We start from the raw sequence: 57,671 nt of genomic DNA, 5'->3' as shown, positions 1-57,671 counted from the left end.
CGGCGCCGACGCCGGTCCCTACGACCCCGTGCCGTACTTCTGGTCCGAGCAGTTCGGGCGCTTCGTCCAGTACGCGGGACACCACGCGGGCGCGGACGAGCTGCTGTGGCGCGGCGACCCGGCGGACGAGACCTGGTCGGCGCTCTGGCTGCGCGCCGGGGTGCCGGTGGCCCTCCTCACCGTCGGCCGCCCCCGCGACCTGGCCCAGGGCCGCAAGCTGATCGAGGCCGCGACCCCGATCGACCGGGCCCGCGCGGCGGACCCTTCCGTACCCCTGAAGGCGGCAGTCGGGTAGGCCCGACTACCGGCTGTCGGTCGGGGATGGCAGGCTTGTCACGTGACCGAGATTGACGCAAAGATCGATGCTCTCGTCCCCGCCTGGCTCTACCTGCCCGACATCGCGGAGATGCTCGATGTCGAGGTGACGCGCGTGCGGCAGCTGGTCAAGGAGGGCCAGCTCATCGCCGTGCGCCGCGGAGAGAACAACGCACTTCAGGTGCCCGCCGCCTTCATCCAGGGCGACAAGGTCGTCAAGGGCCTCACCGGGACCCTGACCCTGCTGCGGGACGACGGCTTCACCGACGAGGAGATGCTGGAGTGGCTCTTCACTCCGGACGAGAGCCTGCCGGGCACGCCCGCGCAGGCGCTCGGCGAGAACCGCGGCACGGAGGTGAAGCGCCGCGCCCAGGCGCTCGCCGTCTGACGCGCACGGTCCGGCGCGCGCGGCGCCCCGCGCACACGGCCTGACGCACACCGCCCGGCGCACGCGGTCCGGCGCGCGCCGCCCTACGTACGTGCCCTGACGCGCACCGCCCGGCGCACGATGGCGGACGGCGGCGCCGAACGGCACGTGCCGCCCGGCGCGCGCGGTCCGGCATGTGCCACCGGGCGCACGCCGCCCGACACGTACCGCCTGGCGCGCGCCGCCCGGTGCGCACCGAAGACACCATCAGCGGGTGTCGCGACGGCCGGTCCCCGGGACCGGCCGTCGCGGCGCCCGCGACACCGACGGGGGGAACCCACCCATGCCCACGCCTCGCGAGCGCCTCGCCGACGCCCGGCTCTACCTGTGCACCGACGCCCGGAAGCGCCAGGGCGACCTGCCCGCCTTCCTCGACGCCGTGCTCTCCTCCGGCGTGGACGTCGTGCAGCTCCGCGACAAGGGCATGGAGGCCGCCGAGGAGCTGGAGCACCTCGCCGTCCTCGCCGACGCCGCCCGCCGGCACGGCAGGCTCCTCGCCGTGAACGACCGGGCCGACGTCGCCCACGCCATCGGCTCCGACGTCCTCCACCTCGGCCAGGGCGACCTCCCCGTCCCCGCCGCCCGCGCGATCCTCGGCGACGAGGTCCTGATCGGCCGCTCCTGCCACGCCGAGGCCGAGGTGGCCGCGGCCGCCGCCGAGCCGGGCGTGGACTACTTCTGCACCGGCCCCTGCTGGCCCACCCCCACCAAGCCCGGACGGTACGCGCCGGGGCTCGGCCTCGTGCGGTACGCGGCGGGCCTGGCCCAGGACCGTCCCTGGTTCGCCATCGGCGGCATCGACGAGACCAACCTCGACGAGGTCCTGGACGCGGGCGCGCGCCGGATCGTCGTCGTCCGGGCGATCACCGAGGCCGACGACCCGGCCGCCGCGACCGCCGCCCTCGCCAAGCGCGTCCGGGAGCGCGCCGGAGGCTGAGGCCGGCCGGTCCGTGTCCACGACCCGGACGGCCGACGGCCCGCCGCCCGGAACGTGTCCGAAAAAGTGTCCACCGATCGGACACGGCACACGCGGCCCGCCGCACCCCGTCTAACCTGCCGGTATGGCCCTTGGTACCGCTTCCGTCCGCTCGGACCGCGCCCGCACGGTCCGCGACATCCTCGCCTCCGGCGGCACGTCGTACTCCTTCGAGTTCTACGCGCCCCGGACCGAGAAGGGTGAGCAGTCCCTCTGGAAGGCCATGCGCCGCGTCGAGGCGGTCGGCCCCAGCTTCGTCTCCGTGACCTACGGCGCCGGCGGCACCACCCGGGGCGGCACGGTGAAGGCCACCCAGAAGATCGCCTCCGACAGCACGCTCACCCCCGTCGCGCACCTCACGGCCGTCGACCAGTCCGTCGCCGAGCTGCGCAACATCCTCGGCCAGTACGCCGACGCCGGCATCCGCAACATGCTCGCCGTCCGGGGCGACCCGCCGGGCGACCCGCTGGGCGAGTGGATCGAGCACCCGGAGGGGGTCCGGTACGCCGCCGACCTGGTCCGGCTGATCAAGGAGTCGGGCGACTTCTGCGTCGGCGTCGCCGCCTTCCCCGAGATGCACCCCCGCTCCACCGACTGGGACACGGACGTCCGGCACTTCGTGGACAAGTGCCGCGCGGGCGCCGACTACGCCATCACCCAGATGTTCTTCGACCCGGAGAACTACCTGCGGCTCCGCGACAGCGTGGTCAAGGCGGGCTGCGAGACCCCGATCATCCCCGAGGTCATGCCCGTCGTGAACGTGAAGACCCTCGACCGGCTGCCCCAGCTGAGCAACGCCGCCTTCCCGGCGCGCGTGAAAGACCGCATCCTCGCCGTCAAGGACGATCCCGCCGCTGTACGCTCCATCGGTATCGAGTTCGCGACGGAGTTCTGCGCGCGTCTGCTGTCCGAGGGCGTCCCCGGACTGCACTTCATCACGCTCAACAGCTCCACCGCGACACTCGAGATCTACGAGAATCTCGGACTGCACCAGCAGTCGTGACCGGTCGTACCCGCCCCGACCCGCGGCGGTGACCGTGGAGAGGGGCGGCGGGGCATGGGGTGGACGGTCCTCTACATCGCGTTCGGCGTGGTCGCGCTGTGGCTGCTGGGGGAGGTGCTCCTCCAGTACAAGGCGCGGCTGCGCTGGCGCGTGCTCGCCTTCTGTGGCTTCCTCTTCGTGGTCCTGGGCGTCCTGCTGCCCTCGGTCCCGGTGATCGTCGCCGGCGCGCTCGCCTTCGCCGTCGGCCAGACCTACGTGACGCTCTCGTTCCGCCGCGGCTTCTCCACCGGCTGGGCGATCGGCGGCAACCCGGGCGCGAGCCGCCGCCGCAGGTCCGGCGCGCCGGACCGGGCCGGACCCACCCTGGAGGTCACCGGACTCTCCTACGACGAGTCGGACGCCGGCCACCACGGCCCCGGGGAGCACCCGGAGGCGGACGCCGGGAGCACGGCGGTCTACGAGCCCCTGCCGATGCCCGACGACACCGGCCAGTACGGGGTCTACGACACCGGCCGCGACACCGCCCCCGCCGCCGACCACGGCTACGACCCGGCGGCCCACGCCCCCCACGCGGCGGGATACGACCAGGGATACGGCCAGGGGTACGAGCAGCCCGCCCCCCAGCAGGGGTACGACTACGGGGCCGCCGGGCAGCAGCAGTACGCCGCCTACTCCGACCCCTACATCGGTCCGGGCACGGACGGCCAGCAGTACGGCTCGTACTACGGCGACCCCTACGCCCCCTCGTACACCTACGACACCCCGCCCGGCGGGGTCTGGGTCCCGCAGCAGCGGGACACCGAGCCGGAGCCGCAGCAGCAGGCCCCGGGACCGTACGGCCACGAGCCGCACCAGGACGACCAGCAGCAGTACCGGTACTGAGGTACGCGGTCGGCGTCCGCGGCCCCGCCGCGGACGCGCCGCGTCACCGCGAGCCGCGGAAGTCCGCGCCCTCCACGATCAGTCCCGCCACCAGCGCGCCCGACATGCCCGCGTGGGCGAGCCCGCCGCCCGGGTGCGACCAGCCGCCCGCGAAGTACAGGCCCGGCAGCGGCGAGCGGTTCCCGGCCGGGAGCAGCCGCCCGTCCGCCCCGGCCAGCGCGGGCCCGGGCACCTCGGCCGCTCCGGTGTCCCGCCGCACGTCCTCCGGGGTGCGCACGTGCCGCCACAGCAGCCGCTCCCGGAGGCCCGGCACCGCCCGCCCGGCCGCCTCCGCCATCCGGTCGGCGAACGCCTCCCACTCCCGCTCCGGAGCGGTGCGGACCGTCGCCGTGACCGTCACCGCCTCGTGGTCCGCGTCCGGGCGCAGCGCCGGGTCGTCCGGGCGCAGCACGGTCACCGCCGGCCGCCCGCCGTCCGCGTGCACGACCGTGCGGTGGACCGCGCCCGCCTCCCGGGGCCCGCGCAGGGCCAGACAGACCGTCACCCGGCTCGTGCCGAGGGCCTGGTGGCGCGGCAGGTCGTCGCCCCGCTCCCACGCGACGACGTGCTCGCGGTGGAGCGCGGGCACCGGCGCCCCGGACACCACGTGGTCGGCGGCGACCTCCTCGCCCCCGGCCAGCCGCACGCCGGCCGCCCGGCCGTCCTCCTCCAGGACGTCCTCCACCGGCGCGCCGAAGACGAACTCCACCCGCCGCTCGCGGCACCGCTCGTACACCGCGTCGGCGAGCGCCCGCAGGCCCCCCGCCACGTACCAGCTGCCGAAGGTCTGCTCCATGTACGGCAGGACGGCGGCCGAGGCCGGGGCGTCGGCCGGGTCGAAGCCGTACGACCACGCGTACGCGTCCAGGAGGGCGGCGAGCCGCGGGTCGCGCAGCTCCCGCGCCCCGACCTGCGCCAGCGTCGTCGTCGGACGGCGCAGCAGGCCCGCCTTCGGGGCCGGGTACGGCTCGCGGGCGAGCGGCGCCGGGTCGGCCGGCTGCGGCTCCTCCAGGAGCGGCCGGCGGGTGCGGTCCCAGGCCTCGCGGGCCCGGGTCAGGAAGTCGCCCCAGCGCTCGCCCGCGCCCGCGCCGAGCGCCGCGTCCAGGGCGGCGACCGTGCCGGCCCGGGAGGCGTTCGGCAGGTCCACGCGCGTGCCGTCGGCGAAGACGTGACGGGCCGCCGGATCGACCTGCGTCAGGGTGACGCACCGCTCCAGGGGCTCCTTGCCCGTCTTGACGAACAGGTCCCGGTAGACGGCGGGCAGGTGCAGCAGCCCCGGGCCCGTGTCGAAGGCGAAGCCGTCGCGCGCGAACCGGCCCACCGCTCCGCCGTGCTCCGGCCCCCGCTCGTACACCGTCACCCGGTGGCCCGCCACGGCCAGCCGGGCCGCCGTCGCCATGGCGCCGAGTCCCGCGCCGATCACCACAATCCGTGCCATGCCGGCGAGCCTATCCGGCCCCTCCGGCGGCCCCGGGAGAGAGGTCAGGGGCGCCGCGGCCCGTCGTCGGGCGGGGGAGGGGTGCGCGCCCCGGCGGTGAGCCGCCTCTCCTCCCGTCGCCGGGACCTGCGGCGCAGGAAGCGGCGGATCCGTCGCGCGAGGAAGGCCACCACGGCCAGGCCGAGCAGCAGCAGGACGCCCGCGACGACCGCCGCCGCCACCGGATGGAAGATCGCGAAGGTGACGACCGCCGCCACCCCGAGGTCCTCCGCCAGGCTCACCCCGATGTTCGAGAACGGCTCCGGCGAGGTGTTGACCGCCATCCTCGTCCCCGCCTTGACGAAGTGGCTCAGGAGGGCCGTCGAACCGCCGACCGCGGCCGCCGCCAGCTCCGGCAGCGACCCGTCCTGCCCGGCGAGCAGGGCGCCGACGACGGCTCCCGCGACCGGCCGGATCACGGTGTGGACGGAGTCCCACATCGAGTCGACGTACGGGACCTTGTCCGCCACCGCCTCGCACAGGAACAGCACGCCCGCGACGACGAGGACGTCGGTGCGCTGCAGGGACTCGGGCACCTCGTCGGTCAGCCCGGTCGCGCCGAACAGACCGAACAGCAGGACCACCGCGTAGGCGTTGATCCCGCTCGCCCAGCCGCTGGTGAACACGAGGGGGAGTACGGACACGCCCGCGATCGTAACCAGGACTGAGTACGCGTACCTAGGGCGCGAGATGAGTAGGCGCGCGGATGGGCCCGGCGGGCCCCGGAGGAGAGAGTGGAGCCCACGGAAGGGGCGCGGCTCCGGAACCGCCGGCACGGGGCGGCGGAACGGGGCCGCGCGCCTGCCGGTGACGGAAGGCACGGGGGCACGGGGCGCGCCTTCCGGTACGGGGGTACGGGGGCGCACGGGGAAGCCGGTGCGGCGAGGCTCGGGGGGATCGAGCCTCGCCGCACCGGCTTTTCCGTGCCCGGGTGCTTTTCCGTGTCCACGCGTGCGCGTGGCTCCCGGAGGATTCAAGCACCGCTCTTGTAAAGCGGGGGTTCGTGTCCACGCGTGCGCGTGAAGGGCGGACGGGGCCTCAGCGGCCGCCCACCCGGCCGTGCAGCAGCCGGGAGAGGGCCGCGTGCACGTCGTCGAGGGAGCGCTCGCTCTGGAAGGCCTGCCAGTCGAGCGCCGCCACGAGCACCATGCCGACGAGCGCCGCCGCCGTCAGCTGGACGTCGATCTCCTCGTTCAGCTCCCCGGCCTCGACCCCCTCGCGCAGCACCCCCTCGACCACCGCGACCGCCTGCTGGCGGACCACCAGGAGCGTGGAGTTCCAGGCCCGGTTGGTGCGCCAGAGCTCGGCCACGTACAGCTGGGTGAAGGCCGGGTAGCGGTCGATGAAGACGAGGCCCGCCCGGATCATCGCGTCCAGCGCGTCGACCCGGCTCCCGCCGCGTTCGGCGGTCTCCTCGGCCGCCGAGCGCAGGGAGGCGGTGAGCAGCGACACCCCGTGGCGCAGCAGCTCCTCGAAGAGCTCGGTCTTGCTCTTGAAGTTGTAGTAGACCGTGCCCTTGGCCACGCCGGCCCGCTCGGCGATCTCGTCCACCGTCGTCGCGGAGAAGCCCTGCTCCGCGATGAGCGTGACGGCCGCCTCGTAGAGCTTCGCGCGCGTGGCCTGGCGTCGGGTGCTGCTGCTGTCCATGGGGTCGATTCTCACAGGTGTCACGGGTGGCACCGGCCCTGTCTCACAGGGTCAGTTCGGGGTGGAGCCGGTCCAGCGTCCAGACCTGCCGCCTGCGGGCCGACACGGCCGTCAGGGCCAGGGCGCCCACGGTGAACGCCGTCAGGACCGCGCAGGACTGCCAGACGGGTTCGAGCCCGCCGCCCGTGATCAGCCGGCGCAGCGACTCCACCACGTACGTCATCGGCAGGAAGGGGTGGATCGCGTTGAAGAAGGCCGGGCTGGTCTGGACGGGGTACGTGCCGCCCGCCGAGGTCAGCTGGAGCATCAGGGCCGCGAGCACCAGGATCCGGCCCGCCGCGCCGAAGCGGGCGTTGAACCACTGGACGATCGCGGTGAAGCAGCAGGTGACCAGGGCCAGGAAGCCGACCGTGCCGGCGGCCCGCGCCATCTGGAGGCCGAGGCCCCAGTGCAGCACCGACATCAGGGCCGCGACCTGGAGGAGGCCGATCGCCGCCACGGGGAGCCAGCCCGCGAGCGCGATCCGCCAGGCGGAACCGCCCGTGGCGAGCGCGCGCCGGTTCAGCGGCTGGATGATCATGTACGCGACCATCGCGCCGACCCAGAGGGAGAGCGGGATGAAGTACGGGGCGAAACCGGTGCCGTAGTTCGGCGCCTTGTGCATCGACTGGGAGGCGAGCCGCACCGGGTCGGCCATGACCTCCGTGCGCTTGTCGCGGGCCTGCTGGTCGTAGTCCGGGATCTGCGCGACGCCGTCGCGCAGCCCGCCGGCCAGCTCGCCGGAGCCGTCGGCCAGCTTGAACAGGCCGCCGTCCAGGTCGCCCGCGCCCTTCTTGAGCTTGCCGACCCCGGCGTCGAGGTTCACCGAGCCGGTCTTCGCCTCGGTGACGCCGGTGTGCAGTTTCGCCGCGCCCGCCGCGACCTTCTGGGCGCCCGCGTTCAGCTCGTTGATCTTCCGGATGGCGCCCTCGACGTCCTCGTCGAGGTGCGGCGCGCGGGCGGCCAGCTCGTCGGCCTGCTTCTTGAGCGTGACCAGGCGCGCGTTCAGGGTCTTCAGGTCGCCGTTGCTGTCCTTGGTCAGCTCGTGCACGTCGTCCGCGATGACGGCCACGTCGCCGGCGGTGACCGCGGCCCGCTTCAGGACCTTGCACACCCGCGCGTCGGGCTCGGGGACCTCCACGCAGGCCTCGCGGTGCAGCGCGGCCATGTCCTCGTCGGCCTTGTGCGCGGCGGTGCGCAGCTGGGGGCCCCGCTTCACCAGGACGTCGAGGTTGTGCTGGACGGCGGTGGCCGAGTCGGAGGCCAGCCGGGCGGTGTCGCGGATCGACCTGCCGTTGTTCGCCAGGTAGGGGCGGACCTTGTCGGCGGTGCCGTTCACCTTGTCGGCGAGCGTCTGCGTGCCGTCCGCGACCCGGCGGGAGCCGCTCTCCAGGTCCTTGGCGCCCTTGTCGAGCTTCCTCATGCCCGCCGCCAGGTCGCCGCTGCCGGTCTTGGCGTCCCCGAGGCCGTCCGCCAGGCTCTTGGAGCCCTTCTTGGCCTTGTCCACGCCCTGCTTGAGGTCGGCCGCGCCCTTGGCGGCCTTCTCGGTGGCGTCGTGGATGTCGGAGAAGGAGATGAAGATCTTGTCGAGGAAGGTGCGCGAGGACTTGGTGGAGGCCGCGGTGCGCACCTCGGAGAAGACCGTCCGGGAGATCTGCCCGACGATGTAGTTGTTCGCGTCGTTGGTCCGCACCCGCAGGGCGCCGGTCTCGGGCGAGTCGCCGGAGCTGGAGGCGATGCGGGTGCTGAAGTCGCCGGGCATGGTCAGGGACAGGTAGTACGTCCCGTCCTCGACGCCCCTGCGCGCCTCCTCGTCGCTCACCCGGTGCCACGCGAAGGTCTCGCTCTCCAGGAGCCCCTTCGTGATGTCGTCGCCGGCGTTGATCTCCTTGCCGTCGGCGGTGGCGCCCCGGTCCTCGTTGACGAGGGCGACGGGGATCTTGTCGAGCCTGCCGTACGGGTCCCAGAACGAGTACAGGTACAGGGCGCCGTACAGCAGCGGCAGCAGCAGGACCGCGACGAGCGCGGCGCGCGGCAGCTTGCCCCTGCCGAAGCGCCTCAGCTCAAGAGCGGCCAGTTTCGGCGAGCGCATCGGCCGCCCCCTCCTCGGTCGTGGACGCGGTGGTGCCCGCGCCGGTGTCGGTGCCGTCGGTCCCGGTGCCGTCCGCTCCGGTGCCGTCCGCCTTCGCGCCGTCCGCGCCGGTGGCCTTCGTACGGGCCTTCTTCGTGTCGGCCTTCGTGTCGGCCTTCGTTTCGGCGGCCTTCGCGCGGGGCTCCTCCGTGTCGGCGGCCTCCGCGTCGGTGCTGCCGGTGCCGGTGGTCCTCTCGCCGGTGGCCTCCGCGGGGGCTCCGGGCGTCCCGGCGGCCGCCGGGTCCGCCGTCGGCTCCTCCACCGGGTCCTCCGGGGCGAGCGTGGTGATCCGCAGGGCGTCCTCCGGAGCCTCGCTGCAGACGGCGAGGACGGTCGTCCCGGCCGCGGTCAGGGAGCGCAGGAGCGCCCAGACCTCGGTCCGGGCCGCGTCCGAGAGCTTCATGTCCGTGTCGTCCACGGCGAGCAGCCGGGGGCGCCCGATCAGGGCGAGGGCGATCGACAGGCGCAGCGCTTCGAGCCGCTCCAGATCCCGTACGGAGGTCCGTCCGCCCTTCGGCAGGGCGTCGAGGTCGAGCCCCGCGGCCGCCACGGCCTCCTCGATCCGGGCCCGCGCCTCCGCCGCCCGCGTGCCGGGGCGCCGCAGCAGCGCCCGTACGGAACCGTCGAAGCGGTGCTGGAGCAGCGCCCGCTCGCGCAGGTGCTCCGCGACCGTGAGGGCGGGATCGAGCTCGTTGACGCCCGGGACCTGGCCCAGCGCGCTGATCCGGCGCACCGCGGCCATCTTCCGGGGCAGCGGGAGGCCGCCGATCTCGGCGTGCCCCTCCTTGGCCCTCATCCGGCCGGTGAGCGCGAGCAGCAGACAGGTGCGGCCCGAGCCCGACGGCCCCTCGATCGCCACCAGCGTGCCCGGCTCCGCCCGGAAGGACACCTTCCGGAAGGCCCAGCCCCGCGGCCCCCTCAGTCCGAAGCCGTCCACCACGACGGCGGCGCCGTGCGGCTGTTCCTCGGCTTCCGCGCCCACGGACTCACCCCCCACTCCCCATTTTTGAACTGACCAGTCAGTCCAAAAGTTACCCCCGCATCGAGTCCTTCGCAAAACCGCAGGTCAGTACTGATTGTCAGTGGGAGTGGGCACGATGGACACATACGGCCACAGCGCCGTCACGCGACGACAGGAGGCTTCGTCATGGCACGTCCATCCGCAGCAGCCGCACCCCGGCGCCACCCGGTCCCCGCGCACTCCGGACCCGCGTCCGACATCCACCCCGTCTCCCGCCGCACCGCCGCCCCGCCCGCCGCCCTCGACCTCCTCGCCAAGTCCCGGGCCGGACTCGCCGAGGCCGCCGCCCTCGACCGCCCCCACGAGCGGTACGCCACCGCCCACCTCGCCGCCCTGCGCGCCGCCGCCGCGGTGCTCGCCGCCCGGGGCACGCCCGACCCCGCCCCCCGCCGCCGGGAGCCGATACGGACCGCCTGGGAGCTCCTCGCCGAGCTGGCGCCCGAGCTGACCGAGTGGAGCGCCCACTTCGCCGCCGGCGCGCCGCGCCGGGCCCGCGCCGAGGCGGGCATCACGAGCGCGGCCACCCCGAGGGAGGCCGACGACCTCCTCAGGGACGCCGAGTACTTCTCGCGCCTGGTCGAGCGGCTGCTCGCCCTCCAGCCGGTGCTGCCCCGCAGCCCCGGGGGCGACGACGAGGGAGGATGATCCGAGAGGCGGGGCCGAGGCCATAGGGTGGGGAGGTCCGTACCCGTCACCGAGGAGTCAACAGCCGTGCCGGACCCTTCCCCCGCCTTCGGTCGAGAGGCGACCTCACGCCCGTCGCGCGCCTCCCTGCGCACCGCCGTCGTCTGGGACGTCCTCAAGGACGCCCTGGACCGCCGGGTCGAGGCCACCGGGAGGGACGGTCTCGACGTCCTCGACACCGGCGGCGGCTCCGGGAACTTCGCGGTGCCGGTGGCCCGCCTCGGCCACCGGGTCACCGTCGTCGACCCCAGCCCCAACGCGCTCTTCGCGCTGGAGCGCCGGGCCGCCGAGGCCGGCGTCGCCGACCTCGTCACCGGCGTCCAGGGCGACGTCCGGGGCCTCTTCGACGTGGTCGGGCGCGAGGGGTACGACGCCGTGCTCTGCCACGGCGTCCTGGAGTACGTCGACGACCCCGCCGAGGGCGTGCGCAACGCGGTCGCCGCGCTCCGGTCCGGCGGCAGCCTCAGCCTGCTCGCCGCCGGGGTCGGCGGCGCCGTCCTGGCCCGCGCCCTCGCCGGGCACTTCACCGAGGCCCGGCACGCGCTCACCGACCCGGCGGGCCGCTGGGGCGCGGGCGACCCCGTGCCCCGCCGCTTCACCGCCGAGCAGCTCGCCGAGCTGGCCGACGGGGCCGGCCTGGAGGTCGGCGCCGTGCACGGCGTCCGGGTCTTCGCCGACCTCGTCCCCGGCGTCCTCGTCGACACCGAGCCGGGCGCGGCCGAGGCCCTCCTCAAGCTGGAGGCGGCCGCCGCGGAGCTGCCCTCCTTCCACGCCGTCGCCACCCAGCTGCACGTGCTCGGCGAGAAGCGGGCCTGACCCCGGAGGTCACCCGTTCGGCGGTTCGGACCGCGGCGCCCCATGGAGTACGCCACAGCACGCCCGGTCCGGGCCCCGGCCCCGTATGATCGGGGGACACCATCCGGCATGACGGACGGGAGCCCGGGGAATCAACGCCTCAGCAACCGATCCGCATGGCGGCCCGGATTGGCTATTCGGCATTGTGGGCGGGTTTCACGGGGGCGATTCCCTGCCTATCCTGAAAGGGCCGCAAACCGGTCGCCCCCGCGACCGACGACTAGGAGGACTCCGTGCCGCTCTCGGAGCACGAGCAGCGAATGCTCGAGCAGATGGAGCGAGCGCTGTACGCCGAAGATCCCAAGTTCGCGACAGCGCTCGAGGGAAGCGGACTGCGTACGTACACCCGGCGACGGGTTTACCAGGCAGTCGCCGGCTTCCTGGTGGGTATCGCGCTCCTCATGGCCGGAATGGTCGCACAGCAGATCTGGATCAGCGTGGTGGGATTCCTCGTCATGCTGGGCTGCGCGGTCCTGGCGGTCACCGGCTGGCGCAAGGCGCCCAAGCCGGGTGAGCAGCAGGCTGCGGGTGGAACGACGGCCGGCGGCCGTAAGACCCGGCAGCGACGCCCCATGATGAACCGGATCGAAGAGCGGTGGCAGCGCCGCCGCGACGAACAGGGCGGCGCCCACTGACGGCCCCCTGAGCGGAAGCCCCGCCCCCTCCGACGAACCGAGCCCCGCAGAGCCGCGCTCCCGAGCGCAGCGGCCCCGCGGGGCTCGTCCGTTGCGCGAGCAGGTACGGGGAGGTGCGGGACTCCCCCTGGGGAGGGGGCGGAGTCCGAGAAGACTCCGCCCCCGCCCGTGCGCCCGGCCCGCTCAGCCCGCCCCGTGCGGCGCCCGGCGGAAGCGGGCCGTCAGGGCGTGGCGGCGGTCCGACCAGCGGGCCGCCGTCGACGCCCAGCGGGCCGAGGCCGCCCAGCGGACCCGGACCGCCGAGCGGGGGGCCAGGAGGGCACGGAGGCGGGTGAGCCGGTCCGCGCCCGCGTGGAAGCCCGCCCGGACCCGCCCGGCCTCCTCGGCCAGGCCCGCGACCGGCTGCGGCCGGGGCGAATAAAGCACCTCCTCCACCGCCCGCGCCACCCGGTGCACCGCTTCGGCGGACTCGCCCCGCAGCTCGCCCAGGCGTACGATGCGCGCCGCCGTCCCGCGCGGCGTCTGCGACTCGTCCGGCTCGACGCCGTAGTCCCAGGCCGTGTCGTTGATCTCCCGCCAGACCGCGAGGGTCCGGGCCGCCGTCCCCCCGGCGCCCCGCGTCGCGGCCCGTCCGGACCGCCCGTCCACGGGCCCGGACGGCGGGGCCGTCCCCTCCGCGTCCCCCGACCCGGCGGCACCGAGCCGCCGGGCGCGGGCCCGGGTCCGCCAGAACAGCGGAAGCAGCGGCAGGACCAGGAGCGCGACCACGCCCAGGGAGACCAGGGTCGTCGCCAGCGGATCCGGACCCGAACCGTCCGAGGACGCCCCGGCCGCCGCCGGCTCCGGGCCGCAGTCGCCGAGCCGGCGCATCTGCGGCGTGCAGCTCTCCGAGGCGCTCGGCGCGGCGGACGGCTGCGCCGAGGCGCTCCGCTGGGGCTGCGCGGGCCCGGTGGCCGAGCCCGAGGGCGTGGTCTCCCGGGCGTACGCGGGGGTGGAGCCCCGCGCCGGGGTCGGCTCGAACCGCGTCCAGCCCGCCCCCTCGAAGTACAGCTCGGGCCACGCGTGCGCGTCCCGGATGCCGACCGACACCGATCCGTCGCTCTGGGGCGTGCCCGGCATGAAGCCCACGGCCACCCGGGCCGGGATCCCCAGCGAGCGGGCCATCGCCGCCATCGAGAAGGAGAAGTGGACGCAGAAGCCCTGCTTGTCCTTCAGGAAGCGGGAGACCGCCTGCACCCCGGTGCCGGACTTCACGTCCACGTCGTAGCGGAAACCGCCGTCCCGGGCGAACCAGTCCTGGAGCCTGACGGCCCGCTCGTAGTCGTTGCGCGCGCCCTCGGTGACCTGCCGGGCCGTCTCCCGCACGTCGGCCGGCAGCGACACGGGCACCTTGGTGTACTCCCGGCGCAGCTGCTCCGGGGCGGGCCGGGCGGCGGCCAGCTGCTCCGCCGTCGGCTGCACGTCCAGACTGGCGACCTGGTAGCGGGCGCCCCGGGTGGTCTGCTTGTCGTCGCCGACCAGCACCCGGCCGGCCGGCTCGTACCGCCAGCGCCCCTCGACGTCGACCCGGGCCGCCGGGTACGGCATGGGCAGCCACTTCTGCTCGTAGTTCCCGGAGGCGACGAAGTTGCCGGTCACCTCGGTGACCCGGACGCCCTGCGCGAGCCCCTCCGGCCACGGGAGCCGCTCCGGCACGTCCACGATCGGACGGGCCGAGGACTTCCACGACAGGCCGTCGAACTGGTCGAGCGCGACGAGCCGCAGGTACATGTTGCTGGTGTCGAGCGCGTTGGTCCGGTAGCGCAGGACCTCCCGGTCCTCCTGCTGGCGCAGGTCGTCCTGGAGGGAGACCAGCGGGTTCACGGTGGAGATCGTGCCGCCCTTGCCCGTGCCCCCGGAGCCCTCGCCGCCGCCGCCGCCGAGGAGGAGGCCGCCGCCCAGACCGGGCAGCGCGAACGGCACCACCAGCGCCACCCCCAGGGCCACGGCCCCGATACGGCGCCCGGTGCGGACCGGCGCGAAGGCCTGGCCGCCCCCGCCCGCGGTCGTCCCCGGCCGGCCGGAGCGCTGGACGGCGCCGAAGACCCGCCCCCACTGCGAGAGCCGGTCCCGGCCCTCGGCGAGGAGCAGCAGCAGATAGCCGGTGCCCGCCAGGAGGAACCACAGCCAGCCCGCGCCGCCGCCGGAGAGGCCGGCCGCCACCGAGTACAGGGCGAGCAGCGGCAGACCGGCCGGGGCCGCCTTGCGGAAGGTGACCGCGAGGACGTCCACCAGGAACCCGATCACCACCACGCCGCCGACCAGCATGAGCCGGATGCCCTCGGTGTCCGGCGCGGGAACCGCGTACCGGCCGACGTCCTCGGCGCCCGCCCGGAACAGCTCGGCGGCGTGCGTCACGGCCCGCGGCCCGGGAAGGAACCAGAGGACCGCCTGCTCACGGGCGAAGATCGCGGTCAGCGCGAGCAGCGCGACCACGGCCTGGGCGAGGAGGGCCGGGGTCCGGGCCGGCCGCACCCGCCGGGCCAGCGCGCCCGCCCCGCTCACCAGGGCGAGCACGAAGGCCGCCGTGAAGATCCAGGTGGCCGGCTTGACCAGCGGGAGCAGGGCCCCGGCCGCCATCAGGGTGGCGGCCCAGGAGGCCAGCGTCAGCCGTGCGCGCCCGCTCATGACCATCCTCCGTAGGGGGTGTCGGCGGCGGCCTCCGCGCGGGCGCCGGCCGCCTGCTGCCACAGCTCGGCGAGCCGCGCCCCGGGCGGCACGGCGAGCGCCGTCCAGCCCGCCTCGCGCAGCTGCCGCACCCGGTCCTCGACCGCCCCGGAGACCGAACCGCCGGTCAGCCAGGCGCCGGAGTCCAGGACGAAGGCGACGGCCGCGCCGGTGCGCCCCCGCATCCGGGCGACGAGCGCGGCCTGCTCCTCGTCGAGGTCGCCGAGGAAGGCGACGAGCAGCCCGTCGCCGCCCGCCCGCAGCACGTCGGAGGCGCGCGAGAGGCCGGCCCCCTCGGAGTGGTCGACGACCGCGAGGGTGTCCATCATCAGACCGGCCGAGTCGGCCGGGTCCTGCACCGAACCGCCGAAGCCCTCGGAGCCCTCGCCGGGCACCGCGCTGCCGGTGTCGGTGAGCAGCCGCACCGTGTAGCCGCGCTCCAGCATGTGGACGAGCGCGGAGGCGGTCCCGGAGACCGCCCACTCGAAGGCGGAGTCGGGGCCCGCGCCCCGGTAGGCGACCTCGCGGGTGTCGAGGAGGACGGTGCAGCGGGCCCGCTGCGGCTGCTCCTCGCGCCGGACCATCAGCTCGCCGTAGCGGGCGGTGGAGCGCCAGTGCACCCGGCGCAGGTCGTCGCCGTGGCGGTAGGCGCGGGGGATGACGTCGTCGTCGCCGGAGAGGGCGAGCGCCCGCCGCTGCCCCTCGCCGTGCCCGGCGGCCTCGCCGAAGAGCCCGACCGGCGGCAGGACCTCGGTCCTGGGCACCACGGTGAGGGTGTCGTACGCGCTGAAGGAACGGGTCAGCTCGCACATCCCGAAGGGGTCGCTCAGCCGCAGCTGGAGCGGCCCGAGCGGGAAGCGGCCGCGCAGGTCCGAGCGGACCCGGTAGGACACCTCGCGCCGCCCGCCCGCCTCGACCCGGTCGAGGACGAACCGGGGACGGGACCCCAGCATGTACGGCACGTGGTCCTGGAGCATGAGCAGCCCGGTGGGCAGCTTGGAGACGTTCTCCATCCGCAGCTGGACCCGGGCCTCGGTGCCCGTCTCCACCCGCTGCGGGGTCAGCAGCCGCGAGGCCGCGACCCGGTAGCGGGTCCGGTGCAGCACGAGGACGCAGACCAGCGGCAGGACGGCGAGCAGCAGCCCGACGCGCAGCAGGTCGGCCTGGCCGAGGACGTACGCGCAGACGGCGGCGGCCACCCCGGCGGCGAGGAAGGACCGGCCGCGGGTGGTGAGGCCGCTCAGGGCGGCCCGCAGCCCGCCCCGGTCGTCGTCGCCCCGCTGCCCGTCCGGCACGGCGGCGCTCGTCATCACAGCCGCCGGGCGCCGGGCTGCTGCTGGCCGTAGAGCGGCCCGGCGGGCGGGGCCGAGGCCGGTACGGGGGTGCGCTGCAGGATGTCGTGGACGACCTGCTCGGCGGTGCGCCGGTTCAGCTGGGCCTGCGCCGTCGGCAGCAGCCGGTGGGCGAGGACGGGCGCGGCGAGGGCCTGGAGGTCGTCGGGCAGCACGTACTCGCGGCCGCTGAGCGCGGCGGAGGCCCGGGCGGCCCGCAGCAGGTGGAGCGTGGCCCGCGGGGAGGCGCCGAGCCGCAGGTCGGGGTGGGTGCGGGTGGCGGCGATGAGGTCGACCGCGTACCGGCGCACGGCGTCGGCGACGTGCACCGCGCGCACCGCCTCGATCAGCTTGAGGACGTCGTGGGCGTGGGCCACCGGCTGGAGGTCGTCCAGCGGGGACACCGAGCCGTGCACGTCGAGCATCTGGAACTCGGCCTCGGCGCTCGGGTAGCCGATGGAGACCCGGGCCATGAAGCGGTCGCGCTGGGCCTCGGGCAGCGGATAGGTGCCCTCCATCTCGACCGGGTTCTGCGTGGCCACGACCATGAACGGGCTGGGCAGCTCGTACGTCTGCCCGTCGATGGTGACCTGCCGCTCCTCCATGGACTCCAGGAGCGCGGACTGCGTCTTCGGCGAGGCGCGGTTGATCTCGTCGCCGATCACGATCTGGGCGAAGATCGCGCCCGGCTTGAACTCGAACTCCCGGCGCTGCTGGTCGAAGATCGACACGCCCGTGACGTCCGAGGGCAGCAGGTCGGGGGTGAACTGGATGCGGCGCACCGAGCAGTCGATGGACCGGGCCAGCGTCTTGGCCAGCATGGTCTTGCCGACGCCGGGCACGTCCTCGATGAGGAGGTGTCCCTCGGCGAGCAGCACGGTCAGCGAAAGCCGTACGACCTCGGGCTTGCCCTCGATCACACTCTCCACCGACCTGCGGACGCGCTCCACAGTGGCGGTCAGATCAGTGAGGCTCGCTCGATCGTCATAGGTCGTCACCCGGCCCTCCTCGGCCTTCCGAAACACACGGACACCTGCCCCCGGTGGGATCTGTCGGGGGGTGTCCACCCGGGCATTCTTGTTGGCCCGGCCGGGTCGTGTCACTCGGCTGCCGGCAAGTACGGAGGAAATGCCGGAGTTTGGACCGTTAAGCCTGGCCGACGGCGGGGGTGTCCGACGGGCCGATCCCGCGCGGCGGCCCCTCGTCCCGGAGGCCGGCGCGGTGCGGACGGCGAGGGACGCGGCTCCGCGCGGCCCGCCGCGCGAGGGGGCGGAGGACGTCAACGAGCCCCGGTGTGAGCTGACCCACAGGAGGGAGAGCCGCACCCCGAACGAGTGAGCCGTCCGGAATGTCCGACGGGACCGCCGGGGCCGTGCGACGCGCCAGCGGGTTGATTGACCGGCGGGTCCGGTGGACTAAAGTGACGCGAAGTTCACGGAGACAACGAGCGATTTCCGCGGTTTCTCCCCCGTGTGCGCGGCGGTACCCACGGCTCGGCCTCCTCCCGCTCGCCGGTCGGCCGACGCGCCCTTCCGGCGCCGGACGACCGCTTCTCCCCAGCGAGCGGGCGGGGACCCGGCGGTGCGTCCCCCGCGCCCGACTTGAGAGGGCGCATTGAGCAACGACCGACACGTCCCGGTGATGCTCCAGCGGTGCCTGGACATGTTGGCCCCCGCCCTGGAGCGCCCCGGCGCGGTCGTCGTCGACTGCACCCTGGGGCTCGGCGGCCACAGCGAGGCCCTGCTGAAGAGGTTCCCTGAGGTGCGGCTCGTCGCCCTCGACCGGGACAAGGAGGCCCTGCGGCTCTCCGGCGAACGGCTCGCCCCCTACGGGGACCGCGCCACCCTCGTCCACGCGGTGTACGACGAGCTGCCCGAGGTCCTCGACCGGCTCGGCATCCCGGCGGTGGACGGCGTCCTCTTCGACCTGGGCGTCTCCTCCATGCAGCTGGACGAGGCCGACCGCGGCTTCGCCTACGCCCAGGACGCCCCGCTCGACATGCGCATGGACCAGTCGACCGGCATCGGCGCGGCCGAGGTCCTCAACACCTACCCGCCCGGCGAACTGGTCCGGATCCTGCGCGCGTACGGCGAGGAGAAGCAGGCCAAGCGGATCGTCTCCGCGATCGTGCGCGAGCGCGAGAAGGAGCCGTTCACCCACAGCGCCCGGCTCGTCGAACTCATCCGCGACGCCCTGCCCCAGGCCGCCAAGCGCACCGGCGGCAACCCGGCCAAGCGCACCTTCCAGGCCCTGCGCATCGAGGTCAACCACGAGCTCGACAGCGTCGAGCGGGCGATCCCGGCGGCCGTGAAGGCCCTCGCCGTCGGCGGCCGGGTCGCCGTCCTCTCGTACCAGTCGCTGGAGGACCGGATCGTCAAGCAGGTCTTCGCGGCCGGTGCGGCCACCACCGCCCCGCCCGGCCTGCCGGTCGTCCCCGAGAAGTACCAGCCCCGCCTGAAGCTGCTCACCCGCGGCGCCGAGCTGCCCACCGAGGAGGAGGTCGCCGAGAACCGGCGCGCCGCCCCGGCCCGGCTGCGGGGCGTCGAGCGCATCCGGGAAGACGTCCTGTGAGCACGGCGAAGGGGCCCCTCAAAGGGCGGGCCGCGCGGCTCGGACGGCTCATGCCGTCGGGGCCCAGCACGGCCGCCCGCACCCCCTTCGTCCTGCTCGTCGTCGTGCTGCTCGGCGGCGGCCTGATCAGCCTGCTCCTGCTGAACTCGGCGCTCAACCAGGGCTCCTTCAGGCTGAACGAGCTGAAGAACGAGACCACCGAACTCACCGACGAGGAGCAGGCGCTCCAGCGGGACGTGGACGACTACGCGGCCCCCGACGCCCTGGAGCGGCGGGCCCGCGAGCTCGGCATGGTCCCGGGCGGCAGCCCCGCCTTCCTCGGCCCGGACGGCAAGGTGCTCGGCGAGCCCTCGGTCGCGGCCGCGCCGCCGAAGCCGAGCCCGACGCCGACGGCCTCCGCCCCGGCGGACCCGCCGCCCGCCGCCACGGCCTCCCCGGGGCCGCCGGCGGGCGCGGCGGCCGGCCCCGGCGCGGGCCCCACCGGTACCGCCGCCGGCCCGGACCCGACCGCAACCGCTCCGACGACCTCCGGCAGGTGACCGAGCAGTGCCCCCCAAGGAGCCCCCGCGCCGCCGCGTCCCCGGCCCCGCCCGGCCCGCGCGCCCCCGGCCCGCCCCGGCGGCCCCCGGCGGACCCCGCCCGGCCCGGCCCGCCCCGCGCCCGGCGGCCGGACGGACCGCGCACAGGCCCCCGGCCCGCCGGCCCCGCACCATCCGGCTCGGCAACCCCCGCCCCCGGCTGCGCCTGGTCTCCCTCGGCCTGACCCTCGTGATGCTGGTCTTCGTCGTCCGGCTGCTCCAGGTCCAGGCCGTGGACGCCGGTGCGTACGCCGCCAAGGCCGACAAGTACCGCTTCCAGGAGTACACGCTCTCCGCCGAGCGCGGCGAGATCACCGACCGCAACGGCATCGCGCTCGCCGCCAGCGTCGACGCGTACGACATCACCGCCGACCCCAAGCTCTTCACCCCGCAGGAGAGCAAGGTCGCGGACGCCCCCGAGCAGGCCGCCGCCCTCCTCGCCCCGATCCTCGGCAAGCAGCCCGCCGAGCTCGCGAAGAAGCTCCGCACCCCCAAGTCCCGCTACACCCTGCTCGCCCGCAAGCAGACCCCGCAGGTGTGGAACCAGATCAAGGACCTCAAGAAGGTCTACGGGCAGAAGTCCCAGCCCTCCGCCGGGGGCAACGGGATCAACCTCCTCGGCGGCATCCTCAGCGAGCCCAGCACCAAGCGCGTCTACCCGAACGGGGAACTCGCCGCCGGGATACTGGGCTACGTGAACGCCGAGGGCCGGGGCGCCGGCGGCCTGGAGTCGATGCTCGACCCGGAGCTCGCCGGCAAGGACGGCAAGATCCGCTTCACCCAGTCCGGCGGCCGCCAGGTGCCCACCGCCGGCTCCCGGGGCACCCCCGCCGTCCCCGGCTCGAACATCGAACTGACCATCGACCGGGACATCCAGTGGGCCGCCCAGCAGGCCATCACCGAGCAGGTGAAGAAGTCCAAGGCCGACCGCGGCTACGTCATCGTGCAGGACTCCCGCACCGGCGAGGTCCTCGCCCTGGCCAACGCCCCCGGCTTCGACCCCAACGACCTCTCCGCCGCCAACGCCGCCGCCATGGGCAACGCCGCCCTCCAGGACGCCTACGAGCCCGGCTCCACCAGCAAGGTCATGTCCATGGCCGCCGTCCTGGAGGAGGGCAAGGCCGCCCCCGGCACCCACGTCACCGTCCCCAACCGGCTCCACCGCGGCGACCGGCTCTTCAAGGACGACATCGACCACCCGACCTGGTACCTGACCCTCAACGGCGTCCTCGCCAAGTCCAGCAACATCGGCACCATCCTCGCCACCGGCCGGCTCGGCGCCACCCAGGCCGAGTCGAACGAGGTGCTCCACTCCTACCTGCGCAAGTTCGGCATCGGCAGCCCCACCGGCCTCGGCTATCCCGGGGAGACCCCCGGCATCCTCGCCAAGCCCGGCGACTGGTCCACCTCGCAGCAGTACACGATCCCCTTCGGCCAGGGCCTCTCCGTCAACGCGATGCAGGCCGCCTCCGTGTACTCGACCATCGCCAACCGAGGCGTACGGGTCGCCCCCACCCTCGTGCGCGGCACCAAGGGACCCGACGGGCGCTTCGCCCCCGCCCCCCGGCCCGAGGAGTCCCGGGTCGTCAGCGAGAAGACCGCCAAGACCCTCGCCACGATGCTGGAGTCCGTCGTCGACGACCAGGAGGGCACCGGCACCCGCGCCGCGATCCCCGGCTACCGCGTCGCAGGCAAGACCGGCACCGCCAACCGCGTCGACCCCGAACTCGGCCGCTACAAGGGCTACACCGCCTCCTTCGCCGGCTTCGCCCCCGCCGACGAACCCCGCGTCACCGTCTACTGCGCCATCCAGAACCCCACCAGGGGCAGCTACTTCGGCGGCCAGATCTGCGGACCCATCTACAAGAAGGTCATGGAGTTCGCCCTCAAGACCCTCCACATCGCCCCCACGGGCAGCGACCCCGCCCGACTGCCGGTCGTCTTCGACCCCACCCCGTGACACTCCGGGAGCACCAGTGACAACGATCACCCCCCATTCCGGGAACCGGAAATCGAACTCCGGCGAGGCCCCGGGCTCTTTTGGCCCCCCACAGGGTGAGCCCGGTACGCTCACCGCCGTGCCACACGCTGATCAGTACCGAACCACCCCGCCACGGCCGGAGCGGAACCGCCCGACACCCCTGGGCGACCTGGCCGCGCACCTGGGGACCGACACCCCCGGCGACGCCGAGATCTCGGGCATCACCCACGACTCCCGGGCCGTGCGCCCCGGCGACGTGTACGCCGCGCTGCCCGGCGCCCGCGCCCACGGCGCCGACTTCGTCGCCCAGGCCGCCGGACTCGGCGCCGCCGCGATCCTCACCGACCCGGCGGGCGCCGAACGCGCGGCCGCCACCGGCCTGCCGGTCCTGGTCGTCGAGGACCCGCGCGGCCGGATGGGCGAACTCGCCGCCGAGATCTACGGAAGGCCCGGCGCCGACCTCCTGCGGATCGGCATCACGGGCACCTCCGGCAAGACCACCACCGCCTACCTCGTCGAGGGCGGACTGCGCGGCGCCGGACGGCGCACCGGGCTCGTCGGCACCGTCGAGATGCGGATCGGCGACGAGCGCATCAAGTCCGAGCGCACCACCCCCGAGGCCACCGACCTCCAGGCCCTCTTCGCCGTCATGCGCGAACGGGGCGTCGAGGCCGTCGCCATGGAGGTCTCCAGCCACGCCCTCGTGCTCGGCCGGGTCGACGGCTGCGTCTTCGACGTCGCCGTCTTCAACAACCTCAGCCCGGAGCACATGGAGTTCCACTCCGACATGGAGGACTACTTCCGGGCCAAGGCCGGGCTCTTCACGCCCGAGCGCAGCCGCCTGGGCGTGGTCAACCTCGACGACGCGTACGGCCGCAGGCTCGCGAAGGAGGCCGGGGTCCCGGTCGTCACCTTCTCCGCCGAGGGCCGCGCCGACGCCGACTGGCGCGCCGAGGACCTCGTCCTGGGCTCCCACGACTCGACGTTCACCGCCGTCGGCCCGGGGGGCGAGCGGATCGCCGCCACCGCCCCGCTGCCCGGCCCGTTCAACGTCGCCAACACCCTGGCCGCGATCGTCACCCTCGCCGCCGCCGGCCTCGACCCGGAGGCAGCCGCCGAGGGCGTCGCCGCCGTCCCCGGCGTCCCCGGCCGCCTGGAGCGTGTCGACGCCGGCCAGCCGTACCTCGCGGTCGTCGACTACGCGCACAAGACGGACGCCGTCGAATCGGTCCTGCGCTCCCTGCGCGAGGTCACCGAGGGCCGGCTGCACGTGGTCATCGGCTGCGGCGGCGACCGGGACGTCACCAAGCGCGGCCCGATGGGCGCCGCCGCCGCCCGGCTCGCCGACACCGCCGTCCTGACCTCGGACAACCCCCGCTCCGAGGACCCCCTCGCCATCCTCACCGCCATGCTCGCGGGCGCCGCCGACGTCCCGGCGGGGGAGCGCGGCGAGGTGCTCGTCCTCGCCGACCGCGCCGCCGCCATCGCCACCGCCGTCGCCCGCGCCCGGCCGGGCGACACCGTCCTGGTCGCGGGCAAGGGACACGAACAGGGTCAGGAGACCGCCGGAACCGTCCGCCCCTTCGACGACCGCGAGGTCCTGCGCGCCGCGCTCCTCGAACAGCAGGCCGGGACCGCCCCGTCGGGCGGCAGTGCCGAAGCCAGCCACCAGAACAGTCAGGGATGAAGCAGTGATCGCCCTCTCCCTCGCCGAGATCGCCGAAATCGTCGGCGGGCAGGCGCACGACATACCGGATCCGGCCGCCCGGATCACCGGGCCCGTCGTCATCGACTCCCGCGAGGTGCGGGCCGGCAGCCTCTTCGCCGCCTTCGCCGGTGAGCGCGTCGACGGCCACGACTACGCGCGGCGCGCCGTGGAGGCGGGTGCGACGGCCGTGCTCGCCGCCCGCCCCGTCGGCGTGCCCGCGATCGTCGTGGACGACGTCCAGACCGCCCTCGGGGCCCTCGCCCGCGCCGTCGTCGAACGCCTCGGCACCGACGTCGTCGCCCTCACCGGATCGGCGGGCAAGACCTCCACCAAGGACCTGATCGCCCAGGTCCTCGAACGGCACGCGCCCACCGTGTGGACGCCCGGATCGCTCAACAACGAGATCGGCCTGCCCCTCACGGCGCTCCGTGCGACCGACGAGACCCGGCACCTGGTCCTGGAGATGGGCGCCCGCGGCATCGGCCACATCCGCTACCTCACCACCCTCACCCCGCCCCGCATCGGCCTCGTCCTCAACGTGGGCTCCGCCCACATCGGCGAGTTCGGCGGCCGGGAGCAGATCGCCCTGGCGAAGGGCGAGATGGTCGAGTCGCTTCCCACCGAGGCCGAGGGGGGAGTGGCGGTCCTCAACGCCGACGACCCCCTCGTGCGCGCGATGGCCGACCGCACCAAGGCCCGCGTGACCCTGTTCGGAGAAGCGGACGAAGCGGCCGTACGGGCCGAGAACGTCCACCTCACCGAGGCCGGGAGGCCCTCTTTCCGCCTTCACACACCCACCGGGTGCAGCGACGTGACCTTGCGCCTGTACGGTGAGCACCACGTGTCGAACGCGCTCGCCGCGGCCGCCGTCGCGCACGAGCTGGGCATGCCTGTCGAAGAGATCGCCACCGCGCTCTCCGAGGCCGGCTCCCTGTCGCGCTGGCGCATGGAGGTCACCGAGCGTCCGGACGGCGTGACGATCGTCAACGACGCCTACAACGCGAATCCCGAGTCCATGCGAGCCGCCCTGCGCGCGCTCGCGGCCATGGGCAGGGCCGCACAGGCCCGAGGGGCTCGTACGTGGGCGGTGCTCGGCAAGATGGCCGAGCTCGGGGACGCATCGCTCGTCGAGCACGACGCGGTCGGACGGCTCGCCGTCCGACTCAACGTCAGCAAGCTCGTGGCGGTCGGGGACAGGGAAGCGTCCTGGCTGCAACTGGGCGCATATAACGAGGGTTCGTGGGGTGAGGAGTCGGTGCACGTGTCCGACGCGCAGGCGGCGGTCGACCTGTTGCGCAGTGAGCTGCGCCCGGGGGACGTCGTCCTTGTGAAGGCTTCCAGGTCGGTCGGTCTCGAACAGGTCGCCCTGGCTCTCCTCGACACCGAGGGCGAGGTCACCGGCCGATGAGGCAGATCCTCTTCGCGGGGGCCATCGGGCTCTTCCTGACCCTGATCGGCACCCCGCTGCTCATCAAGCTGCTCGCGCGCAAGGGGTACGGGCAGTTCATCCGGGACGACGGCCCGCGCGGCCACGCCGGGAAGAAGGGCACGCCCACCATGGGCGGCATCTCCTTCATCCTGGCCACGCTCATCGCGTACGCGCTGGCCAAGGTCATCACCGGCGAACCCGTCTCGTACTCCGGCCTGCTCGTCCTCTTCCTGATGGCGGGCATGGGCCTGGTCGGCTTCCTCGACGACTACATCAAGATCGTCAAGCAGCGGTCGCTCGGTCTGCGGGCCAAGGCGAAGATGGCCGGACAGCTGATCGTGGGCATCGCCTTCGCGGTGCTCGCGCTCCAGTTCTCCGACTCCCGGGGGCTCACCCCGGCCTCCGAGAAGCTCTCCTTCATCACGGACTTCGGCTGGACCATCGGCCCGGTGCTCTTCGTGGTCTGGGCGCTCTTCATGATCCTGGCCATGTCCAACGGCGTGAACCTGACGGACGGTCTGGACGGCCTGGCCGCCGGCGCCTCGGTGATGGTCTTCGGCGCGTACACCTTCATCGGGCTCTGGCAGTTCCAGGAGTCCTGTGCCAACGCGCTGACCCTCACCAACCCGAACGCCTGCTTCGAGGTCCGCGACCCGCTCGACCTCGCGGTCGTGGCCTCCGCCCTCATGGGAGCCTGCTTCGGCTTCCTGTGGTGGAACACCTCGCCCGCCAAGATCTTCATGGGCGACACCGGCTCGCTCGCCCTCGGCGGCGCCCTCGCCGGCCTCGCCATCTGCTCCCGCACGGAGCTCCTCCTCGCGCTGCTCGGCGGCCTGTTCGTGCTGATCACGATGTCCGTGGTCATCCAGGTCGGCTCGTTCAAGATGACCGGCAAGCGCGTCTTCCGGATGGCCCCCCTCCAGCACCACTTCGAACTCAAGGGGTGGTCCGAGGTCCTGGTCGTCGTCCGGTTCTGGATCATCCAGGGCATGTGCGTCATCGTGGGCCTGGGCCTCTTCTACGCGGGATGGGCAGCGGACAAGTGACACAACGGCTCGACTGGAACGGCAAGCGGGTCACCGTCGCGGGACTCGGCGTCTCCGGCATCCCGGCCGCCCGCGTCCTGCACGGCCTCGGCGCGCGCGTGACCGTCGTCGACGACGGCGACGACGAGCGCTCCCGGGCCCAGGCCGCCGCGCTGGAGGCCGAGGGCGTCACCGTCCGCCTCGGCGACGGGGCGACCCTGCCGTCCGGCACCGAGCTGATCGTCACCGCCCCCGGCTGGCGCCCCGACAAGCCCCTCTTCGCGGCCGCCGCCGAGGCGGGCGTGGAGGTCTGGGGCGACGTCGAGCTGGCCTGGCGGCTCCGGGGCCCGGGAGCCGCCCCCTGGCTCGCGGTCACCGGCACCAACGGCAAGACCACGACCGTGCGGATGCTCGCCTCGATCCTGGAGGCGGCCGGACTGCGGACCGCCGCCGTCGGCAACATCGGCGTCTCGCTCCTCGACGCCGTCCTCGGCGACGAGGAGTACGACGTGCTCGCCGTCGAACTCTCCAGCTACCAGCTCCACTGGGCGCCCTCGGTCCGCGTCCACTCGGCCGCCGTCCTCAACCTGGCGCCCGACCACCTCGACTGGCACGGCTCCATGGAGGCGTACGCCGCCGACAAGGGCCGGATCTACGAGGGCAACCAGGTCGCCTGCGTGTACAACGTGGCCGACGAGGCGACCGAGGACCTGGTCCGCGCGGCCGACGTCGAGGAGGGCTGCCGGGCGATCGGCTTCACCCTCGGCACCCCCGGCCCCTCCGAAGTCGGCGTCGTCGAGGGCCTCCTCGTCGACCGGGCCTTCGTCGAGAACCGGCGGGAGAACGCCCAGGAGCTGGCCGAGGTCGCCGACGTGCAGCCCCCGGCCCCGCACAACATCGCCAACGCCCTCGCGGCCGCCGCCCTGGCCCGCGCCTTCGGCGTCGACGCCAAGGCCGTACGGGACGGCCTGAAGGCCTTCCGGCCCGACCCGCACCGCATCGAACTGGTCGAGGAGGTCGGGGGAGTCACCTACGTCGACGACTCCAAGGCCACCAACACCCACGCGGCGGAAGCCTCCTTGGCGGCCTACGACCCGATCGTCTGGATCGCCGGCGGCCTCGCCAAGGGCGCGACCTTCGACGAGCTCGTCCAGAAGTCCGCGAAGCGGCTGCGCGGGGCCGTCCTGATCGGCGCCGACCGGGCCCTGATCCGCGAAGCCCTGGCGCGACACGCCCCGGAGGTCCCGGTGGTCGACCTCGACCGGACCGACACTGGGGCGATGTCCGAGGCGGTCCGCGAGGCGGCCCGGCTCGCCCGCCCCGGGGACACGGTCCTGCTCGCCCCGGCCTGCGCCTCGATGGACATGTTCACCAACTACAACAAGCGCGGCGAGGCCTTCGCGGACGCGGTCCGCGCCCTCGCCGCCACCGGTGACGCCTGACCCGACCAGGAGGAGGGTCCGGCCGCACCGGACACGACCGGAGGGGACGGCGACCATGCCGAGCAAGATCGCCGGAACGCGCCGGCCCTCCGCCGCACGCGGCGGGGGGCGGGCTCCCGCGACCCCGCGGCGGGCGCGCGGCGGAGGGGTCCGGGGACTCCACGAGCGGGCCAGGAAGGCCTGGGACCGCCCTCTCACGGCGTACTACGTGATCATCGGCGCCGGGATGCTCATCACCGCCCTCGGGCTCGTGATGGTCTACTCCGCCTCGATGATCACCGCGCTCCGCTACGAGCTGGTGCCGTCGTACTTCTTCCGGAAGCAGTTCTTCGCCGCGCTCCTCGGCACCGGACTGCTCCTGGCCGCCTCCCGGATGCCGGTGAAGCTGCACCGGGCGCTCGCCTACCCGATCCTGGTCGGCGCGGTCTTCCTGATGGTCCTCGTGCAGGTCCCCGGGATAGGGCACAGCATCGGCGGCAACCAGAACTGGATCTCGCTGGGCGGCCCGTTCATGCTCCAGCCCAGCGAGTTCGGCAAGCTGGCGCTGATCCTGTGGGGGGCCGACCTGCTCGCCCGCAAGCAGGACGTGAAGCTGCTCACCCAGTGGAAGCACATGCTGGTGCCGCTGGTCCCGGTGGCCTTCCTGCTGCTCGGGCTCATCATGCTCGGCGGGGACATGGGCACCGCGATCATCCTCACGACGATCCTCTTCGGCCTGCTGTGGACGGCCGGGGCGCCCACCCGGCTCTTCGTCGGGGTGCTCGCGGTGGCCGGCGCCCTCGGGGCGCTGCTCATCAAGACGAGCCCGCACCGGATGGACCGCTTCCAGTGCATCGGCGCCTCCGACCCGGGCGGCGAGGGAGCCCCCTGCCTCCAGGCCGCGCACGGAATCTACGCTCTGGCGTCGGGCGGATGGTTCGGATCCGGACTCGGTGCGAGCGTGGAGAAATGGGGCCAACTCCCCGAGGCCCACACCGACTTCATCTTCGCGGTGGCCGGTGAGGAACTGGGCCTCGCGGGGACGCTGTCGGTACTCGCCCTGTTCGCGGCTCTAGGCTATGCGGGTATCCGCGTGGCCGGAGGCACGGAGGACCCCTTCGTGAGGTTCGCCGCGGGAGGTGTGACCACCTGGATCACGGCGCAGGCCGTGATCAACATCGGTGCGGTGCTCGGCCTGCTGCCGATCGCCGGTGTCCCGCTCCCGCTGTTCTCCTACGGAGGGTCGGCCCTGCTGCCGACCATGTTCGCCGTCGGGCTCCTCATCGCCTTCGCGCGACAGGAACCCGCCGCGAAAGCGGCCCTGGCCATGCGCCGCCCCGGCCGGGGCAAGCGGGTCGGGAAGAGATGGAAGTCGATGCGACGGCGCGTCAAGAAGCGCCCGTCCGGAGAGCGGTGAATTTCGGTGCATGTCGTACTCGCCGGCGGGGGGACCGCCGGCCACATCGAGCCCGCGCTCGCCCTCGCGGACGCCCTGCGCAGGCAGGACCCCGGCACGGGGATCACGGCGCTCGGCACGGAGAAGGGTCTGGAGACCCGGCTCGTGCCCGAGCGGGGCTACGAGCTGGCGCTCATCCCCGCCGTACCGCTGCCCCGCAAGCCCACCCCCGAGCTGATCACCGTCCCCGGGCGGCTGCGCGGCACGATCAAGGCGGCCGAGCAGGTCCTGGAGCGCACCAAGGCGGACTGCGTGGTCGGCTTCGGCGGCTACGTGGCGCTGCCCGGCTATCTGGCCGCCAAGCGGCTCGGGGTGCCGATCGTGGTCCACGAGGCCAACGCCCGGCCCGGCCTGGCCAACAAGATCGGTTCGCGGTACGCGGCCGGGGTCGCCGTCGCCACCCCGGACAGCAAGCTCCGCAACGCCCGCTACATCGGCATCCCGCTGCGGCACACCATCGCGACCCTCGACCGGGCCCGGGTGCGCCCCGAGGCGCGCGCCGCGTTCGGGCTCGACCCGAACCTGCCGACGCTGCTCGTCTCGGGCGGCTCGCAGGGCGCCCGGCGGCTCAACGAGGTGATCCAGCAGATCGCCCCGGTGCTCCAGCGCTCCGGCATCCAGATCCTGCACGCGGTCGGCCCGAAGAACGAAATGCCGCGCGTCGACAACATGCCCGGTATGCCGCCCTACGTGCCGGTACCGTACGTGGACCGGATGGATCTCGCGTACGCCGCGGCCGACATGATGCTCTGCCGCGCGGGCGCGATGACCGTCGCCGAGCTCTCCGCCGTCGGGCTGCCCGCCGCGTACGTCCCGCTGCCCATCGGCAACGGCGAACAGCGGCTCAACGCCCAGCCGGTGGTCAAGGCCGGCGGCGGGCTCCTCGTCGACGACGCGGAGCTCACGCCGCAGTGGGTGCAGGGCAACGTCCTGCCCGTACTGGCCGATCCGCACCGGTTGTACGAGATGTCCCGCGCCGCCGCCGAGTTCGGCCGCCGGGACGCCGACGACCTGCTCGTCGGCATGGTGTACGAGGCGATCGCCGCCCGCCGCCAGGCGTAGCGCGGCGCTCCGGACGGAAGGGCAGGAGGCGCCGGGTGGCAACCGCACCGACGACCGCCGAGAAGGGCGGCGCACGCGGGTCGAAGGGGTCGTCGGACGGTCCGTCCCGGCCGGGCGACTGGAATCGAAGGTTCCGGTTGCCCGCGCCCCGGGTCCTGTTCTCCGCGCTCGGCCTCGCCGCGGCCGCCGTCGGCGCGGTCTGGGCGCTCTACGGGTCGGACTGGTTCCGTGTGGAACGTGTGAAGACTTCCGGCACGCGGGTCCTGACCCCGGCCGAGGTCGAGCGGGCCGCCGCCGTCCCGGTCGGCGCCCCGCTCGCCTCCGTCGACACCGACGCGATCGCGGCCCGGACCCGGCAACTCCTGCCGCGGATCGAGTCGATCGAGGTCGTGCGGTCCTGGCCGCGCGGAATCGATCTGAAGGTGACGGAACGGAAGCCGGCCCTGCTCATCGAAAAGGGCGGAAAGTTCACCGAAGTGGACATGGCCGGCGTGCGGTTCGCCACCGTCGCCACCGCCCCCCGGGGCGTCCCCCTGCTGGTCCTCGACGCCTCCTCCTCCCCGAGCCTCCGCCGCTTCGGCGCGGACCGGCTGCTCCGGGAGGCGGTGCGCGTCCGGGGTGAACTCCCGGCGGAAATCGCCCGGAACACCCGTGTCGTCCGCGTCACCTCGTACGACTCCGTCACCCTGGAGCTGACCGGCGGCCGCACCGTCTTCTGGGGGAGCGGCGAGCACGGCCCGGTCAAGGCGCGGGTCCTCACCGCTCTTCTGAAGGCCACTCCCAAAGCGGGGCACTTCGATGTAAGTGCTCCCACGGCGCCTGCCTCGTCGGGGAGTTGACGGGCATCGCCGCTGGCCAGCACCCTGGTTGGCCACCGCTACGGGTGATCACATAGGGTGAAAAGAAAAACGGGAGGTTCGGCGTGTTCGTTGAACGTGCGCCGCTTGTCGACTTAGTGTCCTGTTCGGAAGAGTCCAGCGAACAGAGACACTGGTAACCCTAAACTTCAACGTTAGGGTTCGGGTCGGCGTTTCGGACCGTCCCAATCGGCATCCGTCGTCGCAGCGCGGCCAACCGCGCGGTGGCGACACGTAACTCGAGGCGAGAGGCCTTCGACGTGGCAGCACCGCAGAACTACCTCGCAGTCATCAAGGTCATCGGTGTCGGCGGCGGTGGTGTCAATGCCATCAACCGAATGATCGAGGTCGGCCTCAAGGGCGTCGAGTTCATCGCGATCAACACCGACGCGCAAGCGCTGTTGATGAGCGACGCCGACGTCAAGCTCGACGTCGGCCGTGAACTCACCCGCGGCCTCGGCGCCGGGGCGAACCCGGCCGTCGGTCGCAAGGCGGCAGAGGACCACCGCGAGGAGATCGAGGAGGTCCTCAAGGGGGCCGACATGGTCTTCGTCACCGCCGGCGAAGGCGGCGGCACCGGCACCGGCGGCGCCCCCGTCGTCGCCAACATCGCGCGCTCGCTCGGCGCCCTCACGATCGGTGTGGTCACCCGGCCGTTCACCTTCGAGGGACGCCGCCGCGCCAACCAGGCGGAGGACGGCATCGCCGAGCTCCGCGAAGAGGTCGACACCCTCATCGTCATCCCCAACGACCGGCTGCTCTCGATCTCGGACCGCCAGGTCTCCGTGCTCGACGCCTTCAAGTCGGCCGACCAGGTCCTCCTGAGCGGTGTCCAGGGCATCACCGACCTCATCACCACCCCGGGTCTGATCAACCTCGACTTCGCCGACGTCAAGTCGGTCATGTCCGAGGCCGGATCGGCCCTCATGGGGATCGGCTCCGCCCGCGGCGACGACCGCGCGGTGGCCGCCGCGGAGATGGCGATCTCCTCGCCGCTCCTGGAGGCCTCCATCGACGGCGCCCGCGGCGTGCTGCTCTCCATCTCCGGCGGCAGCGACCTCGGCCTCTTCGAGATCAACGAGGCCGCGCAGCTGGTCAGCGAGGCGGCCCACCCCGAGGCCAACATCATCTTCGGCGCCGTCATCGACGACGCCCTCGGCGACGAGGTCCGGGTCACCGTCATCGCGGCCGGCTTCGACGGCGGCCAGCCGCCGGCCCGCCGGGACAACATCATCGGCTCGGTCTCCGCCAAGCGCGAGGAGCCCGCCCCGGCGCCCCGCGCCACCGAGACCTCCCGCCCGCTGGGCGGCCTCGGCACGGTGACCCCGCGCGAGGACCCGGCCCCCGCGCCGGTCGAGCCGCCCGCCCCGGCCGTCAACGAGACCCCGCTGACCCCGGCCCCGCCGGTGGTCCCCCCGGCCCGTCCGTACGCGGACAGCCAGGCCGAGGAGCTGGACGTCCCGGACTTCCTGAAGTGATAGGACGGCGCTTCGACGCGAACGGCGCGCACTTCGCCTTCACCGACCGGTGGGGCGGGGTGAGCGCCGTTCCGTACGAGGAGCTCAACCTCGGCGGCGCGGTGGGCGACGACGCCGGGGCCGTGCTCGCCAACCGGTCGCTCGCCGCCGGGGCCCTCGGGCTCGACCCGGCCCGGACGGTCTGGATGAACCAGGTGCACGGCGCGGACGTGGCCGAGGTCGAAGGACCCTGGGGGGACGCGGAGATCCCGTCCGTCGACGCGCTCGTCACCACCCGGAGCGGGCTCGCCCTCGCCGTCCTCACCGCCGACTGCGTCCCGGTCCTGCTCGCCGACCCCGTCGCCGGGGTCGCGGCCGCCGCCCACGCCGGACGGCCCGGCATGGTCGCCGGGGTCGTCCCGGCCGCCGTGCGGGCCATGACCCGCCTCGGCGCCGACCCCGCCCGCATCGTCGCCCGCACCGGACCGTCCGTCTGCGGACGGTGCTACGAGGTGCCGGCGACGATGCGCGACGAGGTCGCGGCCGTCGAGCCGGCCGCCGCGGCGGAGACCTCCTGGGGGACCCCCGCCGTCGACGTCGCCGCCGGAGTGCGCGCGCAGCTCGAACGGCTCGGGGTCCGGGACGTGGAGGACGCCGGGGTCTGCACCCTGGAGTCCCGCGACCACTACTCGTACCGCCGCGACCGCACCACGGGGCGACTCGCGGGATATGTCTGGTTGGACGCCGAGCCCTCCCGGGGCGCGGGCTCCGGATCCCCGGCAGGAAAGAGCTGATGACGGACCGCACGGCGGAACTCGCCGAGAACCTGGCCCGGGTGGAGGCGCGCATCACCGCCGCCTGCGCCGCCGCGGGACGCGCGCGCGAGGAGGTCACCCTGATCGTGGTGACCAAGACCTACCCCGCGAGCGACGTGAGAATCCTCCACGGCCTGGGCGTTCGGCACGTCGCCGAGAACCGGGACCAGGACGCCGCCCCCAAGGCGGCCGCCTGTGCCGATCTCGACCTCACCTGGCACTTCGTGGGCCAGTTGCAGACGAACAAGGTCAAATCGGTGGCGGGTTATGCCGATGTGGTGCAGTCCGTCGACCGTTCCAGGCTCGTCTCCTCCCTCTCCGCCGCCGCGGAGAGGCGGGGGCACGAACTCGGCTGCCTGATCCAGGTCGCGCTCGACGCGGAGTCCGGCGAGCGGGGCGACCGCGGCGGCGTCGCGCCGGACGGGATCGAGGAGTTGGCGGCTGCCGTGGACGCCGCCCCCGGACTGCGGCTCGACGGTCTGATGACGGTCGCCCCGCTCGCCGGACCGTACGCGGGCGAACCCCGGGCGGCCTTCGACCGGCTGATGGATTTGTCGACTGCCCTGCGCGCGACCCGTCCTGCTGCGAACATGGTGTCGGCAGGGATGAGCGGAGACCTCGAAGAGGCCGTCGCCGCCGGGGCGACACACGTACGCGTCGGTACGGCGGTACTCGGAGTCCGCCCGAAGCTCGGGTAACGTCGCGAAGCAAGTCGGACCACAGCAGAAAATATGGTCATTCCGCAGAACGGCGGGACGACCCGTGGATCGCCGGCACTTGGTGACAAGGCCGATCCACCACAGAGCGGAGGAATCGGAGCATGGCCGGCGCGATGCGCAAGATGGCGGTCTACCTCGGCCTCGTGGAGGACGATGGGTACGACGGCCGGGGCTTCGACCCCGACGACGACTTCGAACCCGAGCTGGAGCCGGAGCCCGAGCGCGAGCGGCGTCACGCCCCCCCGCGCCAGGTGGAGCACGAGGAGCCGGTGCGCGTGGTGAAGCCCCCGGCCCCCCGGGAGCCCGTCGCCCATTCCGTCCCGGTACTCGCCGAAAGCGGACGTCCGGCCCGAATTGCCCCCGTGGCATCCATCACACCCGAACGCCCGAGCCTGGAGAAGAACGCACCGGTGATCATGCCCAAGGTCGTGTCCGAGCGGGAGCCCTACCGCATCACCACGCTGCACCCCCGGACCTACAACGAGGCCCGTACCATCGGGGAACACTTCCGCGAGGGCACCCCCGTGATCATGAACCTCACGGAGATGGACGACACGGACGCGAAGCGACTTGTCGACTTCGCCGCCGGACTCGTCTTCGGGCTCCATGGCAGCATTGAGCGCGTGACGCAGAAGGTGTTCCTGTTGTCGCCTGCTAACGTCGATGTCACGGCGGAGGACAAGGCCCGGATCGCAGAGGGCGGATTCTTCAACCAGAGCTGAGAACACAGGAACCGGACGGGCCGGTCGCGAGGGCGACCGGACGAGCGAGAGCACGCAGGCCAGGGGAGAGGGAAACGCGGGATGGGCGTCGCACTACAGGTGGTCTACATCGTGCTGATGTGCTTCCTCGTCCTCCTGATCGTCCGGCTTGTCATGGACTACGTCTTCCAGTTCGCCCGTTCATGGCAACCCGGTAGGGCGATGGTGGTCGTCCTTGAGGCCACCTACACTGTCACCGACCCACCGCTCAAGCTCCTGCGGCGGCTCATCCCGCCGCTGCGTCTCGGGGGCGTGGCACTCGACCTGTCCTTCTTCGTTCTGATGATCATCGTGTACATCCTGATCTCCATCGTGAGCAGTTTCGCGAGGTGAGTGAGGTGCGTGTGGACGATACGGTCTTGCCGACTGCCGACGACTACGTAGAGGTGAAGAAGAGATGCCGCTGACTCCCGAGGACGTGCGGAACAAGCAGTTCACGACCGTCCGCCTTCGAGAAGGCTATGACGAGGACGAGGTCGATGCCTTCCTCGACGAGGTCGAAGCCGAGCTGACCCGCCTGCTTCGCGAGAACGAGGACCTGCGCGCCAAGCTGGCCGCCGCGACGCGCGCCGCCGCGCAGAACCAGCAGCAGCAGAACATGCGCAAGCCTCCGGAGCAGCAGGATCGTCCCGTCGGTCCCGGCGCGCCGGTACCCGCCGCCATATCCGGACCGCCGGTCCAGCAGCAGCCGCCGCAGATGGGCCCGCCGCAGCTGCCCTCCGGTGCCCCTCAGCTTCCCGCCGGCCCCATGCAGGGCGGCCCCATGCAGGGCGGGCCCATGGGCCCCGGCCCGATGCAGGGCGGCCCCATGCAGGGTGGACCGATGGGTCCCGGCCCGATGCAGGGCGGCCCCATGCAGGGCGGCCCGATGCAGGGTGGACCGATGCAGGGCGGCCCGATGGGTCACCCGCAGCAGATGCAGCAGCAGCAGCCCGCGCAGGGTCCCGGCGGCGACAGCGCCGCGCGTGTCCTCTCGCTGGCACAGCAGACCGCCGACCAGGCGATCGCGGAGGCCCGTTCCGAGGCCAACAAGATCGTCGGCGAGGCGCGCTCGCGCGCCGAGGGCCTGGAGCGGGACGCCCGCGCCAAGGCGGACGCGCTGGAGCGGGACGCGCAGGAGAAGCACCGCGTCGCGATGGGCTCCCTGGAGTCCGCCCGCGCCACCCTCGAGCGCAAGGTCGAGGACCTGCGGGGCTTCGAGCGCGAGTACCGCACGCGTCTGAAGTCGTACCTGGAGTCGCAGCTGCGTCAGCTGGAGACCCAGGCGGACGACTCGCTGGCTCCGCCGCGCACCCCGGCCGCGGCCTCCCTGCCGCCGGCCCCGTCGATGGCCTCGGCCGGCGCCGGTGCGCCGTCCTACGGCGGCGGCACGATGGGTGGCGGCCCGTCCATGGGCGGCGCCCCGTCCTACGGCGGCGGTCAGCAGCAGATGTCCCCGGCGATGACCCAGCCGATGGCTCCGGTCCGTCCGCAGGCACCGCAGCCGATGCAGCAGGCTCCGGCGCCGATGCGGGGCTTCCTGATCGACGAGGACGACAACTGACGGCGGGCGGTCGCGCGACGAGCGCGTAGCCGTCGGCAGGCTACGAGGGCCGGCTCCCGGGAAACCGGGGGCCGGCCCTTCGTCGTGCGCGGTGGGTACGGGGGCGCGGGCCCGGGGAAAGCGGAAGGCCCGGCGCCCCCCGGGAGCGGGGGGGCCGGGCCTTCCGGGGCCCTACGCCTTGCGGAGGCGGAACGTCAGGCCGAGGGCCTCGTCCGTGAACGGAGCGCCGTAGCTGTCGTCGGCCCCGCCGTTCGCGTGGTCCGTCGCCAGGACCTCGTCCGCGATGAGGGCCGCGTGGGCCGTCAGGGCGTCCGTGGTCTCCTCGGAGTCCGAGGTCCAGCGCAGGGCGATGCGGTCGGCGACGTCCAGGCCGCTGTTCTTGCGGGCCTCCTGGATCAGCCGGATCGCGTCACGGGCCAGGCCCGCCCGGCGCAGCTCCGGGGTGATCTCCAGGTCCAGGGCGACCGTCGCGCCCGCGTCCGAGGCGACCGACCAGCCCTCGCGGGGGGTCTCCGTGATGATGATCTCCTCGGGGGTGACGGTGATCGTCTCGCCGTTCACCTCCAGGCTCGCCCCGCCGGAGCGCAGGGCCAGCGAGAGGGCCGCCGCGTCCGCCGCCGCCACCGCCTTCGCCACGTCCTGGACGCCCTTGCCGAAGCGCTTGCCCAGGGCCCGGAAGTTGGCCTTGGCGGTGGTGTCGACCAGGCTGCCGCCCACCTCCGAGAGGGACGCGAGCGAGGAGACGTTCAGCTCCTCCGTGATCTGGGCCCGCAGCTCCGGGGAGAGGGCCGCGAAGCCCGTGGCCGCCACCAGGGCGCGGGAGAGCGGCTGGCGGGTCTTCACGCCCGACTCGGCGCGCGTCGCCCGGCCCAGCTCGACCAGGCGCCGGACGAGCAGCATCTGCTCGGAGAGCGTGCCGTCGATCAGCGCGGCGTCCGCCTCCGGCCAGGTGGCCAGGTGGACCGACTCCGGGGCGCCCGGAGCCACCGGGACCACCAGGTCCTGCCAGACCCGCTCGGTGATGAACGGGGTCAGCGGGGCCATCAGGCGCGTGACCGTCTCCACGACCTCGTGCAGGGTCCGCAGGGCCGCCTTGTCGCCCTGCCAGAAGCGGCGGCGGGAGCGGCGCACGTACCAGTTGGACAGGTCGTCGACGAACGCCGACAGGAGCTTGCCGGTGCGCTGGGTGTCGTACGACTCCATCGCCTCGGTGGCCTCGGCCACCAGCGTGTTCAGCTCGGACAGCAGCCACTTGTCGAGGACCGTGCGGTCGGCCGGGGCCGGGTCCGCCGCGCTCGGCGCCCAGCCGGACGTACGGGCGTAGAGGGCCTGGAAGGCCACCGTGTTCCAGTACGTCAGGAGGGTCTTGCGGACGACCTCCTGGATCGTGCCGTGGCCCACCCGGCGGGCCGCCCACGGCGAGCCGCCGGCCGCCATGAACCAGCGGACCGCGTCGGCGCCGTGCTGGTCCATCAGCGGGATCGGCTGGAGGATGTTCCCCAGGTGCTTGGACATCTTGCGGCCGTCCTCGGCGAGGATGTGGCCCAGGCAGACCACGTTCTCGTACGACGACCGGTCGAAGACCAGGGTGCCGACGGCCATCAGCGTGTAGAACCAGCCGCGGGTCTGGTCGATCGCCTCGGAGATGAACTGCGCCGGGTAGCGGCTCTCGAACAGCTCCTTGTTCTGGTACGGGTAGCCGTACTGCGCGAACGGCATCGAGCCCGAGTCGTACCAGGCGTCGATGACCTCCGGGACGCGGACGGCCTCCAGCGAGCAGCCCTCGTGGGTGCAGGCGAACGTGACCGCGTCGATGTACGGGCGGTGCGGGTCCAGGCCCGACTGGTCGGTGCCGGTCAGCTCGGTCAGCTCGGCGCGCGAGCCCACGCAGGTCAGGTGCCCGTCCTCGCAGCGCCAGATCGGCAGCGGGGTGCCCCAGTAGCGGTTGCGGGAGAGCGCCCAGTCGACGTTGTTGGTCAGCCAGTCGCCGAAGCGCCCGTGCTTGACCGACTCGGGGAACCAGTTGGTCCGCTCGTTCTCCGCGAGCATGCGGTCCTTGACCGCGGTCGTACGGATGTACCAGGACGGCTGCGCGTAGTAGAGCAGCGCCGTGTGGCAGCGCCAGCAGTGCGGGTAGCTGTGCTCGTACGCGATGTGCCGGAAGAGCAGGCCGCGCGCGTCCAGGTCGGCGGTCAGCTTCTCGTCGGCCTTCTTGAAGAAGACGCCGCCGACCAGCGGCACGTCCTCCTCGAAGGTGCCGTCGGGGCGGACCGGGTTCACGACCGGCAGGCCGTACGCCTTGCAGACCTTGAGGTCGTCCTCGCCGAAGGCGGGGGACTGGTGGACCAGACCCGTGCCGTCCTCGGTCGTCACGTACTCGGCGTTGACGACGTAGTGCGCCGGCTCCGGGAACGCGATCAGCTCGAACGGGCGCCGGTACGTCCAGCGCTCCATGTCCTTGCCGGTGAAGGTCTCGCCGGTGGTGACCCAGCCCTCGCCGAGCGCCTTGTCGACCAGCGGCTCGGCGACGACGACCTGCTCGTCGCCGTCGGTGGCGACCACGTAGGTGACCTCGGGGTGGGCGGCGACCGCCGTGTTGGACACCAGGGTCCACGGGGTCGTCGTCCAGACCAGGAGCGCCGCCCGGCCGGCCAGCGGTCCCGAGGTCAGCGGGAAGCGGACGTAGACCGAGGGGTCGACGACCGTCTCGTACCCCTGCGCCAGCTCGTGGTCCGAGAGGCCGGTGCCGCAGCGGGGACACCAGGGGGCGACCCGGTGGTCCTGGACGAGCAGGTCCTTCTCGAAGATCTGCTTCAGCGACCACCAGACCGACTCGATGTACGAGGGGTCCATGGTCCGGTACGCGTCGTCGAGGTCGACCCAGTAGCCCATCCGGGTCGTCAGCTCGGCGAAGGCGTCGGTGTGGCGGGTCACCGACTCGCGGCACTTGTCGTTGAACTCGGCGATGCCGTAGTCCTCGATGTCCTTCTTGCCGGAGAAGCCGAGCTCCTTCTCGACGGCGAGCTCGACCGGCAGGCCGTGGCAGTCCCAGCCGGCCTTGCGGGCCACGTGGTAGCCGCGCATGGTCCGGAAGCGGGGGAAGACGTCCTTGAAGACGCGGGCCTCGATGTGGTGGGCGCCCGGCATGCCGTTGGCGGTGGGCGGGCCCTCGTAGAACACCCACTCGGGGCGTCCCTCGGACTGCTCCAGGGTCTTGGCGAAGACCTTGTTCTCCTGCCAGAAGTCGAGCACGGCGTGCTCGAGGGCGGGCAGGTCGACCTGGGCGGGCACCTGGCGGTACTGCGGCGCTGTCATGCGGCGGACTCTCCTCCGGACGGACGGTTCTGCTTCCGTCGGAGGGACGAGAGCGCTGCTCCCGCGGTACCACCCTCCTTGGCTCCGGACGTGACCGACCCGAGCCCCCTCATTGGGGTCGCGACGCCGGGTCTAGTCGCCGCGCCCGGGGGGCGGCTTTCTTCCGGCGGCTCCGGGGTGATGCTTCACATCGGGCTCGCCCCCGGGCTCTCACCGTCCCCGGGTCGCTCATGGCTGCGTACGACGCTACTCGTCCCCATCCAAGCCTTTCGCTGCGCCCAGTGTACGGGCCCCGGGGAAGGAGGGCGGACCGGTTTTCCCGTGACCCGAATGGCCACACGGGGGGCGCCGGACCCAGTGTGCGGCCATGTGGGGGAGGGGCGGGGCGGATAACCGGGCGGGGAGCCGGGCACAACGGATGCAGGCCGCCCCGGCGGGGGAGCGGGGGCGGGTGGGAACGGCGGCGTGCCCCGTTGCCGCGGGCCCCGGGCCGATTTATCGTCCCAGCACGATTCGCGCGCAAGATCACAAAATGTGAAGGGGCCGCGACATGGTGGCGAAGAAGACCGCCGCGAAGAAGACCACGGCCGGGAAGCGGACGCCGGTCGCCGGGCACCCCACGGGCGCGGAGGAACCGGAGGCCGCCCCGGAGGCGGCCGCCGGGGAGAAGGAGTCCGGGAAGAGGAGGACCGGCAGGGCGGGCGCCGAGAAGGCGGTCGTGAAGAAGGTGGCGGGCGCCGAGAAGGCGGTCGCCAAGAAGGCCGCGGCGGCCAGGAAGGCCGTCGTGGAGAAGACGGGAGCGGCGGCCCCCGCCGTCCCGGACGCGCCCGCCGAGAAGGCCGGGGCGAAGAGGACGGCCGCCGGGAAGGCGCCCGCGCGGAAGCAGACAGGAGCCAGGACGGTGGCAGCGAAGAAGACCGCGGGTGGCGTCACGACCGTCGAGGACGAGGCCGAGGCGTCCCCGGCCCGTGCCGGCGAGCTCGCGGTCCGTCCGGGCGAGGAGCCCTGGACGCCGGAGGAGGTCGCCGAGGCCCGCAACGGGCTCCAGGCGGAGGTGCTGCGGCTCCGCAGCGAGCTCGCCCACTCCCAGGAGGAGCTCACCGGCCTCATGCGGGACTCGGGCGACGGCGCCGGGGACGACCAGGCCGACACCGGGACCAAGAACATCACCCGCGAGCACGAGCTGGCCCTCGCGGCCAACGCCCGGGAGATGCTGGAGCAGTCCGAGCACGCCCTGGAGCGGCTCGACGCCGGCACGTACGGCCTGTGCGAGGTGTGCGGCAGGCCGATCGGCAAGGCCCGGATGCAGGCCTTCCCGAGGGCCACCCTCTGCGTCGAGGACAAGCAGCGGCAGGAACGGCGCGGCTGAGACCGGGCGGGGGCCCACCGCCCGGGCGGTGGGCCCCCCGGCCCCGCCGGTACGGGCCCCGGGCGGCGGCCCGTACCCGCACCGGCGGCCGGGCGCCCTCCCGGCGGACCGCCGGCGCCCCGGTCGCGGGCCCGGGGCCCGGCCCCGGTCGCCGTGGGCGCGGCGCCGTTCGTGGTCTCGGACGACGGGCTCGTACGCCTGTGTCGTACCCTCGGTGCACGGTCAGGCATCGAGGTCGAGGGACTCACTCACGTGGCAGAGGCGGAGCGCATCATCGGTACGCCGGATTCAGCAGGGGCCGACGAGTCGGCCGCCTCCGACGGTACGGACGCCCCCGCGGAGCGTCCCCGGGGCAGGCGCAGGATCGTCGCCCTGTTCGTGGTGGCCGTCCTGGCCTATCTGCTCGACCTCGGCAGCAAGATCCTCGTGGTCGAGAAGCTGGAGGGCCGCGAGCCGATCCGGGTGATCGGCGACCTGCTCCGCTTCGACGCCATCCGGAACCCGGGCGCCGCCTTCGGCATGGGCGAGGCCTTCACGATCATCTTCACCTGCATCGCCGCCGCCGTGATCGTCGTGATCATCCGGCTCGCCCGGAAGCTCTACAGCCTGCCCTGGGCCATCGCGCTCGGCCTGCTGCTCGGCGGTGCGCTCGGCAACCTCACGGACCGGATCTTCCGCTCGCCGGGCGTCTTCGAGGGCGCGGTCGTCGACTTCATCGCCCCCGCGCACTTCGCCGTCTTCAACCTCGCCGACTCGGCGATCGTCTGCGGCGGCATCCTCATCGTGATCCTGTCGTTCCGGGGCCTGGACCCGGACGGGACCGTCCACAAGGACTGACAAGGCATACTCGACGGGTGAGTACGAGTCCCGAGATCCGCACCCTGCCCGTTCCCGATGGCCTGGAGGGCGAGCGCGTCGACGCCGCCATCGCCCGTATGTTCGGGTTCTCCCGTACGAAGGCGGCCGAGCTGGCCGCCGCCGGGAAGGTCCAGGTCGACGGCTCCGTCGTCGGCAAGTCCGAGCGGGTCAGCGGCGGCGCGTGGCTGGAGGTCGAGATGCCGGGCGCGGCCGCGCCCGTGCAGATCGTCGCGGAGCCCGTCGAGGGCATGGAGATCGTCCACGACGACGACGACATCGTCGTGATCATGAAGCCGATCGGCGTCGCCGCCCACCCCAGCCCCGGCTGGACCGGCACCACCGTGATCGGCGGCCTCGCCGCCGCCGGCTACCGCATCTCCACCTCCGGCGCCGCCGAGCGCCAGGGCATCGTGCACCGCCTCGACGTCGGCACCTCCGGCCTGATGGTGGTCGCCAAGTCCGAGTACGCGTACACCTCGCTCAAGCGCCAGTTCAAGGAGCGCACGGTCGACAAGCGCTACCACGCGCTCGTCCAGGGGCACCCCGACCCGATGAGCGGCACCATCGACGCCCCCATCGGCCGCCACCCCCAGCACGACTACAAGTGGGCGGTCACCGCCGACGGCAAGCCCTCCGTCACGCACTACGACCTCATCGAGGCGTACCGCTCGGCCTCGCTGCTCGACATCAAGCTGGAGACGGGCCGCACCCACCAGATCCGGGTGCACATGTCCGCCCACCGCCACCCCTGCGTCGGCGACCTCACCTACGGCGCCGACCCGACGATCGCCAAGCGCCTCGGCCTGACCCGGCAGTGGCTGCACGCCGTCCGCCTCGGCTTCGAGCACCCCGGCGACGGTTCGTGGGTCGAGTTCGCCAGCACCTACCCCGAGGACCTGAGCAGGGCCCTGGACCGGATCGAGGCGGAGAGCCGGTGAGCGCCGCGTACGACGTCCGCGAGGTCCTGGGCGACGAGGACCGCGAGGCCTGCTTCGCGGTCCGCCGCGAGGTCTTCGTCGAGGAGCAGGGCGTGCCCCGGGAGCTGGAGTACGACGCGTACGACGCGACCGCCGTGCACGTGCTCGCGATCCGCGGGGACGGGCTGCCGCTGGGCACCGGGCGCCTGCTGCACGGCGCCGACGCGGTCGGCAGGACCGGCGGCGACGCCTCGGTGGGCTCGCTCGGGCGGCTCGCGGTCGCCAAGGCGGCGCGCGGCCTCGGGGTCGGCGCGGCCCTGGTCCGGGGCATCGAGGACGCGGCGCGCGAGCGCGGTCTGACCGCCGTCGACCTGCACGCGCAGACCCACGCCCTCGGCTTCTACGAGCGGCTGGGCTACGAGGCGTACGGCCCCGAGTTCCCGGACGCGGGCATCCCGCACCGGGCCATGCGGAAGGCGCTGTAGGGCCTGTCCGGGCCGTCCGCCGCGGCGCCCCGGGGACAGTACGTGTGAAAAGAGGCTTACGTGGCAGGCTGAGCCCGTGGATCAATTGGCCCTGCTGTTCCTCCTGCTGCTCGGCGCCCTGCTCACCGTCCCGCTCGGCGAGCGGCTCGGGCTGCCCGCACCCGTCCTGATGACCCTCGTCGGGATCGTGCTGGCCTTCCTGCCCTTCGTGCCGAACGTGGAGATCCCGCCGGAGTACATCCTCCCGCTGGTGCTGCCGCCGCTCCTCTACGCGGCCGTGCAGCGGACCTCCTGGCGCCAGTTCGCGGCCAACAAGCGGCCCATCTTCCTGCTCGCGGTGGCCCTGGTCTTCGTCACCACGGCCGCCGTCGGCGCCGTCGCCAACGCGCTCGTGCCCGGCATCCCGCTGGCCGCCGCCATCGCGCTCGGCGCCCTCGTCGCCCCGCCGGACCCGGTCGCCGCGACCGCCGTCGCGGGCTCCCTCGGGCTGCCCCGCAGGCTCGTGTCGATCCTGGAGGGCGAGGGCCTCTTCAACGACGTCACCGCGATCGTGCTCTACCACGTGGCGATCGCCGCCGCCGTCAGCGGCTCCTTCTCCCTGCCCGGGGCGGCCGGGGCCCTGGTGCTCTCCGCCGTCGTCGCCGTGGTCGTCGGCCTGGGGCTGGGCTGGCTCTCCAACAAGCTCATCGGGTTCCTCGGGGACGCCACCCTCCAGACCGGACTCACCCTCCTCGTCCCCTTCGTGAGCTACGTGCTCGCCGAGGAGCTGCACGGCTCCGGCGTCCTCTCCGTCCTGCTCACCGCGCTCTTCCTGGCCGAGCACGCGGCCGACGCCGACGACGTCATGGGCCGGCTCGCCGGGCAGACCTTCTGGGAGATCGTCGACACCCTCGTGACCGGCATCGCCTTCGGCCTGATCGGCCTGGAGGTCGTCCACGTCTTCGGGTACGCGGACGGGCACGTCCTGGAGATGCTCGGCTGGGGCGCCGCCGTGGCCGGGACGGTCGTCGTCGTCCGGCTGCTGTGGCTGCTGCCCGCCACCTGGCTGGCGAAGAAGATGCACACCCTCCGGGACGTGGACGAGGAGATCCCGGTGAGCTGGCGGGAGACCGTCGTCATGTGGTGGGCGGGGATGCGCGGGGTGGCCTCGGTGGCGCTCGCGCTCGCCGTCCCGCTCACCACCGAGGACGGCGAGCCCTTCCCCGGCCGCGCGGAGATCGTCTTCATCGCCTTCTGCGTGATCCTCACCACGCTCGTCCTCCAAGGGCTCACCCTGCCCACCCTGGTCCGGTGGCTCGGGGTGAAGGCGGACGCCGAGGCCGAACGGGTCCTGGAGCACGATCTCGCGGTCCGGGCCGCGAAGGCGGCCAGGCGGAGGCTGAAGGAGATCGAGGAGGTCGAGGACCTGCCGGAGGAGGTGCAGGAGCGGCTCCAGCGCGGCGCCTTCGACATCGGGGTGCGGATCAGCCCCGACCTCGTGGACGACGAGCGGCGGGCGGCCTTCTCGGAGCGGGTGGACCGCTTCAAGGCGGTGCGGCGCATCCAGAAGGAGATGATGTCGGCCGCCCGGCACGAGGTCCTGGCGGCGCGCAGCGAGCCGGGCGCCGACCCGGAGGTGGTGGACCGGGTGCTCCGCCAGCTCGACGTGCGCAGCATGCGCTGAACGGGGGCGCGGGGGCCCGGCCTTCGGGGCGGGCCCGCGGCGGGTGGCAGGATGACGTCCATGGACATCATGCTTTTCCACTCGGTGTACGGCGCGCGCCCGGCCGTGGAGGCCGCGGCCGACCGGCTGCGGGCCGCCGGGCACCGGGTGTGGACGCCGGACCTCTTCGACGGCTGGACCACCGAGTCGGTGGAGGAGGGCATGGCGAAGCGGGACGAGATCGGCAAGGACGAGCTGCTGAAGCGCGCGATCCTGGCCGCCGCCCCGTACTCGGAGCGCGGTCTCGTCTACGCCGGCTTCTCGCTGGGCGCGTCGGTCGCGCAGACCCTGGCCCTCGGCGACGAGAAGGCGCGCGGCCTGCTGCTCCTGCACGGCACCTCGGACCTCGCGCCGAACGCGTCGGCGGACGAGCTCCCCGTACAGCTGCACGTGGCCGAGCCCGACCCCTTCGAGACGGACGACTGGCTGTCCGCCTGGTACCTCCAGATGGGCCGGGCCGGGGCGGACGTGGAGATCCACCGCTACCGGGGCGCCGGGCACCTCTACACGGACCCGGAGCTGCCGGACTGGGACGCGGAGGCGGCCGAACGGACCTGGGCGGTGGCGCTCGCGTTCCTGGAGGAGCTGGCGGACGCGTCGTAACTCCGTCCGGACGTGCGCCGGGGGCGCGGCGGGAGGCTCTTCCCGCCGCGCCCCCGGTGTGTTCCCGGAGCCGGTCAGCCGCGGTACGCGGTCCAGTGCTGGTTCATCCGGGACACCTGGCCCGCGGTGAACTGGTACATGCAGGAGTCGTACGTGTAGTCCATGAAGTTGTGGATCGGGTCCGCGCCCGCCGTGGTGCAGGTGTCGCGGCCCGTCGGGCACTCGTAGGCCGGGCTCGACTCGGCCGGGGTGTCGGCCACGGAGTCGCCGCTGCCGCCGCAGCCGCCCTGGAAGGTGTGGTACAGCCCCATCCAGTGGCCGACCTCGTGCGTTCCGGTGTCGCCCTGGTTGTAGTTGGCCGCCGAGCCGCCCGGCAGCGAGGCGTCCAGGACGACGACGCCGTCCATCTTCGGGTTGGAGGCGTACGAGGACGGGAAGGTCGCCCAGCCGAGGAGGCCGCCGCCCAGCTTGGCGGTGTAGAAGTTCAGCGCGCCCGCGCCGCCCTTGCGGAGCGTCTGCTTCATCTGCTTCTCGGCGCTGGAGCCGGAGGACAGGTTGTACCAGGTGGAGTTGTTGGTGTAGTCGGTGCCGGCCAGCGTGAACTGGAAGTTGGTGTTCGCGTTGCCGGTGCCCTGGCCGCCGTAGGCCGCGTTGAGGACCGCGATCTGGCTGTTGATCGCGGAGGCGGAGAGCTTGCCCGTCGTCCCGGAGTGGATGACGTGGAAGTAGACGGGGATGCTGACCGCCGCGGCGGCCCGGCCCGAGGCGGCGGCGCGGCCGGCGCCGGCGGCCGCGGCCGGGGAGAGCGACGCCAGTCTCTTCTCGAGGTCGGCGTCCATGGCCTTGGCCCGGGCGGCCGAGACCTCGTTGGGCTCGGCGGCGTGGTGGTCGGCGCCGCGCGCCTTGCGGGCGGCGGAGACGGCGCCGTCCTCGCACTCCTCGGCGGAGAGGGTGGCGGAGGCGCGGTCGCCGGTGGAGGCGCCGGTGGCGACGGGGGCCGAGAGCGGTGCCAGGGCCAGGGTTCCGGCCATGACGGCGGTGCCGATGACACGACGTGACATACGCGGGGATATACGGGCAAGAGCACGCATGGTGACTCCTCGTGGGGGGTGGGGGGAGGAACTTCCTCCGCCACGCCGGGGAGATTACGCGTCCATGTCAGCCGTCGTTGAGGAGTGATCAGGCCCAATCATCCGTCGGGCAATTCGGCGCAACGGGAAGAAAATCTTCTGCGCCTTCCGGAGTTTGAGACGTCGACGTAATGGCCGGGGGGACGGAGGCGGGTGGTGTGTCCGGATTCGATCGCTGGAACTCGCCACCCGCCGTAGCCGTGTGATCTCCCGTTAACAAGAGGGATCATGGCTGGAATTCGACCCTCGTGGAGCCTCAGAGAACCGGCTGGTACACCCGCTCGACACGCTGCGTTCCGCTCGGCGTCCGGTACGAGCGCGCCCAGGCCGCCGTCGCGGCCGGGTCCGCCTTGTCGGAGACCGTGTAGTAGTCCATCTGCGAGCGGGCGGCGGTCACGTCCAGCACGCCGTAGCCGTGGTGGTCCATGTCCACCCACTTCACGTGCCGGTTGGCGGCCTTCACGGCGGTCGCCGCCACCACCGAGAGCGTCCCCGGCGCCACGCTCAGCAGGTCGTCCAGGTTGTCCGAGGTCACCGAGGTGACCACGAACTCGGTCGCCGCCGAGGCCGAGAGCGGATACGTCGCGGCCTTCACCGGCACGTCGTTGGCCCAGGCCATGTGGATGTCGCCGGTCAGGAAGACCGTGTTCCGGACACCCCGCGACGTCAGGTGCGCCAGCAGCTCCCGGCGGTCGTCCGTGTACCCGTCCCACTGGTCCACGTTGACCGCGAGCCCCTCCTTCGGCAGGCCCGTCAGCTCCGCGAGCGGCTCCAGGAGGTGGGCGGGCAGGGAGCCAAAGGCGACCGGCGAGATCATCACCGAGGTGCCGACCAGCTGCCAGGTGGCGTCCGAGCCGGCGAGCCCCGCCTTCAGCCAGTCCAGCTGGGCGCGGCCGGTGATGCTCCGCTCCGGGTCGTCGACCGCCCCGCTGCCCGTCTTCGCCTGGGCCGAACGGAACGAACGCAGGTCGAGCAGGTGCAGATCGGCCAGTCTGCCGAAGCGCAGGCGCCGGAAGACCGTGCCCTCGGTGGAGGCCCGGACCGGCATCCACTCGAAGTACGCCTGCTTGGCGGCCGCCACCCGAGCCGCCCACGCGCCCTCGGCGCCGGGGGTGTGGTTCTCGGCGCCGCCCGTCCAGGCGTCGTTGGCGAACTCGTGGTCGTCCCAGATCGCGATCACCGGGTGCGCCGCGTGCAGCGCCCGGAGGTCCGGGTCCGTCTTGTACTTCCCGTGCCGGGCGCGGTAGTCGGCGAGCGAGACGATCTCGTGGCGCGGCTCGTGGGCCCGGACCGTGCGCGTCGCCTCGGGGTAGGTCCCGCTCGCGTACTCGTACAGGTAGTCGCCGAGGTGGAGCACCGCGTCCAGGTCGGCGCGGGCGGCCAGGTGGCGGTAGGCGGAGAAGTACCCGGCCTCCCAGTTCGCGCAGGAGACCACGCCGAAGCGGACGCCGGGCGCGGCCGCGTCGGCGGCCGGGGCGGTGCGGGTGCGGGCGGCGGGCGAGACCACGCCGTCCGCGGTGAAGCGGAACCAGTAGGCGGTGGCCGGGCGCAGGCCCCGGACGTCCGCCTTCACGGTGTGGTCGGTGGCGGCGCCCGCCGCGGTCGTGCCGGAGGCGACGACCCGGGCGAAGGCGCGGTCCTCCGCGACCTCCCAGCCGACCCGGACGTCGGGGCCGAGGCCGGAGCCGGGCACGGCCTCGGGGGCGGGGGTGACGCGCGTCCAGAGCAGGACGCCGTCGGGCAGCGGGTCGCCGGAGGCGACGCCGTGGAGGAAGGCGGGCGCACCGGTTCCCGCGAGGGCGGGGGAGGCGGTGCCCAGGAGGGCGGGCGCGGCGACGGCGGTGACGGCGGCGGCCTTCACGACGGTGCGGCGGGTGGGAGCGGCGGAGGATATGAAACGACTGGTCACGGACAGTCAGATTACTGACGGGTACGGCCGGGGGCAGGCGAAATCCGGAAGTTCGTCGACTGGTCGCCCCGGGGACGCCCGGGACGTCCGGGGCCGGGCGGGCGGCCCGGACGCGCCTCGGCCCCGGACCGGCGGGTCCGGGGCCGGGAGGGCGCCGCCGGGGCGGGTGTCCCCGGCGGCCTCGAACGGAGGGGCGGCGGGCGTCAGCCCTTGAGGGCCGCCGTGATCGCCGTCGTGAACTGCTCCGGCGTCATCGGCGGGTTGTCGGTGCCCTGGACGGTCACGGGCTTGCCGTCCATCTTCAGCGTGGGGGTGCCCTTGACCCCGCTGTCGTCGAAGGCCTTGTTCATCTTCATCGCCCAGGCGTCGAAGGTGCCCTCCTCGACGTTCTTCTCGAACGCGGCGTTGCCCTTGAGCGCCGGGACCGACTCCGCGACCTCCAGGAGGTAGGAGTCCTCGGCGAACTTGTCGTCGTTCTCCTCCGGGTGGAACTTCGTGGAGTAGAGCGCGGACTTGTACGTCAGGAAGGCCTCCGGGCTCACGTCCAGGGCCGCGCCGAGCGCCGAGAGGGCGTTCTTCGAACCCTCGCCGGGGACGGCGTCGTCGATGAAGGTGGCGCCGACGTACCGGATCTTGTACTTGCCGGCCTCGACGTCCTTCTCGACCGTGGAGCCCACGGCCTGCTCGAAGGTCGCGCAGACCGGGCAGCGCGAGTCCTCGTACAGCTCCAGGGTCTTCTTCGCGGACGCCTTGCCGACGACGACCGTCGTGCCGTTCGCGCCCGAGGTGTTCCTGGGGGCCGTGACGGTCGTGGCCTCGGCCGCCGCCTCCCAGTGGGAGGGCTTGTTGGCCTGCACCACCGCGTAGCCGACGCCGCCGGCGAGGGCCAGGACGGCGACGGCCGAGCCGGCCACGACGAGCTGCCGGCGCGCCCGGTCCTTCTTCGCCCGGCGCTCGCGCTCCTCGCGCAGTCGCTCGCGGGCGGCGGCCTTGTTGGCGTGGCTGTTGCGTGCACTCATGATCGTTTTCTCCGTGGGGTTCCGTGAAAAAGGGGGAGGGGCCGCGGGGCTCGCTCAGACGAGGGCGAAGCCCGGACGCGGCGGCCCCCGCCGCCCCACGGAGTGCACGAGGAGCCGGGTGCGCGAGGACCGGGGCCGGTCCCCGGGGCGCCCGGTGCGCAGGGGCACCGGACCGCCCGTGCGGAAGAAGGCCGCCACGAGCAGCAGCGGCCGGAACGCGAAGGCCTCCACCGCCCCGGCCAGCCGGGCCAGGGCCCGCTCCCCGCCGCGCAGCCAGCACGCCGCCGAGAACCCGACGCCCACGTGGGCCAGGAGCAGCAGCCACGGCAGCGCCGGGTCGGGGGAGGAGAGGAGGGCGGCCGCGTGCCCGTCCTCCGGGGCCGCCACGCCGGGCAGCGGAGCCCCCACGGCGCCGCCGCAGAAGACCTCCACGCCCACCGCGCGCAGCGACCCGGCGACCGGGCCGCCGGAGGGGCCGTAACAGACCGCCTGGCCGCTGGTGAAGAGCGTGTCGGCGGCCAGCTCCAGCGGGACGAGGAGCCCGGCGATCGGGCCGAGGCCGCGCTCGCGGCCGGCCAGCGCGTACGCCACGGCGAAGACCCCGGCGGCGACCGGGACGACCGTCCCCACCGGCAGCGGCACGCCCGAGAGCAGCACGTGGGACGCCACGGACAGCGTCACGACCAGGGTCGTGAAGAACGCCGCCCGCAGCGCCCTCAGCTGCGTCCCTGCCATGTCCATATCGCTCAGGAGTGTCCCACGCGGGCGCGTAAGGGGTCCCTAAAGGGAAGCTGTGGACGTTTCCGCCGGACCCCGGAGCCCCGGGATCCGGCCGTTGCGGAAGAGGTCCACGAAGATCTGGTGGTCCGCCCGGGCACGGGCCCCGTAGGCGTGCGCGAAGTCCACGAGCAGCTCCGCGAAGCCCTCCCCGTCGGCGCCGATCGCCGCGTCGATGGCCCGCTCCGTCGAGAACGGCACGAGCGAGTGGCCGCTGGAGTCGTCCGCCGCCGCGTGCATGGTCGCCGTCGCCCGCCCCAGGTCCGCCACGGTCGCCGCGATCTCGGCCGGGTCGTCGATGTCCGACCAGTCCAGGTCCACCGCGTACGGCGAGACCTCCGCCACCAGCTGCCCCGCGCCGTCCAGCTCCGTCCACCCCAGCCAGGGGTCCGCGTGCGCCTGGAGCGCCCGCTGCGAGATCACGGTCCGGTGCCCCTCGTGCCGGAAGTACCCCCGTACCGCCGCGTCCGTCACGTGGCGGGAGACCGCCGGGGTCTGCGCCTGCTTGAGGTAGATCACGACGTCGTTCTCCAGGGCGTCGCTGTTGCCCTCCAGGAGGATGTTGTACGAGGGGAGGCCGGCCGAGCCGATGCCGATCCCGCGCCGCCCGACCACGTCCTTCACCCGGTACGAGTCGGGGCGGGCCAGGCTGGACTCCGGCAGGGTCTCCAGATAGCCCTCGAAGGCCCCCAGGACCTCGCGGCGGGTGGCCGCGTCCAGCGCGATCGCGCCGCCGCCCGCCGAGAAGCGGCGCTCGAAGTCCCGGATCTCGGTCATCGAGTCGAGCAGCCCGAAGCGGGTCAGCGACCGGGCCGTGCGCAGGGCGCCGAGCAGCGGCCCGCCGGCGGTCCCCAGGGTGAAGCCGGGCGCCTCGTCCCCCTCGGCGCCGGTCGCCAGGGCGTGGATCCGCTCCCGGTAGGCGGCGGCGCAGATCCGCACCAGCTCGGTGATCTGCCCGTCGCTGAGGGCCTTGGCGTAGCCGATCAGGGCGAGCGAGGCCACGAGCCGCTTCAGGTCCCAGGTGAAGGGGCCCACGTACGCCTCGTCGAAGTCGTTGACGTTGAAGACCAGGCGCCCGTTGGCGTTCATGTACGTGCCGAAGTTCTCGGCGTGCAGGTCGCCGTGGATCCAGACCCGGCCGGTCCGCCCGTCCAGGTACGGCCCGCCGTCCGCCTCCTTCTCCAGGTCGGAGTAGAACAGGCAGGCGGTCCCCCGGTAGAAGGCGAAGGCGGATCCGGCCATCTTCCGGAACTTGACGCGGAAGGCCGCCGGGTCGGCGGCGAGCAGCTCGCCGAAGGCGGTGTCGAAGACGGCGAGGACGTGCTCACCGCGCTCGTCGGCGGTGGGCTGGGGGAGCGGCATCGGGATGCCTCCTGGTGGGGTGCGCGCGGGAAGAATGTTCACGACAAATGGGACAGGTGTTCCCTGTCTCACAACGCGCGACCCTAGTCCCGAGTGCCCCGCCGCACCCACCCGCGCGACTAGACTCCGACACCGTCCCCCCAGACCGCCCGCAGCCTGCCTGCCCGCCCGTCGCCCGACCGCCGCGCCCCCGTACGAGGCGCTTCGGGCCGCAGAATTCCCCGGAGGCCTTCCGCCGTGACCAAGCCGCCCTTCACGCACCTCCACGTCCACACCCAGTACTCGCTGCTGGACGGTGCCGCGCGGCTGAAGGACATGTTCGACGCGTGCAACGAGATGGGCATGACGCACATCGCCATGTCCGACCACGGCAACCTGCACGGCGCGTACGACTTCTTCCACACGGCCAAGAAGGCCGGGGTCACGCCGATCATCGGCATCGAGGCGTACGTCGCCCCCGAGTCCCGGCGGAACAAGCGGAAGATCCAGTGGGGCCAGCCGCACCAGAAGCGGGACGACGTCTCCGGTTCCGGCGGTTACACCCACAAGACGATCTGGGCGGCGAACGCCACCGGGCTCCACAACCTCTTCCGGCTCTCCTCCGACGCCTACGCCGAGGGCTGGCTCCAGAAGTGGCCCCGGATGGACAAGGAGACCATCTCCCAGTGGTCCGAGGGCCTGATCGCCTCCACCGGCTGCCCCTCCGGCGAGCTCCAGACCCGACTGCGCCTCGGCCAGTTCGACGAGGCGCTGAAGGCCGCCTCCGAGTACCAGGACATCTTCGGCAAGGACCGGTACTTCCTGGAGCTGATGGACCACGGCATCGAGATCGAGCACCGGGTCCGCGACGGACTCCTGGAGATCGGCAAGAAGCTCGGCATCCCGCCCCTGGTCACCAACGACTCGCACTACACCTACGCGCACGAGGCGACCGCCCACGACGCCCTGCTCTGCATCCAGACCGGCAAGAACCTCTCCGACCCGGACCGCTTCCGGTTCGACGGCACCGGCTACTACCTGAAGTCCACGGACGAGATGTACGCCGTGGACTCCTCGGACGCCTGGCAGGAGGGCTGCCGCAACACCCTCCTGGTCGCCGAGCAGATCGACACCTCCGGCATGTTCGAGGCCAAGAACCTCATGCCGAGGTTCGACATCCCCGACGGCTACACCGAGGTCACCTGGTTCCGCGAGGAGACCATGCGCGGCATGGCCCGCCGCTTCCCCGGGGGCATCCCCGAGGACCGCATGAAGCAGGTCGAGTACGAGATGGACACCATCATCTCGATGGGCTTCCCCGGCTACTTCCTCGTCGTCGCCGACTTCATCATGTGGGCCAAGAAGCAGGGCATCGCCGTGGGCCCCGGCCGCGGCTCCGCGGCCGGCTCGATCGTCGCCTACGCCATGGGCATCACCGACCTCGACCCCATCCCGCACGGCCTGATCTTCGAGCGCTTCCTCAACCCCGAGCGCATCTCCATGCCCGACGTCGACATCGACTTCGACGAGCGCAGGCGCGTCGAGGTGATCCGGTACGTCACGGAGAAGTACGGCTCCGACAAGGTCGCCATGATCGGCACCTACGGCAAGATCAAGGCCAAGAACGCCATCAAGGACTCCGCGCGCGTCCTCGGCTACCCGTACGCCATGGGCGACCGGCTCACCAAGGCCATGCCCGCCGACGTCCTCGGCAAGGGCATCGACCTCGACGGCATCACCAACCCCTCCCACCCGCGCTACAGCGAGGCGGGCGAGATCCGGGCGATGTACGAGAACGAGCCCGACGTCAAGAAGGTCATCGACACCGCCCGGGGCGTCGAGGGCCTGGTCCGGCAGATGGGCGTGCACGCCGCCGGCGTGATCATGTCCAGCGAGCCGATCGTCGACCACGCCCCGATCTGGGTGCGGCACACCGACGGCGTCACCATCACGCAGTGGGACTACCCGCAGTGCGAGTCGCTCGGCCTCCTGAAGATGGACTTCCTGGGCCTGCGCAACCTCACCATCATGGACGACGCCGTCAAGATGGTGAAGGCGAACAAGGGCGTCGACCTCGACCTGCTCGCCCTGCCGCTCGACGACCCCAAGACCTTCGAACTGCTCCAGCGCGGCGACACCCTCGGCGTCTTCCAGTTCGACGGCGGCCCCATGCGCTCGCTGCTCCGGCTGATGAAGCCCGACAACTTCGAAGACATCTCCGCCGTGTCCGCCCTGTACCGGCCGGGCCCGATGGGCATGAACTCGCACACGAACTACGCCCTGCGCAAGAACAAGCAGCAGGAGATCACCCCGATCCACCCCGAGCTGGAGAAGCCGCTCGAAGAGGTGCTCGCGGTCACCTACGGCCTCATCGTCTACCAGGAGCAGGTGCAGAAGGCCGCCCAGATCATCGCCGGCTACTCGCTCGGCGAGGCCGACATCCTCCGCCGCGTGATGGGCAAGAAGAAGCCCGAGGAACTGGCGAAGAACTTCACCATCTTCCAGGCCGGCGCCCGGAAGAACGGCTACAGCGACGAGGCCATCCAGTCCCTCTGGGACGTCCTGGTCCCCTTCGCCGGCTACGCCTTCAACAAGGCGCACTCCGCCGCGTACGGCCTGGTCTCCTACTGGACCGCCTACCTCAAGGCCAACCATCCGGCCGAGTACATGGCGGGACTGCTCACCTCGGTCAAGGACGACAAGGACAAGTCCGCGGTCTACCTCAACGAGTGCCGCCGCATGGGCATCAAGGTGCTGCCGCCCAACGTCAACGAGTCCCAGTCGAACTTCGCCGCCCAGGGCGACGACGTGATCCTCTTCGGCCTCACCGCCGTCCGCAACGTCGGCACCAACGTCGTCGAGTCGATCATCAAGACCCGCAAGTCCAAGGGGAAGTACTCCTCCTTCCCCGACTTCCTCGACAAGGTCGAGGCCGTCGTCTGCAACAAGCGGACCGTCGAGTCGCTGATCAAGGCCGGCGCCTTCGACGAGATGGGCCACACCCGCAAGGGCCTGGTCGCCCACCACGAACCCATGATCGACAACGTGGTCGCGGTCAAGCGCAAGGAGGCCGAGGGGCAGTTCGACCTCTTCGGCGGCATGGGGGAGGAGACGAACGACGAGCCCGGCTTCGGCCTGGACGTCGAGTTCTCCGACGTCGAGTGGGAGAAGTCGTACCTGCTCGCCCAGGAGCGCGAGATGCTCGGCCTCTACGTCTCCGACCACCCGCTCTTCGGCATCGAGCACGTCCTGTCCGACAAGACGGACGCGGCGATCTCCCAGCTCACCGGCGGCGAGCACAGCGACGGCGCGGTCGTCACCATCGGCGGCATCATCTCCGGCCTCCAGCGCAAGATGACCAAGCAGGGCAACGCCTGGGCCATCGCCACCGTCGAGGACCTGGCCGGCTCCATCGAGTGCATGTTCTTCCCGGCCACCTACCAGCTGGTCTCCACCCAGCTCGTCGAGGACACGGTCGTCTTCGTCAAGGGCCGCCTCGACAAGCGCGAGGACGTGCCCCGGCTCGTCGCCATGGAGCTCCAGGTCCCCGACCTGTCGAACGCCGGGACCAACGCGCCGGTGATCCTCACCATCCCCACGGTGAAGGTGACCCCGCCGATGGTCAGCAGGCTCGGCGAGATCCTCAAGCACCACAAGGGCAACACCGAGGTGCGGATCCGGCTCCAGGGCCCGCGCAAGACCACCGTGCTCCGACTCGACCGGCACCGGGTGACGGCCGACCCGGCGCTCTTCGGCGACCTGAAGGTGCTGCTCGGCCCGTCCTGCCTGGCCGGCTGACCCCTCCTCCTCCGAGCGCGCGCAAGGGGCGCGCCCGTCGTCACGGGCGCGCCCCTTTGCCGTACGCGAAAGCCGTCAGTTGTGGCCGAAGCGCTTCTGGCGGCCCTTGCGGGCGACGTCGCTCGGGAGAACCTGGGACGCGCGCTGCGCGGCCTCGGATTCCATCGCCGACTGCTGCGCCTGCTGGGCGCCGCGCTCGGCCGGGGACTGCTGCTTCTGATCGCGGTTCTGGTTCCGGTTCTTGGCCATGGTGATGCCTCCTCAAGGGAATTAGGGGCCAGGGCCGCTGTCAGACTCACATACGGCGTGAAACGTCGCATTTTGGATCATTACGGAGTGTCAGTGCCCCGCCGAGCAGGACATTCGCCACGCCGATGATCCAGTTCCGACCGTCAAGCCACCGGCGGTCGGGCAGACTCGAGGGAAACCCGGAGCAACTTCCGATCCCGAGTCCGACCCCCAGGGCCGAAAGAGGGTGGAACACGTGGACCGCTGCGTCGTCCTGGTGGACGCCGGCTACCTGCTGGGCGCCGCCGCCAGTCTCCTCGCCGGGGAACCCTCCCGTTCCCGGATCACGGTCGACCACGCCGCGCTGATCCAGCAGCTGCGGCAGCGGGCCGAGGCCGAGACCGCGCTTCCCCTCCTGCGGATCTACTGGTTCGACGGCGCGCCCGACCGGGTGCCCCAGCCCGAGCACCGCAGACTGCGCGTGATGCCCCGGGTCACCGTCCGGCTCGGCGCCCTGACCAGGAGCGAAGGACGCTGGGCGCAGAAGGGCGTCGACGCGGCCATGCACACCGAGCTGACCGAGCTCGCCCGCAACAGGGCCTGCTCCGACATCGTGCTCGTCACCGGCGACGGCGACCTGCTGCCCGGCCTCATGTCGGCCAAGGAGCACGGCGTCGCCGTCCACCTCTGGGCCGTCCAGGCCGCCGACGGCGACTACAACCAGTCCGAGGACCTCGTCGCCGAGGCCGACGAGCGGCGGGTCCTCGACCGGTCCTGGATCACCCGCGCCGTCCGCGCCAAGGACCTCAGCGGACTCTGCGCGCCCCCGCCCGCCCCGCGCCCCGAGATCGCCGCGATCCTCTCCGCGCCGCTGCCCGAGGCCGCCCTCGCCGCCTCCGCCGAACGCGCGGCGGAGACGGCGGCCGTACGGAACGGGAGCGCGGCCCCCACCGAGGCGAACGGCTCCCCGGACGTGCCCGGCGGCCACGACCACGACCACGGCCGGGCCGGGGAGAACGGGCGCGCCCACGACGGCGTGCCCGCCCCGGCCCAGGGCAAGGGCGTCCCCACCCCGAAGGACCTCGCGGGACTGCGCGCCCCCGCCGCCCACGGCACCACCGGCATCCCCGGCGCCTCCGTCGCGCAGAGCACCAGCGCGCTCCGCTGGTCCTCCGACCGGGGCTGGGTCGAGCGCCCCGCCCCCCTCGGCGAACCGGCCGAGACCGCCTCCCTGCCCACCCTCGCCGCGCTCACCAGCGCCGAGCAGCGCTGGGCCGACCGCGAGGAGGACATCACCACCGTCGGCGGCGACCCCTTCGAGGTCGGGCAGGTGTTCGCCCGCCGCTGGATGGAGCGCCTCCCGGAGCAGAGCCACGTCCAGAGGCTCTCCACCCTCTACCCCCGCATCCCGCACCGCATCGACGGCGAACTCCTCCGCTACGCGGCCCGTTTCGGACTTCTCGCCCACAAGGACGACCAGATCGACGAGCACGACCGGTACGCGATCCGGGCCGGCTTCTGGCGCGAGATCGACGTCCGCGCCGCCGCCGAACACGCCCCCGCGCCCGGAGCGGGCCCGGCGACCCCGTAGGCTCTTCCTCCGTGAGTACGGTGTGCGTGGTGCGGGATCTGGTCAAGACGTACCCCGCCACGCGCGGCGGGCGCGGTGCGCCGGCGACCCCCGAGGTGCGGGCCACCGACGGGATCAGCCTCGACGTGCGCGGCGGCGAGATCTTCGGGCTGCTCGGCCCCAACGGGGCGGGCAAGTCCACCCTCGTCCGCCAGGTCACCGGCCTCATGCGGCCCGACTCCGGCTCCGTCGAGCTCCTCGGCCACAACCTGGTGCGCCACCCCGAGCGGGCCTCCCGCCTCCTCGCCCACCTCGGCCAGGAGTCCACCGCCCTCGACGAGCTGACCGTCTCCCTCGCCGCCGAGACCACCGGCCGGCTGCGCGGCCTCACCGCCCGCGACGCGCGCGCCGAGCGCGACGCCGTCCTGGAGGAGCTCGGCCTCACCGCGCTCGCCTCCCGGCCCCTCAAGAAGCTCTCCGGCGGACAGCGGCGCCTGGCCTGCGTCGCCGCCGCCCTCGTCGGCCGGCGGCCCGTCCTCGTCCTCGACGAGCCCACCACCGGCATGGACCCGGTCGCCCGCCGCGCCGTCTGGGCCGCCGTCGACCGGCGGCGCGCCGACCACGGCACCACCGTGCTGCTCGTCACCCACAACGTCATCGAGGCCGAGACCGTCCTCGACCGGGTCGCCGTCCTCGCACACGGCCGGGTCATCGCCTGCGACACCCCGGCCGGGCTCAAGGAGCGCGTCGCGGGCGAGGTCCGCGTCGACCTGGTGTGGCGCGAGACCGCCCCCCTCCACCTGCCCGAGGTCGCCGCCCTGCGCGGCCTCGCCCAGGAGACCGGGCGGCGCTGGACCCTGCGGCTCGCCCCCGACGCGGCCCGCGCGGCCGTCGCCACCGTCACCGGCGGCGCCGCCTTCGCCGCCCTCGACGACTTCACCCTGGCCACGCCCAGCCTGGAGGACGTCTACCTCGCCCTCGGCGGCGCGGCGGAGGACGCGGAGGGGCTGGTGAAGGGATGACCCGCCCCGCCTCCGGCGGCCGCCCCCCGTGCGCGGCCCCCCGCACCCCCCGCCTCCCGTACGCGGCCCTCCCCACC

The 57,671-nt window shown here is 73.1% G+C and carries 48 protein-coding genes (1 of these 48 running past the window's edge); 33 read left to right on the top strand and 15 right to left on the bottom strand.

Annotated elements, in window-relative coordinates; genetic code table 11:
- From ADL08_RS03150 to ADL08_RS03130, 5 genes are all read left to right on the top strand, one after another.
- Window positions 1-295 carry the 3' end of an NAD(P)/FAD-dependent oxidoreductase gene (locus ADL08_RS03150; RefSeq protein ID WP_053640477.1) on the top strand. Its footprint begins 920 nt before the window's first position, so the window shows 295 of its 1,215 coding nt (coding positions 921-1,215); its start codon lies beyond the left edge, outside the window; it ends in the stop codon at window positions 293-295.
- A gap of 42 nt (window positions 296-337) precedes the next feature.
- Window positions 338-703: an Rv2175c family DNA-binding protein gene (locus ADL08_RS03145; protein ID WP_053640476.1), complete on the top strand. Its 366-nt coding sequence runs from the start codon at window positions 338-340 to the stop codon at window positions 701-703.
- Between the two features lie 322 nt (window positions 704-1,025).
- Window positions 1,026-1,679, top strand: a complete 654-nt coding sequence (gene thiE / locus ADL08_RS03140; RefSeq protein ID WP_053640475.1) for a thiamine phosphate synthase — start codon at window positions 1,026-1,028, stop codon at window positions 1,677-1,679.
- Between the two features lie 124 nt (window positions 1,680-1,803).
- A complete protein-coding gene (gene metF / locus ADL08_RS03135; RefSeq protein ID WP_053640474.1) occupies window positions 1,804-2,721 on the top strand; it encodes a methylenetetrahydrofolate reductase [NAD(P)H] in 918 nt (305 codons plus the stop codon).
- Between the two features lie 54 nt (window positions 2,722-2,775).
- Complete coding sequence (locus tag ADL08_RS03130; RefSeq protein WP_053640473.1) at window positions 2,776-3,603, top strand: hypothetical protein; 828 nt, start codon at window positions 2,776-2,778, stop codon at window positions 3,601-3,603.
- Window positions 3,604-3,646: 43 nt separating this feature from the next.
- Here ADL08_RS03130 and ADL08_RS03125 read toward each other — a convergent pair whose 3' ends face one another.
- From ADL08_RS03125 to ADL08_RS03105, 5 genes are all read right to left on the bottom strand, one after another.
- Window positions 3,647-5,080: a phytoene desaturase family protein gene (locus tag ADL08_RS03125; RefSeq protein ID WP_199836943.1), complete on the bottom strand. Its 1,434-nt coding sequence runs from the start codon at window positions 5,078-5,080 to the stop codon at window positions 3,647-3,649.
- A 44-nt stretch (window positions 5,081-5,124) separates the two neighbouring features.
- The gene (locus ADL08_RS03120; RefSeq protein ID WP_053640472.1) at window positions 5,125-5,763 is read right to left on the bottom strand and encodes a DUF4126 domain-containing protein; all 639 of its coding nucleotides are present in this window, start codon (window positions 5,761-5,763) and stop codon (window positions 5,125-5,127) included.
- Window positions 5,764-6,157: 394 nt separating this feature from the next.
- On the bottom strand, window positions 6,158-6,766 hold the full coding sequence (locus ADL08_RS03115; RefSeq protein WP_053640471.1) for a TetR/AcrR family transcriptional regulator: 609 nt from the start codon (window positions 6,764-6,766) through the stop codon (window positions 6,158-6,160).
- Window positions 6,767-6,809: 43 nt separating this feature from the next.
- Window positions 6,810-8,897: a YhgE/Pip family protein gene (locus tag ADL08_RS03110; RefSeq protein ID WP_053640470.1), complete on the bottom strand. Its 2,088-nt coding sequence runs from the start codon at window positions 8,895-8,897 to the stop codon at window positions 6,810-6,812.
- Window positions 8,869-9,918 carry an ATP-binding cassette domain-containing protein gene (locus tag ADL08_RS03105; protein ID WP_063885220.1) on the bottom strand — a complete coding sequence of 350 codons (1,050 nt, stop codon included), beginning with the start codon at window positions 9,916-9,918 and terminating at the stop codon, window positions 8,869-8,871. The genes ADL08_RS03110 and ADL08_RS03105 overlap by 29 nt, the downstream gene beginning before the upstream one ends.
- A 165-nt stretch (window positions 9,919-10,083) precedes the next feature.
- Here ADL08_RS03105 and ADL08_RS03100 point away from each other — a divergent pair, with 165 nt between their 5' ends.
- The 3 genes from ADL08_RS03100 (at window position 10,084) to ADL08_RS03090 (ending at window position 12,131) form a co-directional block, all read left to right on the top strand.
- Window positions 10,084-10,602: an SAV_6107 family HEPN domain-containing protein gene (locus ADL08_RS03100; protein WP_053640468.1), complete on the top strand. Its 519-nt coding sequence runs from the start codon at window positions 10,084-10,086 to the stop codon at window positions 10,600-10,602.
- Between the two features lie 66 nt (window positions 10,603-10,668).
- Complete coding sequence (locus tag ADL08_RS03095; protein WP_053640467.1) at window positions 10,669-11,457, top strand: class I SAM-dependent methyltransferase; 789 nt, start codon at window positions 10,669-10,671, stop codon at window positions 11,455-11,457.
- Window positions 11,458-11,729: 272 nt separating this feature from the next.
- Entirely contained in the window at window positions 11,730-12,131 is a 402-nt protein-coding gene (locus ADL08_RS03090) for a DUF3040 domain-containing protein (RefSeq protein ID WP_053640466.1), read from the top strand.
- Between the two features lie 183 nt (window positions 12,132-12,314).
- Here ADL08_RS03090 and ADL08_RS03085 read toward each other — a convergent pair whose 3' ends face one another.
- Genes ADL08_RS03085 through ADL08_RS03075 form a run of 3 tightly spaced genes read right to left on the bottom strand, consistent with a single transcriptional unit; the run spans window position 12,315 to window position 17,166 of the window.
- On the bottom strand, window positions 12,315-14,798 hold the full coding sequence (locus ADL08_RS03085; protein WP_053640465.1) for a transglutaminase TgpA family protein: 2,484 nt from the start codon (window positions 14,796-14,798) through the stop codon (window positions 12,315-12,317).
- Complete coding sequence (locus ADL08_RS03080) at window positions 14,795-16,147, bottom strand: DUF58 domain-containing protein (RefSeq protein WP_053640464.1); 1,353 nt, start codon at window positions 16,145-16,147, stop codon at window positions 14,795-14,797. The genes ADL08_RS03085 and ADL08_RS03080 overlap by 4 nt, the downstream gene beginning before the upstream one ends.
- On the bottom strand, window positions 16,147-17,166 hold the full coding sequence (locus tag ADL08_RS03075; protein ID WP_053640463.1) for an AAA family ATPase: 1,020 nt from the start codon (window positions 17,164-17,166) through the stop codon (window positions 16,147-16,149). Before ADL08_RS03075 ends, ADL08_RS03080 begins: the two co-directional genes overlap by 1 nt.
- Window positions 17,167-17,782: 616 nt before the next feature.
- Between ADL08_RS03075 and rsmH the strand changes: the two genes are divergently transcribed.
- From rsmH to ADL08_RS02990, 16 genes are all read left to right on the top strand, one after another.
- Complete coding sequence (rsmH, locus tag ADL08_RS03065; RefSeq protein ID WP_078968216.1) at window positions 17,783-18,739, top strand: 16S rRNA (cytosine(1402)-N(4))-methyltransferase RsmH; 957 nt, start codon at window positions 17,783-17,785, stop codon at window positions 18,737-18,739.
- A complete protein-coding gene (locus ADL08_RS03060) occupies window positions 18,736-19,278 on the top strand; it encodes an FtsB family cell division protein (protein WP_420709613.1) in 543 nt (180 codons plus the stop codon). Before rsmH ends, ADL08_RS03060 begins: the two co-directional genes overlap by 4 nt.
- Before the next feature lie 7 nt (window positions 19,279-19,285).
- Entirely contained in the window at window positions 19,286-21,277 is a 1,992-nt protein-coding gene (locus ADL08_RS03055; RefSeq protein WP_053640460.1) for a peptidoglycan D,D-transpeptidase FtsI family protein, read from the top strand.
- 16 nt (window positions 21,278-21,293) lie between these two features.
- Window positions 21,294-22,985, top strand: coding sequence for a UDP-N-acetylmuramoyl-L-alanyl-D-glutamate--2,6-diaminopimelate ligase (locus ADL08_RS03050; protein ID WP_053640459.1), 1,692 nt, complete (start codon window positions 21,294-21,296; stop codon window positions 22,983-22,985).
- Window positions 22,986-22,989: 4 nt separating this feature from the next.
- Window positions 22,990-24,414 carry a UDP-N-acetylmuramoyl-tripeptide--D-alanyl-D-alanine ligase gene (locus ADL08_RS03045; protein ID WP_053640458.1) on the top strand — a complete coding sequence of 475 codons (1,425 nt, stop codon included), beginning with the start codon at window positions 22,990-22,992 and terminating at the stop codon, window positions 24,412-24,414.
- On the top strand, window positions 24,411-25,481 hold the full coding sequence (gene mraY / locus ADL08_RS03040) for a phospho-N-acetylmuramoyl-pentapeptide-transferase (protein ID WP_053640457.1): 1,071 nt from the start codon (window positions 24,411-24,413) through the stop codon (window positions 25,479-25,481). Before ADL08_RS03045 ends, mraY begins: the two co-directional genes overlap by 4 nt.
- Window positions 25,463-26,902 (top strand): UDP-N-acetylmuramoyl-L-alanine--D-glutamate ligase, encoded by a 1,440-nt coding sequence (gene murD, locus ADL08_RS03035; RefSeq protein ID WP_053640456.1) that lies wholly within the window; start codon window positions 25,463-25,465, stop codon window positions 26,900-26,902. The genes mraY and murD overlap by 19 nt, the downstream gene beginning before the upstream one ends.
- Before the next feature lie 55 nt (window positions 26,903-26,957).
- Complete coding sequence (gene ftsW, locus ADL08_RS03030) at window positions 26,958-28,298, top strand: putative lipid II flippase FtsW (RefSeq protein WP_053640455.1); 1,341 nt, start codon at window positions 26,958-26,960, stop codon at window positions 28,296-28,298.
- A 6-nt stretch (window positions 28,299-28,304) separates the two neighbouring features.
- The gene (murG, locus tag ADL08_RS03025; RefSeq protein WP_053640454.1) at window positions 28,305-29,399 is read left to right on the top strand and encodes an undecaprenyldiphospho-muramoylpentapeptide beta-N-acetylglucosaminyltransferase; all 1,095 of its coding nucleotides are present in this window, start codon (window positions 28,305-28,307) and stop codon (window positions 29,397-29,399) included.
- 35 nt (window positions 29,400-29,434) lie between these two features.
- The gene (locus ADL08_RS03020; protein WP_053640453.1) at window positions 29,435-30,238 is read left to right on the top strand and encodes a cell division protein FtsQ/DivIB; all 804 of its coding nucleotides are present in this window, start codon (window positions 29,435-29,437) and stop codon (window positions 30,236-30,238) included.
- A gap of 278 nt (window positions 30,239-30,516) precedes the next feature.
- Window positions 30,517-31,734: a cell division protein FtsZ gene (gene ftsZ / locus ADL08_RS03015; protein ID WP_053640452.1), complete on the top strand. Its 1,218-nt coding sequence runs from the start codon at window positions 30,517-30,519 to the stop codon at window positions 31,732-31,734.
- A complete protein-coding gene (pgeF, locus tag ADL08_RS03010; protein ID WP_053640451.1) occupies window positions 31,731-32,507 on the top strand; it encodes a peptidoglycan editing factor PgeF in 777 nt (258 codons plus the stop codon). Before ftsZ ends, pgeF begins: the two co-directional genes overlap by 4 nt.
- Window positions 32,507-33,226 carry a YggS family pyridoxal phosphate-dependent enzyme gene (locus ADL08_RS03005; RefSeq protein ID WP_053640450.1) on the top strand — a complete coding sequence of 240 codons (720 nt, stop codon included), beginning with the start codon at window positions 32,507-32,509 and terminating at the stop codon, window positions 33,224-33,226. The genes pgeF and ADL08_RS03005 overlap by 1 nt, the downstream gene beginning before the upstream one ends.
- A gap of 122 nt (window positions 33,227-33,348) precedes the next feature.
- Entirely contained in the window at window positions 33,349-33,969 is a 621-nt protein-coding gene (locus tag ADL08_RS03000) for a cell division protein SepF (RefSeq protein ID WP_053640449.1), read from the top strand.
- Between the two features lie 81 nt (window positions 33,970-34,050).
- On the top strand, window positions 34,051-34,341 hold the full coding sequence (locus ADL08_RS02995; RefSeq protein WP_053640448.1) for a YggT family protein: 291 nt from the start codon (window positions 34,051-34,053) through the stop codon (window positions 34,339-34,341).
- Window positions 34,342-34,405: 64 nt separating this feature from the next.
- Window positions 34,406-35,551: a DivIVA domain-containing protein gene (locus ADL08_RS02990; RefSeq protein ID WP_053640447.1), complete on the top strand. Its 1,146-nt coding sequence runs from the start codon at window positions 34,406-34,408 to the stop codon at window positions 35,549-35,551.
- Between the two features lie 171 nt (window positions 35,552-35,722).
- On the opposite strand, the gene ileS is transcribed toward ADL08_RS02990, so the two are convergent.
- Complete coding sequence (gene ileS, locus ADL08_RS02985; RefSeq protein WP_053640446.1) at window positions 35,723-38,866, bottom strand: isoleucine--tRNA ligase; 3,144 nt, start codon at window positions 38,864-38,866, stop codon at window positions 35,723-35,725.
- Window positions 38,867-39,416: 550 nt separating this feature from the next.
- On the opposite strand from ileS, the gene ADL08_RS02980 reads away from it, so the two are divergent.
- From ADL08_RS02980 to ADL08_RS02955, 6 genes are all read left to right on the top strand, one after another.
- Window positions 39,417-40,235: a TraR/DksA family transcriptional regulator gene (locus ADL08_RS02980; RefSeq protein WP_053640445.1), complete on the top strand. Its 819-nt coding sequence runs from the start codon at window positions 39,417-39,419 to the stop codon at window positions 40,233-40,235.
- 252 nt (window positions 40,236-40,487) lie between these two features.
- Window positions 40,488-41,072, top strand: coding sequence for a signal peptidase II (lspA, locus tag ADL08_RS02975; protein WP_053640444.1), 585 nt, complete (start codon window positions 40,488-40,490; stop codon window positions 41,070-41,072).
- Between the two features lie 17 nt (window positions 41,073-41,089).
- Window positions 41,090-42,031 carry an RluA family pseudouridine synthase gene (locus ADL08_RS02970; protein ID WP_053640443.1) on the top strand — a complete coding sequence of 314 codons (942 nt, stop codon included), beginning with the start codon at window positions 41,090-41,092 and terminating at the stop codon, window positions 42,029-42,031.
- The gene (locus tag ADL08_RS02965) at window positions 42,028-42,495 is read left to right on the top strand and encodes a GNAT family N-acetyltransferase (protein ID WP_053640442.1); all 468 of its coding nucleotides are present in this window, start codon (window positions 42,028-42,030) and stop codon (window positions 42,493-42,495) included. Before ADL08_RS02970 ends, ADL08_RS02965 begins: the two co-directional genes overlap by 4 nt.
- Before the next feature lie 76 nt (window positions 42,496-42,571).
- The gene (locus ADL08_RS02960; protein ID WP_053640441.1) at window positions 42,572-44,158 is read left to right on the top strand and encodes a Na+/H+ antiporter; all 1,587 of its coding nucleotides are present in this window, start codon (window positions 42,572-42,574) and stop codon (window positions 44,156-44,158) included.
- Between the two features lie 60 nt (window positions 44,159-44,218).
- On the top strand, window positions 44,219-44,800 hold the full coding sequence (locus ADL08_RS02955) for a dienelactone hydrolase family protein (protein ID WP_053640440.1): 582 nt from the start codon (window positions 44,219-44,221) through the stop codon (window positions 44,798-44,800).
- Between the two features lie 74 nt (window positions 44,801-44,874).
- Here the strand turns inward: ADL08_RS02955 and ADL08_RS02950 are convergent, their stop codons facing one another.
- The 5 genes from ADL08_RS02950 to ADL08_RS02930 all read right to left on the bottom strand — a co-directional run bounded on the left by ADL08_RS02950 (window position 44,875) and on the right by ADL08_RS02930 (window position 50,997).
- Window positions 44,875-45,861, bottom strand: coding sequence for a zinc metalloprotease (locus ADL08_RS02950; protein ID WP_234351976.1), 987 nt, complete (start codon window positions 45,859-45,861; stop codon window positions 44,875-44,877).
- Window positions 45,862-46,186: 325 nt separating this feature from the next.
- A complete protein-coding gene (locus tag ADL08_RS02945; RefSeq protein ID WP_053640438.1) occupies window positions 46,187-47,839 on the bottom strand; it encodes an alkaline phosphatase D family protein in 1,653 nt (550 codons plus the stop codon).
- Between the two features lie 203 nt (window positions 47,840-48,042).
- A complete protein-coding gene (locus ADL08_RS02940) occupies window positions 48,043-48,858 on the bottom strand; it encodes a DsbA family protein (protein WP_053640437.1) in 816 nt (271 codons plus the stop codon).
- Between the two features lie 54 nt (window positions 48,859-48,912).
- A complete protein-coding gene (locus ADL08_RS02935; protein WP_053640436.1) occupies window positions 48,913-49,599 on the bottom strand; it encodes a hypothetical protein in 687 nt (228 codons plus the stop codon).
- 39 nt (window positions 49,600-49,638) lie between these two features.
- The gene (locus ADL08_RS02930; protein ID WP_053640435.1) at window positions 49,639-50,997 is read right to left on the bottom strand and encodes a DUF2252 domain-containing protein; all 1,359 of its coding nucleotides are present in this window, start codon (window positions 50,995-50,997) and stop codon (window positions 49,639-49,641) included.
- A gap of 237 nt (window positions 50,998-51,234) precedes the next feature.
- Here ADL08_RS02930 and dnaE point away from each other — a divergent pair, with 237 nt between their 5' ends.
- Window positions 51,235-54,774, top strand: a complete 3,540-nt coding sequence (dnaE, locus tag ADL08_RS02925; protein ID WP_053640434.1) for a DNA polymerase III subunit alpha — start codon at window positions 51,235-51,237, stop codon at window positions 54,772-54,774.
- A 75-nt stretch (window positions 54,775-54,849) separates the two neighbouring features.
- Here dnaE and ADL08_RS37510 read toward each other — a convergent pair whose 3' ends face one another.
- Window positions 54,850-55,023 (bottom strand): hypothetical protein, encoded by a 174-nt coding sequence (locus ADL08_RS37510; protein WP_199836942.1) that lies wholly within the window; start codon window positions 55,021-55,023, stop codon window positions 54,850-54,852.
- A 226-nt stretch (window positions 55,024-55,249) separates the two neighbouring features.
- On the opposite strand from ADL08_RS37510, the gene ADL08_RS02920 reads away from it, so the two are divergent.
- A complete protein-coding gene (locus ADL08_RS02920) occupies window positions 55,250-56,593 on the top strand; it encodes an NYN domain-containing protein (RefSeq protein ID WP_078967964.1) in 1,344 nt (447 codons plus the stop codon).
- Window positions 56,594-56,613: 20 nt separating this feature from the next.
- Window positions 56,614-57,594 carry an ABC transporter ATP-binding protein gene (locus tag ADL08_RS02915; RefSeq protein ID WP_078967965.1) on the top strand — a complete coding sequence of 327 codons (981 nt, stop codon included), beginning with the start codon at window positions 56,614-56,616 and terminating at the stop codon, window positions 57,592-57,594.
- Window positions 57,595-57,671 lie beyond the last annotated feature (77 nt).

Source organism: Streptomyces sp. NRRL F-6492, from assembly GCF_001280125.1.
Lineage (GTDB): Bacteria > Actinomycetota > Actinomycetes > Streptomycetales > Streptomycetaceae > Streptomyces.
This window is presented reverse-complemented; position numbering and strand designations above follow the sequence as displayed.

Coding starts and splice junctions, on each gene's coding strand:
- thiE (WP_053640475.1), top strand. CDS start 1,026: ATGCCCACGCCTCGCGAGCGCCTCGCCGACGCCCGGCTCTACCTGTGC.
- metF (WP_053640474.1), top strand. CDS start 1,804: ATGGCCCTTGGTACCGCTTCCGTCCGCTCGGACCGCGCCCGCACGGTC.
- ADL08_RS03130 (WP_053640473.1), top strand. CDS start 2,776: ATGGGGTGGACGGTCCTCTACATCGCGTTCGGCGTGGTCGCGCTGTGG.
- ADL08_RS03125 (WP_199836943.1), bottom strand. CDS start 5,080: ATGGCACGGATTGTGGTGATCGGCGCGGGACTCGGCGCCATGGCGACG.
- ADL08_RS03115 (WP_053640471.1), bottom strand. CDS start 6,766: ATGGACAGCAGCAGCACCCGACGCCAGGCCACGCGCGCGAAGCTCTAC.
- ADL08_RS03110 (WP_053640470.1), bottom strand. CDS start 8,897: ATGCGCTCGCCGAAACTGGCCGCTCTTGAGCTGAGGCGCTTCGGCAGG.
- ADL08_RS03100 (WP_053640468.1), top strand. CDS start 10,084: ATGGCACGTCCATCCGCAGCAGCCGCACCCCGGCGCCACCCGGTCCCC.
- ADL08_RS03085 (WP_053640465.1), bottom strand. CDS start 14,798: ATGAGCGGGCGCGCACGGCTGACGCTGGCCTCCTGGGCCGCCACCCTG.
- ADL08_RS03080 (WP_053640464.1), bottom strand. CDS start 16,147: ATGACGAGCGCCGCCGTGCCGGACGGGCAGCGGGGCGACGACGACCGG.
- mraY (WP_053640457.1), top strand. CDS start 24,411: ATGAGGCAGATCCTCTTCGCGGGGGCCATCGGGCTCTTCCTGACCCTG.
- murD (WP_053640456.1), top strand. CDS start 25,463: ATGGGCAGCGGACAAGTGACACAACGGCTCGACTGGAACGGCAAGCGG.
- ftsW (WP_053640455.1), top strand. CDS start 26,958: ATGCCGAGCAAGATCGCCGGAACGCGCCGGCCCTCCGCCGCACGCGGC.
- ADL08_RS03005 (WP_053640450.1), top strand. CDS start 32,507: ATGACGGACCGCACGGCGGAACTCGCCGAGAACCTGGCCCGGGTGGAG.
- ADL08_RS03000 (WP_053640449.1), top strand. CDS start 33,349: ATGGCCGGCGCGATGCGCAAGATGGCGGTCTACCTCGGCCTCGTGGAG.
- ADL08_RS02995 (WP_053640448.1), top strand. CDS start 34,051: ATGGGCGTCGCACTACAGGTGGTCTACATCGTGCTGATGTGCTTCCTC.
- ADL08_RS02990 (WP_053640447.1), top strand. CDS start 34,406: ATGCCGCTGACTCCCGAGGACGTGCGGAACAAGCAGTTCACGACCGTC.
- ileS (WP_053640446.1), bottom strand. CDS start 38,866: ATGACAGCGCCGCAGTACCGCCAGGTGCCCGCCCAGGTCGACCTGCCC.
- ADL08_RS02980 (WP_053640445.1), top strand. CDS start 39,417: ATGGTGGCGAAGAAGACCGCCGCGAAGAAGACCACGGCCGGGAAGCGG.
- ADL08_RS02955 (WP_053640440.1), top strand. CDS start 44,219: ATGGACATCATGCTTTTCCACTCGGTGTACGGCGCGCGCCCGGCCGTG.
- ADL08_RS02950 (WP_234351976.1), bottom strand. CDS start 45,861: ATGTCACGTCGTGTCATCGGCACCGCCGTCATGGCCGGAACCCTGGCC.
- ADL08_RS02940 (WP_053640437.1), bottom strand. CDS start 48,858: ATGAGTGCACGCAACAGCCACGCCAACAAGGCCGCCGCCCGCGAGCGA.
- ADL08_RS02935 (WP_053640436.1), bottom strand. CDS start 49,599: ATGGACATGGCAGGGACGCAGCTGAGGGCGCTGCGGGCGGCGTTCTTC.
- ADL08_RS02930 (WP_053640435.1), bottom strand. CDS start 50,997: ATGCCGCTCCCCCAGCCCACCGCCGACGAGCGCGGTGAGCACGTCCTC.
- ADL08_RS37510 (WP_199836942.1), bottom strand. CDS start 55,023: ATGGCCAAGAACCGGAACCAGAACCGCGATCAGAAGCAGCAGTCCCCG.